At 62.6% G+C, this 55,463-nt stretch carries 60 protein-coding genes (1 of these 60 running past the window's edge); 28 read left to right on the forward strand and 32 right to left on the reverse strand.

The annotated features are described in order from the left end of the window. The first annotated feature begins 370 nt into the window (after window positions 1-370). Window positions 371-3,160 (forward strand): bifunctional aconitate hydratase 2/2-methylisocitrate dehydratase, encoded by a 2,790-nt coding sequence (locus FN835_RS15585; protein WP_142664156.1) that lies wholly within the window; start codon window positions 371-373, stop codon window positions 3,158-3,160. Window positions 3,161-3,255: 95 nt separating this feature from the next. Here FN835_RS15585 and FN835_RS15590 read toward each other — a convergent pair whose 3' ends face one another. Together FN835_RS15590 and FN835_RS15595 are read right to left on the reverse strand one after the other, a co-directional pair. Continuing rightward, on the reverse strand, window positions 3,256-3,540 hold the full coding sequence (locus FN835_RS15590; protein ID WP_142664157.1) for a DUF1330 domain-containing protein: 285 nt from the start codon (window positions 3,538-3,540) through the stop codon (window positions 3,256-3,258). Beyond that, window positions 3,537-4,235 carry a GntR family transcriptional regulator gene (locus FN835_RS15595; RefSeq protein ID WP_142664158.1) on the reverse strand — a complete coding sequence of 233 codons (699 nt, stop codon included), beginning with the start codon at window positions 4,233-4,235 and terminating at the stop codon, window positions 3,537-3,539. The genes FN835_RS15590 and FN835_RS15595 overlap by 4 nt, the downstream gene beginning before the upstream one ends. A 102-nt stretch (window positions 4,236-4,337) precedes the next feature. On the opposite strand from FN835_RS15595, the gene FN835_RS15600 reads away from it, so the two are divergent. From FN835_RS15600 to FN835_RS15650, 11 genes are all read left to right on the forward strand, one after another. Beyond that, window positions 4,338-4,940 carry an amino acid synthesis family protein gene (locus tag FN835_RS15600; protein WP_142664159.1) on the forward strand — a complete coding sequence of 201 codons (603 nt, stop codon included), beginning with the start codon at window positions 4,338-4,340 and terminating at the stop codon, window positions 4,938-4,940. Then, window positions 4,912-5,712: an alpha/beta fold hydrolase gene (locus FN835_RS15605; RefSeq protein ID WP_142664160.1), complete on the forward strand. Its 801-nt coding sequence runs from the start codon at window positions 4,912-4,914 to the stop codon at window positions 5,710-5,712. The genes FN835_RS15600 and FN835_RS15605 overlap by 29 nt, the downstream gene beginning before the upstream one ends. Next, window positions 5,699-6,616, forward strand: coding sequence for a flavin reductase family protein (locus FN835_RS15610; RefSeq protein ID WP_142664161.1), 918 nt, complete (start codon window positions 5,699-5,701; stop codon window positions 6,614-6,616). Before FN835_RS15605 ends, FN835_RS15610 begins: the two co-directional genes overlap by 14 nt. After that, entirely contained in the window at window positions 6,613-7,650 is a 1,038-nt protein-coding gene (locus tag FN835_RS15615) for an LLM class flavin-dependent oxidoreductase (RefSeq protein ID WP_142664162.1), read from the forward strand. Before FN835_RS15610 ends, FN835_RS15615 begins: the two co-directional genes overlap by 4 nt. Further along, window positions 7,650-9,113: an aldehyde dehydrogenase gene (locus FN835_RS15620; RefSeq protein WP_142664163.1), complete on the forward strand. Its 1,464-nt coding sequence runs from the start codon at window positions 7,650-7,652 to the stop codon at window positions 9,111-9,113. Before FN835_RS15615 ends, FN835_RS15620 begins: the two co-directional genes overlap by 1 nt. A 63-nt stretch (window positions 9,114-9,176) precedes the next feature. Continuing rightward, a complete protein-coding gene (locus tag FN835_RS15625; RefSeq protein ID WP_142664164.1) occupies window positions 9,177-10,187 on the forward strand; it encodes an ABC transporter substrate-binding protein in 1,011 nt (336 codons plus the stop codon). A gap of 61 nt (window positions 10,188-10,248) precedes the next feature. Continuing rightward, complete coding sequence (locus tag FN835_RS15630) at window positions 10,249-11,085, forward strand: ABC transporter permease (protein ID WP_142664165.1); 837 nt, start codon at window positions 10,249-10,251, stop codon at window positions 11,083-11,085. Next, complete coding sequence (locus tag FN835_RS15635) at window positions 11,085-11,885, forward strand: ABC transporter permease (protein WP_142664166.1); 801 nt, start codon at window positions 11,085-11,087, stop codon at window positions 11,883-11,885. The genes FN835_RS15630 and FN835_RS15635 overlap by 1 nt, the downstream gene beginning before the upstream one ends. Continuing rightward, complete coding sequence (locus FN835_RS15640) at window positions 11,882-12,970, forward strand: ABC transporter ATP-binding protein (RefSeq protein WP_142664167.1); 1,089 nt, start codon at window positions 11,882-11,884, stop codon at window positions 12,968-12,970. The genes FN835_RS15635 and FN835_RS15640 overlap by 4 nt, the downstream gene beginning before the upstream one ends. A 6-nt stretch (window positions 12,971-12,976) precedes the next feature. Next, window positions 12,977-14,437 carry an NAD-dependent succinate-semialdehyde dehydrogenase gene (locus FN835_RS15645; protein ID WP_221930448.1) on the forward strand — a complete coding sequence of 487 codons (1,461 nt, stop codon included), beginning with the start codon at window positions 12,977-12,979 and terminating at the stop codon, window positions 14,435-14,437. Window positions 14,438-14,645: 208 nt separating this feature from the next. Further along, window positions 14,646-16,025, forward strand: a complete 1,380-nt coding sequence (locus FN835_RS15650) for a purine-cytosine permease family protein (RefSeq protein ID WP_142664168.1) — start codon at window positions 14,646-14,648, stop codon at window positions 16,023-16,025. On the opposite strand, the gene FN835_RS15655 is transcribed toward FN835_RS15650, so the two are convergent. From FN835_RS15655 to FN835_RS15685, 8 genes are all read right to left on the reverse strand, one after another. After that, the gene (locus FN835_RS15655) at window positions 16,026-16,295 is read right to left on the reverse strand and encodes a hypothetical protein (protein ID WP_142664169.1); all 270 of its coding nucleotides are present in this window, start codon (window positions 16,293-16,295) and stop codon (window positions 16,026-16,028) included. Next, entirely contained in the window at window positions 16,292-16,954 is a 663-nt protein-coding gene (locus FN835_RS15660) for a hypothetical protein (protein WP_142664170.1), read from the reverse strand. Before FN835_RS15660 ends, FN835_RS15655 begins: the two co-directional genes overlap by 4 nt. A gap of 1 nt (window position 16,955) precedes the next feature. Next, on the reverse strand, window positions 16,956-18,350 hold the full coding sequence (locus FN835_RS15665) for an APC family permease (RefSeq protein ID WP_142664171.1): 1,395 nt from the start codon (window positions 18,348-18,350) through the stop codon (window positions 16,956-16,958). 1 nt (window position 18,351) lies between these two features. Beyond that, entirely contained in the window at window positions 18,352-18,522 is a 171-nt protein-coding gene (locus tag FN835_RS21320) for a hypothetical protein (RefSeq protein ID WP_185958714.1), read from the reverse strand. Window positions 18,523-18,529: 7 nt separating this feature from the next. Continuing rightward, window positions 18,530-18,907: a hypothetical protein gene (locus tag FN835_RS15670; protein ID WP_142664172.1), complete on the reverse strand. Its 378-nt coding sequence runs from the start codon at window positions 18,905-18,907 to the stop codon at window positions 18,530-18,532. Further along, window positions 18,904-19,203: a hypothetical protein gene (locus tag FN835_RS15675; RefSeq protein WP_246098767.1), complete on the reverse strand. Its 300-nt coding sequence runs from the start codon at window positions 19,201-19,203 to the stop codon at window positions 18,904-18,906. Before FN835_RS15675 ends, FN835_RS15670 begins: the two co-directional genes overlap by 4 nt. A gap of 243 nt (window positions 19,204-19,446) precedes the next feature. Continuing rightward, entirely contained in the window at window positions 19,447-20,079 is a 633-nt protein-coding gene (locus tag FN835_RS15680; RefSeq protein ID WP_142664173.1) for a PRC-barrel domain-containing protein, read from the reverse strand. Window positions 20,080-20,268: 189 nt separating this feature from the next. Continuing rightward, window positions 20,269-20,565 (reverse strand): PRC-barrel domain-containing protein, encoded by a 297-nt coding sequence (locus FN835_RS15685; RefSeq protein WP_142664174.1) that lies wholly within the window; start codon window positions 20,563-20,565, stop codon window positions 20,269-20,271. A gap of 121 nt (window positions 20,566-20,686) precedes the next feature. Here FN835_RS15685 and FN835_RS15690 point away from each other — a divergent pair, with 121 nt between their 5' ends. The 3 genes from FN835_RS15690 to FN835_RS15700 are packed head-to-tail and all read left to right on the forward strand — an operon-like array spanning window position 20,687 to window position 25,710. Next, window positions 20,687-21,364 carry a TetR/AcrR family transcriptional regulator gene (locus FN835_RS15690; RefSeq protein WP_185958715.1) on the forward strand — a complete coding sequence of 226 codons (678 nt, stop codon included), beginning with the start codon at window positions 20,687-20,689 and terminating at the stop codon, window positions 21,362-21,364. A gap of 53 nt (window positions 21,365-21,417) precedes the next feature. After that, window positions 21,418-22,587: an efflux RND transporter periplasmic adaptor subunit gene (locus tag FN835_RS15695; protein ID WP_142664176.1), complete on the forward strand. Its 1,170-nt coding sequence runs from the start codon at window positions 21,418-21,420 to the stop codon at window positions 22,585-22,587. Window positions 22,588-22,590: 3 nt separating this feature from the next. Further along, window positions 22,591-25,710: an efflux RND transporter permease subunit gene (locus FN835_RS15700; RefSeq protein WP_142664177.1), complete on the forward strand. Its 3,120-nt coding sequence runs from the start codon at window positions 22,591-22,593 to the stop codon at window positions 25,708-25,710. A 293-nt stretch (window positions 25,711-26,003) separates the two neighbouring features. On the opposite strand, the gene FN835_RS15705 is transcribed toward FN835_RS15700, so the two are convergent. Then, a complete protein-coding gene (locus FN835_RS15705; RefSeq protein WP_142664178.1) occupies window positions 26,004-27,314 on the reverse strand; it encodes a type II toxin-antitoxin system HipA family toxin in 1,311 nt (436 codons plus the stop codon). Continuing rightward, the gene (locus tag FN835_RS15710; RefSeq protein ID WP_142664179.1) at window positions 27,314-27,556 is read right to left on the reverse strand and encodes a helix-turn-helix domain-containing protein; all 243 of its coding nucleotides are present in this window, start codon (window positions 27,554-27,556) and stop codon (window positions 27,314-27,316) included. Before FN835_RS15710 ends, FN835_RS15705 begins: the two co-directional genes overlap by 1 nt. 287 nt (window positions 27,557-27,843) lie before the next feature. On the opposite strand from FN835_RS15710, the gene FN835_RS15715 reads away from it, so the two are divergent. The 3 genes from FN835_RS15715 (at window position 27,844) to FN835_RS15725 (ending at window position 29,832) form a co-directional block, all read left to right on the forward strand. Next, complete coding sequence (locus FN835_RS15715) at window positions 27,844-28,824, forward strand: TerC family protein (protein ID WP_142664180.1); 981 nt, start codon at window positions 27,844-27,846, stop codon at window positions 28,822-28,824. A 142-nt stretch (window positions 28,825-28,966) separates the two neighbouring features. Then, window positions 28,967-29,305, forward strand: coding sequence for an ArsR/SmtB family transcription factor (locus tag FN835_RS15720; RefSeq protein WP_185958716.1), 339 nt, complete (start codon window positions 28,967-28,969; stop codon window positions 29,303-29,305). Continuing rightward, window positions 29,302-29,832 (forward strand): SRPBCC family protein, encoded by a 531-nt coding sequence (locus FN835_RS15725; RefSeq protein WP_142664181.1) that lies wholly within the window; start codon window positions 29,302-29,304, stop codon window positions 29,830-29,832. The genes FN835_RS15720 and FN835_RS15725 overlap by 4 nt, the downstream gene beginning before the upstream one ends. Window positions 29,833-29,839: 7 nt before the next feature. On the opposite strand, the gene FN835_RS15730 is transcribed toward FN835_RS15725, so the two are convergent. Continuing rightward, window positions 29,840-30,541 carry an SDR family NAD(P)-dependent oxidoreductase gene (locus FN835_RS15730; RefSeq protein WP_142664182.1) on the reverse strand — a complete coding sequence of 234 codons (702 nt, stop codon included), beginning with the start codon at window positions 30,539-30,541 and terminating at the stop codon, window positions 29,840-29,842. Between the two features lie 191 nt (window positions 30,542-30,732). Between FN835_RS15730 and FN835_RS15735 the strand changes: the two genes are divergently transcribed. Further along, window positions 30,733-31,038: a hypothetical protein gene (locus FN835_RS15735; protein ID WP_142664183.1), complete on the forward strand. Its 306-nt coding sequence runs from the start codon at window positions 30,733-30,735 to the stop codon at window positions 31,036-31,038. Window positions 31,039-31,056: 18 nt separating this feature from the next. Here FN835_RS15735 and FN835_RS15740 read toward each other — a convergent pair whose 3' ends face one another. Beyond that, entirely contained in the window at window positions 31,057-32,184 is a 1,128-nt protein-coding gene (locus FN835_RS15740; protein ID WP_185958717.1) for an ROK family transcriptional regulator, read from the reverse strand. 153 nt (window positions 32,185-32,337) lie between these two features. Here FN835_RS15740 and FN835_RS15745 point away from each other — a divergent pair, with 153 nt between their 5' ends. Genes FN835_RS15745 through FN835_RS15765 form a run of 5 tightly spaced genes read left to right on the forward strand, consistent with a single transcriptional unit; the run spans window position 32,338 to window position 37,278 of the window. After that, a complete protein-coding gene (locus FN835_RS15745) occupies window positions 32,338-33,372 on the forward strand; it encodes a sugar ABC transporter substrate-binding protein (protein ID WP_142664185.1) in 1,035 nt (344 codons plus the stop codon). Between the two features lie 60 nt (window positions 33,373-33,432). After that, a complete protein-coding gene (locus tag FN835_RS15750; protein ID WP_142664186.1) occupies window positions 33,433-34,452 on the forward strand; it encodes an ABC transporter permease in 1,020 nt (339 codons plus the stop codon). Then, window positions 34,449-35,231, forward strand: a complete 783-nt coding sequence (locus FN835_RS15755; protein ID WP_142664187.1) for an ATP-binding cassette domain-containing protein — start codon at window positions 34,449-34,451, stop codon at window positions 35,229-35,231. Before FN835_RS15750 ends, FN835_RS15755 begins: the two co-directional genes overlap by 4 nt. Beyond that, entirely contained in the window at window positions 35,232-36,224 is a 993-nt protein-coding gene (locus FN835_RS15760; protein WP_142664188.1) for a beta/alpha barrel domain-containing protein, read from the forward strand. It begins immediately after the preceding gene. Between the two features lie 16 nt (window positions 36,225-36,240). Continuing rightward, window positions 36,241-37,278 (forward strand): carbohydrate kinase family protein, encoded by a 1,038-nt coding sequence (locus FN835_RS15765; protein WP_142664189.1) that lies wholly within the window; start codon window positions 36,241-36,243, stop codon window positions 37,276-37,278. Between the two features lie 18 nt (window positions 37,279-37,296). Here FN835_RS15765 and FN835_RS15770 read toward each other — a convergent pair whose 3' ends face one another. The 8 genes from FN835_RS15770 to FN835_RS15805 form a co-directional block, all read right to left on the reverse strand. After that, window positions 37,297-37,806: an AmiS/UreI family transporter gene (locus FN835_RS15770; protein WP_142664190.1), complete on the reverse strand. Its 510-nt coding sequence runs from the start codon at window positions 37,804-37,806 to the stop codon at window positions 37,297-37,299. Window positions 37,807-37,950: 144 nt separating this feature from the next. Then, the gene (locus tag FN835_RS15775) at window positions 37,951-38,874 is read right to left on the reverse strand and encodes a LysR family transcriptional regulator (protein WP_142664191.1); all 924 of its coding nucleotides are present in this window, start codon (window positions 38,872-38,874) and stop codon (window positions 37,951-37,953) included. Continuing rightward, complete coding sequence (locus tag FN835_RS15780; RefSeq protein WP_425467477.1) at window positions 38,871-39,614, reverse strand: amino acid ABC transporter ATP-binding protein; 744 nt, start codon at window positions 39,612-39,614, stop codon at window positions 38,871-38,873. Before FN835_RS15780 ends, FN835_RS15775 begins: the two co-directional genes overlap by 4 nt. Further along, the gene (locus tag FN835_RS15785) at window positions 39,611-40,300 is read right to left on the reverse strand and encodes an amino acid ABC transporter permease (RefSeq protein WP_142664192.1); all 690 of its coding nucleotides are present in this window, start codon (window positions 40,298-40,300) and stop codon (window positions 39,611-39,613) included. Before FN835_RS15785 ends, FN835_RS15780 begins: the two co-directional genes overlap by 4 nt. After that, window positions 40,293-40,988 carry an amino acid ABC transporter permease gene (locus FN835_RS15790; RefSeq protein WP_142664193.1) on the reverse strand — a complete coding sequence of 232 codons (696 nt, stop codon included), beginning with the start codon at window positions 40,986-40,988 and terminating at the stop codon, window positions 40,293-40,295. Before FN835_RS15790 ends, FN835_RS15785 begins: the two co-directional genes overlap by 8 nt. A gap of 62 nt (window positions 40,989-41,050) precedes the next feature. Next, complete coding sequence (locus FN835_RS15795; RefSeq protein ID WP_142664194.1) at window positions 41,051-41,872, reverse strand: ABC transporter substrate-binding protein; 822 nt, start codon at window positions 41,870-41,872, stop codon at window positions 41,051-41,053. 26 nt (window positions 41,873-41,898) lie between these two features. Then, complete coding sequence (locus FN835_RS15800; RefSeq protein ID WP_142664195.1) at window positions 41,899-43,113, reverse strand: aminotransferase class I/II-fold pyridoxal phosphate-dependent enzyme; 1,215 nt, start codon at window positions 43,111-43,113, stop codon at window positions 41,899-41,901. After that, window positions 43,110-43,790, reverse strand: a complete 681-nt coding sequence (locus FN835_RS15805) for an RraA family protein (RefSeq protein WP_142664196.1) — start codon at window positions 43,788-43,790, stop codon at window positions 43,110-43,112. Before FN835_RS15805 ends, FN835_RS15800 begins: the two co-directional genes overlap by 4 nt. A gap of 360 nt (window positions 43,791-44,150) precedes the next feature. Between FN835_RS15805 and FN835_RS15810 the strand changes: the two genes are divergently transcribed. After that, window positions 44,151-44,429 (forward strand): hypothetical protein, encoded by a 279-nt coding sequence (locus FN835_RS15810; RefSeq protein WP_142664197.1) that lies wholly within the window; start codon window positions 44,151-44,153, stop codon window positions 44,427-44,429. A 149-nt stretch (window positions 44,430-44,578) separates the two neighbouring features. Here the strand turns inward: FN835_RS15810 and FN835_RS15815 are convergent, their stop codons facing one another. Both FN835_RS15815 and FN835_RS15820 read right to left on the reverse strand, forming a co-directional pair. Next, on the reverse strand, window positions 44,579-44,974 hold the full coding sequence (locus FN835_RS15815) for a (R)-mandelonitrile lyase (protein WP_142664198.1): 396 nt from the start codon (window positions 44,972-44,974) through the stop codon (window positions 44,579-44,581). A 61-nt stretch (window positions 44,975-45,035) separates the two neighbouring features. Then, window positions 45,036-46,082, reverse strand: a complete 1,047-nt coding sequence (locus tag FN835_RS15820; RefSeq protein WP_142664199.1) for an NAD(P)-dependent alcohol dehydrogenase — start codon at window positions 46,080-46,082, stop codon at window positions 45,036-45,038. Between the two features lie 210 nt (window positions 46,083-46,292). Here FN835_RS15820 and FN835_RS15825 point away from each other — a divergent pair, with 210 nt between their 5' ends. Beyond that, window positions 46,293-46,502: a DUF4287 domain-containing protein gene (locus FN835_RS15825; protein WP_185958718.1), complete on the forward strand. Its 210-nt coding sequence runs from the start codon at window positions 46,293-46,295 to the stop codon at window positions 46,500-46,502. 115 nt (window positions 46,503-46,617) lie between these two features. Here FN835_RS15825 and FN835_RS15830 read toward each other — a convergent pair whose 3' ends face one another. The 6 genes from FN835_RS15830 to FN835_RS21900 all read right to left on the reverse strand — a co-directional run bounded on the left by FN835_RS15830 (window position 46,618) and on the right by FN835_RS21900 (window position 51,509). Continuing rightward, entirely contained in the window at window positions 46,618-48,171 is a 1,554-nt protein-coding gene (locus tag FN835_RS15830) for a TerC family protein (RefSeq protein WP_142664201.1), read from the reverse strand. A gap of 13 nt (window positions 48,172-48,184) precedes the next feature. Then, window positions 48,185-48,841 carry an exopolysaccharide biosynthesis protein gene (locus tag FN835_RS15835; protein WP_185958720.1) on the reverse strand — a complete coding sequence of 219 codons (657 nt, stop codon included), beginning with the start codon at window positions 48,839-48,841 and terminating at the stop codon, window positions 48,185-48,187. Window positions 48,842-48,849: 8 nt separating this feature from the next. After that, a complete protein-coding gene (locus FN835_RS15840) occupies window positions 48,850-49,371 on the reverse strand; it encodes a DUF2076 domain-containing protein (RefSeq protein ID WP_142664203.1) in 522 nt (173 codons plus the stop codon). A 14-nt stretch (window positions 49,372-49,385) separates the two neighbouring features. Next, window positions 49,386-50,132: an anti-sigma factor family protein gene (locus tag FN835_RS15845; protein WP_142664204.1), complete on the reverse strand. Its 747-nt coding sequence runs from the start codon at window positions 50,130-50,132 to the stop codon at window positions 49,386-49,388. Beyond that, entirely contained in the window at window positions 50,122-50,649 is a 528-nt protein-coding gene (locus FN835_RS15850; RefSeq protein ID WP_142664205.1) for a sigma-70 family RNA polymerase sigma factor, read from the reverse strand. Before FN835_RS15850 ends, FN835_RS15845 begins: the two co-directional genes overlap by 11 nt. Before the next feature lie 536 nt (window positions 50,650-51,185). Continuing rightward, window positions 51,186-51,509: a LysR family transcriptional regulator gene (locus FN835_RS21900; protein ID WP_142664245.1), complete on the reverse strand. Its 324-nt coding sequence runs from the start codon at window positions 51,507-51,509 to the stop codon at window positions 51,186-51,188. Between FN835_RS21900 and FN835_RS15860 the strand changes: the two genes are divergently transcribed. Then, window positions 51,411-51,635, forward strand: coding sequence for an SDR family oxidoreductase (locus FN835_RS15860; RefSeq protein ID WP_221930449.1), 225 nt, complete (start codon window positions 51,411-51,413; stop codon window positions 51,633-51,635). The genes FN835_RS21900 and FN835_RS15860 overlap by 99 nt on opposite strands. A 45-nt stretch (window positions 51,636-51,680) precedes the next feature. On the opposite strand, the gene FN835_RS15865 is transcribed toward FN835_RS15860, so the two are convergent. Beyond that, on the reverse strand, window positions 51,681-53,072 hold the full coding sequence (locus FN835_RS15865; RefSeq protein ID WP_142664206.1) for an amidohydrolase: 1,392 nt from the start codon (window positions 53,070-53,072) through the stop codon (window positions 51,681-51,683). 1 nt (window position 53,073) lies between these two features. After that, a complete protein-coding gene (locus FN835_RS15870) occupies window positions 53,074-54,297 on the reverse strand; it encodes an MFS transporter (protein WP_142664207.1) in 1,224 nt (407 codons plus the stop codon). 175 nt (window positions 54,298-54,472) lie between these two features. Here FN835_RS15870 and FN835_RS15875 point away from each other — a divergent pair, with 175 nt between their 5' ends. Next, window positions 54,473-55,463: the 5' portion of a helix-turn-helix domain-containing protein gene (locus FN835_RS15875; RefSeq protein ID WP_185958721.1), read on the forward strand. The gene runs 869 nt beyond the window's last position; only the first 991 of its 1,860 coding nucleotides appear in the window; it begins with the start codon at window positions 54,473-54,475; the stop codon falls past the right edge of the window.

A 55,463-nucleotide genomic window follows, 5' to 3' on the forward strand; every position in this document is an offset into this window, starting at 1 on the left:
CGCGCCGCCGTCTATGCCGCCGAGGAGCTGGAGGAGACCGCCAAGCTGGCCGTCCTGCTGGCAAACCAGCGCGTTCGCAGCCTGTCCGCACAAGACATCGCCCAATTGGAAGAACGATACGCCGCAACCATGCGGTAGCAGGCCCCGACGCAAGTCTTGTCTTCATTTCGAAGCAATCTGCGCTTAAAAAAACCCTGCGCCCGTCACGCAATCGCGGCGATGCGACACGCCCGAAATGAACGTGCCCAGCCTCTTGCGAGTCGATGCGCTTCGGTATACTTATGCATACAATTTAGCTTGCCGCCGCTCGCCATTCCCATTTTGCGACCCGGTATCAAGCTTAATCCAGCACTGAGCCGTAGGGATCGTCATGAGCTTGTACACAGACTACCTAACCGAAATCGAAACCCGCAAAGGCAATGGCCTGCACCCCAAGCCCATCGACGATGGCGCCTTGGTGGCCGAACTGATCGCGCAGATCGAGGATGCGGGCAGCGAATATCGGGACGGCTCGCTCAAATTCTTTATCTACAACACGTTGCCGGGCACGACCAGTGCTGCGGGTGTCAAGGCGGCCTTTCTGAAAAAGATCATTCTGGGCGAAACCATCGTCCCCGAGATCACGCCGGAATTCGCCTTTGAACTGCTGTCGCACATGAAGGGCGGCCCCTCGGTGGAAGTGCTGCTGGATCTGGCGCTTGGCGCGGATGCGGGTATCGCCGCGCAGGCGGGCGAGGTGCTGAAAACCCAGGTTTTCCTGTATGACGCCGACATGGCGCGTCTGGGCGATGCCTTCAAGTCGGGCAACCCCGTCGCCAAGGACATCCTTGAAAGCTATGCCAAGGCCGAATTCTTTACCAAACTTCCCGCGGTCGAGGATGAAATCAAGGTCGTGACCTATATCGCCGCCGAAGGCGATATTTCGACCGACCTGCTGTCGCCGGGCAATCAGGCGCATTCGCGTTCCGACCGTGAACTGCATGGTCAGTGCATGATCTCGCCCGCGGCCCAGCAGGAAATCGTCGCGCTGCAAGCCCAGCACCCGGACAAGCGCGTCATGCTGATCGCCGAAAAAGGCACGATGGGCGTGGGTTCGTCGCGCATGTCGGGCGTGAACAACGTGGCGCTGTGGACCGGCAAGCAGGCCAGCCCCTATGTGCCATTCGTGAACTTTGCGCCGGTGGTGGCGGGCACGAACGGCATTTCCCCGATCTTCGCGACCACGGTAGACGTGACGGGCGGCATCGGCATCAACCTGAAAAACTGGGTGAAAAAGACCGACGCCGACGGCAAGCCGATCCTGAACAATGACGGCAACGCGATCCTTGAACAGAAATATTCGGTCGAGACCGGCACGGTTCTGAAGATCGACGCCAAGGACAAGAAACTGCGCGACGAAAGCGGCAATGAGCTGGCGGACATCGCTGCCTCGTTCACGCCGCAAAAGGTCGAGTTCATGAAGGCCGGCAGCTCTTATGCAATCGTCTTTGGCAAAAAGCTGCAGACCTATGCCGCCGAAACGCTGGGCGTGGAAGCCACCCCGGTCTTTGCCCCGAACAAGGAAATCAGCGTCGAAGGTCAGGGCCTGACCGCCGTCGAAAAGATCTTCAACCGCAACGCCGTTGGCGTGACGCCGGGCCGCGTGCTGCACGCCGGTTCGGACGTGCGCGTCAAGGTCAACATCGTCGGCTCGCAGGACACGACCGGCCTGATGACCGCGCAGGAGCTTGAGGCGATGGCGGCCACCGTCATCTCGCCCCTGGTCGATGGCGCGTATCAGTCGGGCTGCCACACGGCATCTGTCTGGGACAAAAAGGCGCAGGAAAACATTCCGAAGCTCATGAAATTCATGAACAACTTCGGCCTGATCACCGCGCGCGACCCCAAGGGCGTCTATCACTCGATGACGGACGTGATCCACAAGGTCCTGAACGACATCACCGTGGACGACTGGGCCATCATCATCGGCGGCGACAGCCATACCCGCATGTCCAAGGGCGTTGCCTTTGGCGCGGACAGCGGCACCGTGGCGCTGGCACTGGCCACGGGCGAGGCGACCATGCCGATCCCGCAATCGGTCAAGGTCACGTTCAAGGGCGCGATGCAGCCGCATATGGATTTCCGCGACGTGGTTCACGCGACGCAGGCCCAGATGCTGAAGCAATGCGGCGACAACGTGTTCCAGGGCCGCATCATCGAGGTGCATATCGGCACGCTGCTGGCCGATCAGGCGTTCACCTTTACTGACTGGACGGCCGAGATGAAGGCCAAGGCGTCGATCTGTATTTCGCAGGATGAGACGCTGATCGAGTCGCTGGAGATCGCGAAGTCGCGCATCCAGATCATGATCGACAAGGGCATGGAAAACGCCGCAGGCACGCTGCAGGGCCTGATCGACAAGGCCGATGCGCGTATCACGGAAATCCGTTCGGGCGAAAAGCCCGCGCTGGCCCCCGATGACAACGCGAAATATTTTGCCGAAGTCGTGGTCGATCTGGACGTGATCGACGAGCCGATGATCGCCGACCCCGACGTGAACAACGCCGATGTGTCCAAGCGCTACACCCACGACACCATCCGCCCTGTGTCTTATTACGGCGGCGAGAAAAAGGTCGATCTGGGCTTCGTGGGATCGTGCATGGTCCACAAAGGCGACATGAAGATCGTCGCGCAGATGCTGAAAAACCTTGAAAAGACGCAGGGCAAGGTCGAGTTCAAGGCGCCGCTGGTCGTCGCCGCGCCGACCTACAACATCATCGACGAGCTGAAGGCCGAAGGCGACTGGGAGATCCTGCAACGCTATTCGGGCTTCGAATTCGATGACCAGATGCCCAAGAACACCGCCCGCACCGAGTATGAGAATATCCTTTATCTCGAACGGCCCGGCTGCAACCTGTGCATGGGCAACCAGGAAAAGGCCGCGAAAGGCGACACGGTTCTGGCCACCTCGACCCGCCTGTTCCAAGGACGCGTCGTCGAAGACAGCTCCGAGAAAAAGGGTGAATCCCTGCTGGCATCGACCCCGGTGGTCGTGTTGTCAGCAATTCTTGGCCGCACGCCCAATGCCGATGAATACAAGGCGGCCGTCGAAGGTATCGACCTGACCAAATTCGCCCCGCCGCTGGAAAAGCCCGGCATGGCGCGTTCGGTTCACTTCTAAGAAGTGCGGGATAGAAAACATCAGGGGCAGCGGATCACACCGCTGCCCCTTTTCGTTTGCCGCATGATGGGCCAAGGGCCAGCATGTAAGGCCGATCAAAGCCCTGCGACGATCACCACATGCGCAATGCACGCCCCATCGCGTTCGGCCCGCGCTGCACGATATTCGGGCGAATCGTAGCAGGCCCGCGCCGTCGCAAGGTCGGGGAATTCGATCACGACGTGGCGCTGCAAGTCCGGCCCTTCCAGCACCTGCGCCTCACCGCCCTGGGCCAGGAAACGCGCGCCGTAGCGGGCGAAGGCCGCCGGGGCAAGGGCGCGGTAATCCGCATAAGCCTCGGGATCGGTCACCGTGACATGGGCGATCCAATAGGCGCTCATCCCGCGCTCCGCTGCGTGTCTTCGGCCAGCAGGCGTTTGGCGATCTGCGCGGCTTCGGTCAGGTGCTCACGCACGGCGTTTTCCGCCGCATCGGGGTCGCGCGCAAGAATGGCTTTGGCGATGCGCTGCATCCGCGCCTGCCCCGACACATGCCGGTCGGTCGATGCCAGCGTCAGCGCCCGCAAACGCGAGATACGCCCGTTCAGCCGATGCACGATTTCCCAAGCGATGTGATGCCCGGCCGAGGTGAAGATGACTTCGTAGAAATGCGTCGTGGCATCGTAAAGCACCTGCGGATCGTCGGATTGGAATGCCGCTTCCAGCCGATGCAGCGCGTCTGCCAGTTGCGCCCGCGCCGTATCATCCGAAAGCCGCGCGCAGTCGGCAGCCGCGGCAGCCTCAAGCCGCAGGCGGATGTCATAGATCTGCCGCGCCCGTTCCCAGTCCAGCGTCGCCACAACCGGACCGTTGCGGGGCAGCACTTCGACCAGCCCCTCGGCCTCAAGATAGCGGATCGCCTCGCGCACGACCGAACGTGACACACCAAGCTGTTCGACCAGCGTGCGTTCCACCAGCCGATAACCCGATGGGAACCGCCCTGACACGATGGCGGCGCGCATCCGTTCGACCGCGATTTCGCGCAGCGTTTGCGGGACGTGGTCGATTCGAAGATCGGCGAGCTTTTGGTTTTCCATGCCCTTCTCTCTAGCCCGTGAATTGCGACGGCACAATATCTGATTGACACATGGTATGTTGGTATACCACGCTATGGTAACTCGAATCGAAAGGGCCTGCATATGACTGCGGAAATCCGAAAGACGCTGCTGAACGTCGAAACCACCTTGATCGAGGGTGGCCGTGCCGCCCCCACGCCCCTGAAGCTGATCACTGCCGCAGCCGTGGTGAAGAACCCTTGGGCCGGTCGCGGTTTCGTCGAGGACCTGAAGCCTGAGATCCACGCCGCAGGCCCGATACTGGGCGAATTGCTGACCAAGATGATCATTGATGAGGTCGGCTCGGGCGATGCGGTCGAGGCTTACGGCAAAGCCGCGGTCGTTGGGCTGAATGGCGAGATTGAGCACGCCTCGGCGTTGATCCACACGCTGCGTTTCGGCAACCATTACCGCACCGCCGTGGGTGCCAAGTCCTATCTGGCCTTTACCAACACGCGCGGTCCGGCGAATTGCCCGATCATGATCCCGCTGATGGACAAGAACGACGAAGGCCGCCGTTCGCATTACCTGACCATCCAGTTCGCGATCCCGGATGCGCCTGCCGCTGATGAAATCGTCGTGGCGCTGGGTGCGTCGATCGGCGGGCGCCCGCATCACCGCATCGGCGACCGTTATCAGGACCTCAAGGATTTGGGCCATGATGTCGCGAACCCTGCAGCTGTCTGACGGCAGCGCAGCCCGCATCATCGAGGCGGGCGAAGGCGAACCCTTGCTGCTGATCCACGGCGTCGGCATGTGTGCCGAAGCCTGGATGCCGCAGATCGAGGCGTTCTTTGCCGATTATCACGTAATCGCGGTGGACATGCCGGGCCATGGGGGGACATCCCCCCTGCCCTTGACCGCCCGCCTGCCCGATTTCGTCGCATGGGCCGCGCGTCTGGTTCAGGCGTTGGGTTTGGGTCCCGTGAATGTCGCCGGCCATTCGATGGGGGCGCTAGTCTCGGCCGGGCTGGCGGTCGAGCATCCCGATCTGGTGCGCCGTGTCGCGTTGTTGAACGCGGTCTATCGCCGCAGCCCCGAAGCCAGCGCGGCGGTCGTCGCCCGCGCAGATGAACTGGCACGCGGCGAAGGCACCATCGACGGCCCGCTGGCCCGCTGGTTCGGTGACAACCAGATGTCGATCCGCAACAAGGTCGCCCGCTGGCTGGAACAGATGGACCTGCAAAGCTATGCCACCGCCTATCGCAGCTTTGCCGAGGGCGACAGCATCTATGCCGACCGGCTGGACCGCATCGCCTGCCCGGCACTGGTGCTGACCGGAGAGGGCGATCAGAACTCCAGCCCCGCCATGAGCCGCGATATGGCGGCCCGTATCCCGCTGGGGCGCGAGGTCATCGTGGCCGGACACAAGCACATGGTGAACCTGACCGCCCCCTACATCGTCAACGATGCCATGAAGGAATGGCTGAAAAGCGAGGTAGCCCATGACCGCGTTTGATCCCCGCGCGCTGCGCGACGCATTCGGCTGTTTCATGACGGGTGTGACCGTCGTGACCAGCATGACCAAGGACGGCCAGCCGCTTGGCTTTACCGCCAATTCGTTTTCGTCCGTTTCGCTGGACCCGGCCCTGCTGCTGGTTTCCATCGCGAAATCGTCGCGGAATTTCGAACATTTCTCGCAGGCCGAGGGCTTTGCGATCAACGTCCTTTCCGAGGGGCAGAAAGACGTGTCCGGCACCTTCGCCAAACCGGTCGAGGATCGCTTCGCCACCGTCGATTGGCGCGTCGGCACGGCGGGATCGCCCATCATCGGCGGCGTGTCGGCATGGTTCGACTGCAAGCTGGATCAGGTGATCGACGCGGGCGACCACGCGATCCTGCTGGGCCGGGTGCAGGATTTCGCCGCCACGCAGGAAGCGGGCCTTGGCTATTATCGCGGCGCATATGTCACCCCCGCGCAGACCGGGGCGCAGCTGCCCACCGGCCCGGACGTCCGCATCGCGGCCATTCTGGAAAACGCCGGGCAGGTGTTGCTGCTGGATGACGGCAAGGGCGGGCTGACCCTGCCCGAAACCCGCGTGGGCCGCGACGGCGTGCAACCCGCCTTGGCGCGTCTGCTGTCCGATGTCGCCCCCGATGCCACGGCAGGCGAAATCTATTCCGTCTATGAAGGCACCGAAGGGTGTCAGCACATCGCCTATCGCTGTCCCGCTGCGTCCACGCAGGCGCGGCAGGGCAAGTTCGTGTCGCTTGATCCGCAGGCGGTTCAGGCAGTCGCCGACCCGGCCATGCGCTCGATGCTGGAACGCCTGTGCGAGGAATCGCGCCTTGGCAATTACGGCGTCTATTTCGGCTCGCATGTGCAGGGCCAAGTCACTCGCAAGCAAGGAACCGCATCATGAAATTCTCGCTTTTCATCCATATGGAGCGCGTTTCGGCGGCAGACGACCAGCAGAAACTTTACGACGAGATGCTCGAACTGTGCCGCATCGCCGATGAAGGCGGGATGCATGCCATCTGGACCGGCGAGCATCATGGCATGAACTTTACCATCGCGCCGAACCCGTTCCTGAACCTGATCGACATTGCGCGACGGACCAAGAACGTGCGGCTGGGGACCGGCACGGTGATCGCGCCCTTCTGGCACCCGATCCGGCTGGCAGGCGAAGCGGCGATGACCGACCTGATCACCGATGGCCGTCTGGATTTGGGCATCGCGCGCGGCGCCTATAGCTTTGAATATGAACGCATGGTGCCCGGCATGGACGCTTGGGGCGCGGGTCAGCGGATGCGCGAATTGATCCCGGCGATCCAGAACCTGTGGAAGGGTGACTACGAACACGACGGCGAGTTCTGGAAATTCCCCAAAACCACCTCCTCGCCCATGCCGGTGCAGCAACCGCATCCGCCGATCTGGGTCGCGGCGCGTGACCCGAACAGCCACGAATTCGCCGTGGCGAATGGCTGCAACGTGCAGGTCACGCCCCTGCATATGGGCGATGAGGAAGTCGTCAGCCTGATGGGCCATTTCAACGCGGCCTGCGAAAAGAACCCCGACCGCCCGCGCCCGCAGATCATGGTTCTGCGCCATACCTATGTCGCTGACAGCGAAGAAGACGCGCAGCGCGGTGCCGAAGAACTGAATATGTTCTACAACTATTTCGGCGCGTGGTTCAAAAACGAACGCCCGATCAGCATGGGCCTGATCCAGGAAATCACCCCCGAGGACGCCGCCAAGCACCCGTTCTATTCGCCCGAGGCGATGCGCAAGAACCAGATCGTCGGCGAAGCCCCCGAAGTGATCGAACGCATCAAATCCTATGAGGCGCTGGGTTACGACCAGTTCAGCTTCTGGATCGACAGCGGTATGAGCTTTGAACGCAAGCGCGCCTCGCTGGAGCGTTTCATCCGCGACGTCATCCCGGCCTTTGCCTGATGGAACGCTTGCAGCAATATATCGACGGGCGGTTCGAGGACGGGGCGCAGGCTTTTGAAAGCCTTGACCCCGCGACCGGCACGCCCTGGGCGCTGATTGCCGATGCATCCGCCGCCGATGTCGACCGCGCCGTGCGTGCGGCGGACCGGGCCTTCAACGCGCCGGAATGGGCGGGGCTGACGGCCACGGCACGCGGCAAGCTGATTGCGCGGCTGGCCGATCTGGTGGCCGAGGCCGCGCCACGTCTGGCGCAGCTGGAAACCCGCGACACCGGCAAGATCATTCGCGAAACCGGCAGCCAGATCGCCTATGTCGCGGACTACTACCGCTATTATGCGGGGCTGGCTGACAAGATCGAAGGCGCGCATCTGCCCATCGACAAGCCGGATATGGAGGTCTGGCTGCGGCGCGAACCCGTGGGCGTCGTGGCCTGCATCGTGCCGTGGAACAGCCAGCTGTTCCTGTCGGCGGTCAAGATCGGCCCCGCCTTGGCCGCAGGCTGCACCGTCGTCGTCAAGGCCAGCGAGGACGGCCCCGCCGCCATGCTGGAATTCGCGCGGCTGGTCGATCAGGCGGGTTTCCCGCCCGGCGTCGTCAATATCCTGACCGGCGGCCCCGAGGCGGGCAAGGCCCTGACCACGCATCCGCTGGTCGCCCATATCGCCTTTACCGGCGGGCCGGATACCGCACGCCACATCGTGCGCGCCTCGGCCGAGAACCTGTCCAAAACCTCGCTAGAGCTGGGGGGCAAGTCGCCCTTTATCGTCTTTGACGACGCCGATCTGGACAGCGCCGTGAATGCACAGGTGGCGGGGATTTTCGCCGCAACCGGGCAAAGCTGCGTCGCGGGCTCGCGCCTGCTGGTCCAGCGCAGCATCAAGGACGACATGCTGGCACGCCTGAAAGTCAAGGCCGAGGCCGTCCGCATCGGCGCCCCCGGCGACATGGCGACAGAGGTGGGGCCGCTATGCACCGCACGCCAGCGCGACCGGATCGAACGCATCGTGGCGGATTCCGTCGCGGCGGGTGCAAAGCTGGTCACCGGCGGCAAAACGCCCGATGGTGCGGGCTTCTATTTCCCGCCGACCATCCTTGATTGCACCGACACCCCCGACGCGCCTTGCATGACCGAGGAACTGTTTGGCCCGGTCCTGTCGGTCATCGCCTTTGATGACGAAACGGACGCCCTGCGCATCGCTAATGACACGCAATACGGCCTTGCCTCGGGCGTGTTCACGCGCAGCCTGACGCGGGCGCATCGCATGATCCGTGGCATCCGGGCGGGCATCGTCTGGGTGAATACCTATCGCGCGGTCTCGCCCATCGCGCCATTCGGTGGGCACGGGCTGTCGGGCCATGGCCGCGAAGGCGGGCTGGCGGCGGCGCTGGATTACACGACCGTCAAGACGGTCTGGCTGCGAACCTCGGACGATCCGATCCCCGATCCCTTCGTCATGCGCTGATACAAGGCCCGGCCGGGAAACGGCCGGGTTTTCCATAACAAAGACCAACAGTGGAGTAACGAGATGCACAAGAAAGCCCTTGCCCTTGCCGCCGCCCTGACCCTTGCAGGCGGGGTCGCGCAGGCGCAGCAGATGGTCTTTACCTCATGGGGCGGGACCACGCAGGACGCGCAGACCGAATTCTGGGCCGCGCCCTATTCCGAAAAGACCGGCACCAATGTCCTGCAGGACGGCCCGACCGATTACGGCAAGATCAAGGCCATGGTCGAAGCCAAGGCCGTGAACTGGGACGTGGTGGACAGCGAATTCGACTGGGCATTGCAGGCTGGCAAGGCGGGCCTGCTGGAGCCGCTGGATTTCAACGTCATCGACAAGTCGAAACTGGACCCGCGCTTCGTGTCCGATTACGCAGTCGGCAGCTTCTATTATTCCTTCGTCATCGGCTTCAACCCGGCGAATTTCAGCGGCGATCAGCCCAAGACGATGGCCGATCTGTTCGACACCGCGAAATTCCCCGGCAAGCGCACCTTCTATAAATGGTCGGCGCCGGGCGTGATCGAGGCCGCGCTGCTGGCCGATGGCGTCGCCGCCGACAAGCTGTATCCGCTGGACCTGGACCGCGCCTTCAAGAAGCTGGACACGATCAAGTCCGACATCATCTGGTGGGAAGGCGGGGCGCAAAGCCAGCAGCTTCTGGCCTCGGGCGAGGCGCCGATCGGCTTCTTCTGGAACGGGCGTCTGGCGGCACTTGCGGCTGACGGCATGCCGGTGGGCATCAGCTGGGAAAACAACATCACCGCCGCCGACGCGCTGGTGGTTCCCAAAGGCGCACCGAACAAGGACGCCGCCATGGCCTTTATCGCCGAGGCGACCAGCGCCAAGGCTCAGGCCGATTTCGCCGCCAAGACCGGCTATGCGCCGATCAACACCGGCTCGCCCGAACTGATGGATGCGGAGGTCCGCAAGACCCTGCCCGACACCCAGACCGGGACGCAGATCAACGCCGACATGGCCTATTGGGCCGAGCACCGCGATGAGATCGGCACCCGCTGGTATGCCTGGCAGGCGCAATGACGAAAGCGGCGGCGGCCCCAAGGCTCGCCGCCCATCCGCGAACACCTGAAGGGTGATCCCTATGTTGTCTTTCCTGTCGCAGGGGCGTCGCGGTTCGGGTTGGGGCATGGCCCTGCCTGCGCTGCTGCTGCTTCTGGCCTTTTTCGTCATCCCGGTCGCGGGACTGCTTAGCCGCTCGGTCACCGAACCGCAGCCGGGCTTGCAGAACTATGAAACGCTGCTGGGTTCGTTCACCTATATCCGCATCTTCCTGAACACGTTTCTGGTGTCGGGCGTGGTGACACTGATCACGGCGCTGATCGCCTTTCCCGTCGCATGGGCGCTGGCGATCATGTCGCCGCGCATCGCCAGCGTGCTGTTCGCGGTTATCCTGCTCTCGATGTGGACGAACCTGCTGGCGCGGACCTATGCGTGGATGGTGCTGCTGCAACAGACCGGGCTGGTCAACAAGCTGCTGATGGGGCTGGGCCTGACCAGCCAGCCGCTGCAACTGACCAACAACCTGATCGGCGTGACCATCGGCATGGTCTACATCATGCTGCCCTTCATGATCCTGCCGCTTTACGGCGTTATCAGGAAGATCGATCCCGCCATCCTGCAAGCCGCCGCCCTGTGTGGCGCGACCAAGGGTCAGGCGCTGCGCCGCGTGCTGTTGCCGCTGGCCGCACCCGGCATCGCGTCCGGCGCGCTGATGGTGTTCGTCATGTCGCTGGGTTATTTCGTGACGCCTTCGCTGCTGGGTGGCACCTCGAACATGATGGTGGCCGAACTGATCGTGCAGCAGGTCCAAAGCCTTGTGAATTGGGGCATGGGCGGGGCTGCGGCATTCATCCTGCTGGTCGTGACGCTGGCGCTTTACGCGCTGCAATTGCGGCTATTCGATGCGGAGGCCCGCTGATGCTGCTGGATTTCGACAAACTCGGCCTGTGGAAATGGATCCTGTCAGCGATCTGCGCGCTGATGGCGTTGTTCCTGCTGCTGCCGATCCTGTTCATCGTGGCCCTGTCATTCGGCAATTCGCGCTGGCTGATCTTTCCGCCGCCGGGCTGGACGCTGAAATGGTATCACGACCTGTTCGCCGATCCGCGCTGGCTGTCGGCGGCCTTCACCTCGGCCAAGATCGCGCTGGTGGTCATGGTGCTGTCGGTGGCGCTGGGGCTGCTGGCATCATTAGCGCTGACGCGGGGCACGTTCCGGGGCCGCGCGGTCCTGCGGGCGTTCTTCCTGACGCCGATGGTGCTGCCGGTCGTCATCATCGCGGTGGCGCTTTACGCGGCATTCCTGCGGCTGGGGCTGAACGGCACCTTTGTGGGTTTCGTCATCGCACATCTGATCGTGGCGCTGCCGTTTTCGGTCATCACCATCTCCGGCGCGCTGGAAACTTTTGACCCCTCGATCGAGGATGCCGCGATCCTGTGTGGGGCATCCCCGTGGGAGGCACGCTTTCGCGTCACCCTACCCGCCATCAGCCACGGCCTGTTTTCCGCCGCGATCTTTTCCTTCCTGATTTCGTGGGACGAGGTGGTGCTGGCGATCTTCATGGCCTCGCCTACGCTGCAAACCCTGCCGGTCAAGGTCTGGACGACGCTGCGCCAAGACCTGACGCCGGTGATTGCCGCCGCCTCGACCCTTCTTGTGGGCCTGACCGCGATCCTGATGATCGTGGCCGCCCTGATCCGCAAAGGCAAATCCAGATGAGCAGCCCCTACCTGCATATCAACGGCATCCGCAAAACCTTCGGCGACGTGGTCGCAACCGATCATGTCGAGCTGGAGATCGCCGAAGGCGAATTCATGACCTTCCTTGGCCCGTCGGGGTCGGGAAAATCGACGACGCTGTATATCCTTGCGGGCTTTCAGGACCCGACCGCGGGCGACATCAAGCTGCGCGGCAAGTCGATACTGCAAACGCCGTCGCACAAGCGCCAGATCGGCATGGTGTTCCAGCGCTATACCCTGTTCCCGCATCTGTCGGTCGGCGAAAACGTGGCCTTCCCGCTACGCGTCCGCCGCGCCCCGCAGGCCGAGATCGCGGCCAAGGTGAAACGGGCCCTGTCCCTTGTCCGGCTGGACGGGTTCGAGGATCGCATGCCCGCCAAGATGTCCGGCGGCCAGCAGCAGCGCGTCGCCTTGGCCCGCGCGCTGGTCTATGACCCGCCGGTCCTGCTGATGGACGAACCGTTGTCGGCCCTGGACAAGAAGCTGCGCGAGGAAATCCAGCACGAAATCCGCCGCATCCATCAGGAAACCGGCGTGACCATCCTGTATGTGACCCATGATCAGGAAGAGGCCCTGCGCCTTTCCGACCGCATCGCCGTCTTCAACAAGGGCAAAATCGAACAGGTCGGCACCGGGCCACAGCTTTACGCCAGCCCCGCCACACATTTCGTGGCCGATTTCATCGGCGACAGCGCGTTTCTTGGCGGTGAACTGGCGGCAGTCGCATCCGGTCGCGCCAGCCTGCGCTTTGCCGATGGCACGGTGCTGGCCGATGTGCCGATGCACGGCACGGGATCGGCGGGCGGCAAGGCATCCCTGATGCTGCGTCCCGAACGGATCGAGCTTGCGGCAGGGCCGGGCGCGGCGGGCGCATCCCTGCCCGTCACCATCGAGGACGTGACATTCCTTGGCAATAACAGCACAGTTTCGGCCCGGACCGGATGGGGCGATGTGCTGTCGGTGCGGCTGAACTTCGGCCACCCGATGATGGGACAAGTCCAGCGCGGCGATGCGCTGCATGTGCGCTGGCAACCGCAAGACGCCCATGTCTTTGCCCGGACCTGATAACTGATGAAAGACCTGACCATGCCTGCACTGAACGACCCCACCCTGCTGACCGATGCCTGCCTGCTGGACGGCAAATGGATCAAGGCCCGCTTGGGCGACACGATCACGGTGACGAACCCGGCGGACGGCTCGGTCGTGGGCATGGTCCCGTCACTGTCCACCGACGAGGTTCAGGATGCCATCACCGCTGCTGACCGCGCCTTGGTCGGCTGGCGGGCGCTGGCGGCAAAGGAGCGCAGCATCATCCTGCGCCGCTGGTTCGACCTGATGATCGCAAATGCCGACGATCTGGCCGCGATCATGACCGCCGAACAAGGCAAACCGCTGGCCGAGGCCAAGGGCGAAATCACCTATGCCGCCAGCTTCGTCGAATGGTTCGCCGAAGAGGCCAAGCGCGTCTATGGTGACACCATCCCCGGCCCGCAGGCCGACAAGCGCCTGACGGTGATCCGCCAGCCGGTCGGCGTCACCGCGGCAATCACGCCGTGGAATTTCCCAGCCGCGATGATCACTCGCAAGGTCGCGCCCGCGCTGGCCGCAGGCTGCACGATGATCGTGCGCCCCGCCGACCTGACGCCGCTGACCGCGCTGGCGCTTGGCAAGCTGGCCGAACGCGCGGGCGTGCCTGCGGGTGTCCTGCAGATCGTCACCGGCGACGCGCGCAGCATCGGCAAGGTGCTGACGGATTCCGAAACCGTGCGGAAGCTGTCCTTCACCGGCTCGACCGAAGTAGGGCGCATCCTGATGGCGCAATGCGCGCCCTCGATCAAACGCCTGTCGCTGGAGTTGGGCGGCAACGCGCCCTTCATCGTCTTTGACGACGCCGATCTGGACGCGGCGGTCGAAGGCGCGATGATCGCCAAGTTCCGCAACGCCGGGCAAACCTGTGTCTGCGCCAACCGCTTTCTGGTCCAGCGCGGCGTCTATGACGCCTTTGCCGACAAGCTGGCGGCGCGGGTGGCAGCCCTGAAGGTCGGCCCCGGCACCGAAGCAGGTGTCACCATCGGCCCGATGATCGAGGAAAAGGGTGCAGCCAAGGTCGAAGCCCATATCGCGGATGCGCTGTCCAAGGGCGCGACGCTGAAGACCGGCGGCAAGCGTCTGGGCGGTCTGATGCTGGAACCGGGCGTGCTGACCGGCGTGACCACAGACATGGCCGTCGCGCAGGAAGAAACCTTTGGCCCGCTCGCGCCGCTGTTCGTTTTCGACACCGAGGAACAGGCGATCCAGATGGCCAACGACACCATCTTCGGCCTCGCTGCCTATTTCTATACCCGCGACTACGCCCGCGTGATTCGCGTCTCGGAGGGGCTGGAATACGGGATGGTGGGGCACAATACCGGGTTGATCTCGAACGAAATGGCGCCGTTCGGCGGCGTCAAGCAGTCGGGTTTGGGCCGCGAAGGATCGAAATACGGAATCGAGGAATATCTGGAGATCAAATATCTCTGCTCGGCTTTGTGATCGCCTCGGGCGAACCGTCGCCGACGTGATTTAATCCTTATAAATCATTACCATTACCTAAACCCTCGGACGTCCCGCGCCCGAGGGATCACCCATGCCCGAACCCCTTCCGACATCCCGGTTTTCCGGGGGTTTACGCCGCGCAGCTCCTATCCTACGACATGCTGATATTACGGTATACCACGCGGCAAGGGAGGAATTGTCGAGCATGGCACACCAGGAACGCAGCCCCGGCGTGATCGAGGAAAACAGCATCGGCTTTGTCCCCCTGTCGCAGCGGCACGGACGCCCACGCGATCTGTTCACGTTGTGGTTCACCACTAATATCGCGCCCCTGCCGGTCGTGACCGGAGCGATGGCGGTGCAGGTCTTTCACCTGCCGCTGGCCTGGGCGTTTTCCGCGATCGTTCTGGGCAATATCGTCGGCGCGCTGGTGCTGGCAGCCTGCTCGGCGCAAGGCCCGCAGATGGGGCTGGCGCAGATGATCCAAAGCCGGGGGCAGTTCGGGCGCTATGGCGCGCTGCTGGTCGTGGGGTTCGCCACGCTGCTGTATCTGGGCTTTTTCACCTCGAACATCGTGCTGGCGGCGAAATCGCTGCATTCGCTGGTGCCTGCGGTGGGCCTGCCGCTGGGGGCGGTCATCTCGGCGCTGGCGGCGGCGGGGATCGCCATTCTGGGCTATAACATGATCCACCTGCTGAACCGCATCGGCATCTGGTTCATGGGTCTGGGCCTGCTGCTGGCCGCGATCAGCCTGATTGCCGCCCTGCCCGCTGATGCGTGGCTGGGCGGAGAGGTCACGCCGCTGGGGTGGCTGTCCATGTTTTCGTTGGCGGCGGTGTGGCACCTGTCCTATGCCTGCTATACCTCGGATTATTCCCGCTATCTGCCGCCATCGGTGGGCATCCGCGCGCCCTTCATGGCCAGCTTTCTGGGCGCGTCCATGGGCACCTCGGCCTCGTTCTTTCTGGGGGCGATTGCGGTGGCGGGTGCGCCTGCGGATGCCGATGCGATGGTGCTGGTCAGCCATTCGGTCGGTGTGCTCAGCCCGGTCCTGCTGTTGCTGTTCGTCTTGAACATCGTCACGCATAACGCGCTGAACATTTATGGCGCAGTGCTGTCGTTGATCACCATGGCGCAGACCTTCATCGCGGCATGGCAGCCTACGCGCCGCACGCGGGTCGTGATGTCGGTGGCGGTGCTGATCGGCTGCCTGATCCCGGCGATGCTGTCGGCCGAGACCTTCGTGCCGCGCTTCATTTCCTTCGTCGTGGCGCTGATGGTGGTGCTGGCACCATGGGCCACGATCAACATCGTCGATTTCTATGTGGTCCGCAAAGGCCGCTATGACATCGCGGCTTTCTTCCGCCCCGATGGCGGGGTCTATGGCCGGTTCAACGGCAATGCAGCCAAGGCTTATGTGGCGGGTATCCTTGTGCAGATCCCGTTCCTGTCCACGTCCTTCTTCACCGGCCCGCTTGCGGCACATTTCGGCGGGCTGGACATCGGCTGGCTGATCGCGCCGATAGTCACCGGCGCGCTGTATCTGCGTCTGGGTCAGCCCGCGCCCGCTTGGCAGCGCGAGTGATCAGGCCATGTTGTGCTGCCAGATCGCATGGCGGATGCGGGCCTGTTTATAGGCATCAAAGATCGCCATTGCCCAGACGAAGAATCCGCCTGCATAGCGCCCTACAAAGGACACCTCGGGCGCGGCGGTCAGCAGGGTGAACCCACCCAGCAGGCAGATAAAGAACAGAAAGATCAGCCCGCGCATGGGCTGACCGTTCCAGACCTGACCCGAGCCGGGCAGCACGATGGCTGAGGCCAGCACCAGATAAGGGTTCGGCGGCGTTTTCATACGGCAGTCCTTAGAATGTCTTCGCGCATGTCGCGCAAGGCCAGCACCAGTGGGTCCAGCGCTTGGGGATCAAGCGCATTCCGACCCATCTCGGCTTCGCGAAACAGCAGGTAGCGACCGCGATCCGCCTCTTCGGCCAGCCAGGTGATGCGCAGCCCTTGGGGTGAGATGACCAGCTCCTTGACGCGCGGGTCGTCGAACAGTGCGATGTGGCGGGCCAACAGCGCGCCCTCGGTCTCGGTCAGGGGTAGTTCACTGCGTAGGGCCGCGTCCTCGGGAAAACCTGCGGTCAAGGCAGTCTGATGCGGCAGGCGGTCAAAGGCGGAAAAGGGCTCGATCCCGGTCGGGCGCATCATCAGGTTGATGCGCTGTCGCAGGGGCAGCGGTTCGGGCAGCGTGACCAGCAGCCACAGGGCGGGCAGCTTGCGGAATGTCAGCGTGTCGGGAACGGCCTGCAGATCCAACGTCAGCCCTGCCCTGCGGCCTGACGCACGGGCAAAGCCTGTCGCCGCGACCGCCTGCCGCCGTTCCTGCAGGTCGATCCCGTCCAGCCATCCGGCCCGCGCCGTCCGCCGCGCCTTGTCATCGGCAATCAGATGCAGGGCCAGCCAAGCCAGCCCCGCACCAAGCACCACCATCATCAGCGGCAGCATCATCATCTTAATACCCGCGCGGCTTGGGCCAGGGCATGGTGAACTGCGCACCGCGGTTCACGAAGCGATAGCGCCAGAAATGGAACCACAGCGACACGACGATATAGAACGCGATCATCGCGACAAGCTGCGTGCCGTAGCCCAGAAACACCGCAAAGAACGCCAGCCCGCACAGCCCCAGCAGCACCATGGCGGGCAGCGGGTGGAACGGGTGTTCATAGCCGCGCTTGATGGTGTCCAACGGCCATTTGCGACGGAACAGAATGATGTTCAGCGGCATGAAGGTATATTCCAGCAGCCCCGACAGGATCGAGAAGGTCACCACCTGATCCAGCGGCGCCCCCAGCGCAAAGATCAGCGCGATTGGCACAAGAAAGATGATGGATCGGTAGGGCGTGCGGTATTTCGGATGCACCGCGCCGAACCAACCGGGCAGGTAGCGGTCGCGACCCATGGCGAACCATGCACGGCTGGCATCGTTGATGCAGCCATTGGCGGATGCCAGCGTCGCAAACAGCGTGCCGATGCCCAGAAAGACCATCAACCCGTAAGACCCCGACAGGCGGGCGGCATCGAACAGCGGCACGCCCGACTGACCCAGATATTCCCACGGCATCAGGCCCGCACAGACATACCAGGTCAGCGTCGCGGCAATTGCCAGCGTCATCACGCCTGCCAGCGTGCCGAACGGCAAGGCGCGGGCGGGGCTGCGAACTTCCTCGGCGGCCTGTGTCGTGCCTTCGATCCCCAGATAGAACCACAGCCCGAAATGCATCGAGGCCAGCACTCCCAGCCAGCCATAGGGCAGAGCGGCCTGTCCCGACAGCAGATCGGCATGGCGCAGCGGACCCGCACCGAAAATCCCGGCCGTGGTCAGAAACAGCACCACCACGGCCGTAAAGGCGATGGCCGTGATCACAAGGTTGAATGTCAGCGTCGCCAGCACCCCGCGATAGTTCAGCCATGCCAGAAACATGATCGACAGAATGATGAAGGGCCGCTGATCGACGCCGCCCTGATGCCCGCTCATCGTGGCGACGGTATCGACCAGAAAGCCCACGGTGATGGCATTCGCTGCCTCAAGCATCGTATAGGCAAAAACCAGATACAGGCCGACGTTAAAGGCCATCAGCGGCCCGACGATATGCTTGGCCTGCGTATATTGCCCGCCCGCTGCGGCAACGGTCGATGTCACCTCTGAATCGATCATGGCCACGCAGGTATAAAGGATGCCCGCAAACCAGCAGGCCATCAGCGCGGCATAGGCCCCGCCTTTGCCCACGGCAAAGTTCCAGCCCATATATTCGCCGACCAGAACGATACCGACCCCCAATGCCCAGACATGCGCCGGGCCCAGCACGCGGGCCAACCCGACATGCTCGATCTTTTCCGCTTTTGCCATTTTATCCCCGATGCTGTTCTTCGGTCAGGGCTTCCAGCTCGCCTTCGCGCGACGAGGTCAGGAATTCCTCGTCATAGGTGCTGTCGGTCCGAATCCAGTCGATGACGATGAACAGGCCGAACAATGCCGACGCCGCCCAAGCCGCCAGTTCAAGATAATCCCAAAGGTCCATGATGCCCTCACTCGCCGAATTTCTCGGCGATTACCTCGCGATATTCCTTTTCGGAAAAGCGCAGCAGGATCGCGTAATAGCCCACGATGACGACGATCATGGCGACCAGCGCCCCGATCGAGAAGCTGTAGTCAAAGCGCGCGGTGATCATCTCGCTGGCCGATGCGGCGTCGGCAAAGCCCAACTTTTGCCACTGCTCGACCATGACCGCGTTCTGGCCCAGACTTTCCCATGTGGGATCGGTGACGGGTTGCGGCACCTTGGACGATCCCGCCATGCCCATCCACAGCGGGATATAAAGCGCGCCGATCGCCATGATCAGCAGCACGATGACGTCGATCACCTGACCGACCTTGCCCTGCACGGGTGCTTGATAGCGCGTCATGACCGGCCTGCCCGTTTCAGCGCGCGCGAGGCGTCCAGAAACTTGATATCAAGCCCATACATGAAGTCGCGGTCTTCGCGGTAATGGCGCAGCATCGCCATGATCGCCGCGGTGTTGAACAGCAAGACCACGCCGCCGCCGATCAGCAGCACGATCCGCGCGGTGCCACTGGGCGCAAGCGACCATGTGGCCCATGCGACGAAGATAATTGAAAACCAAAGTCCCAGAACAAAGGCCCACGCAACCGCCATGTCACGACGATGCATTGCCTCGATCCGGCGAGCCAGATCCGACACGTTGCTTCCTCCCTAGATGGCCCGATTCTTGAAGTCGGATGCCGCGCTCGGGCCAAGCGTCGATTTTCCTATCCGACAACTTATTTTCCTGATGGAAAACCGGAGCGGGGCACTCTGTCAAGAAATTTGTCCCGGCCGCGTGACGGACAGGGATCAGGGTTGGAAGCGGCATGATGGTCTTGTGGCGCGCGATCAGCGCAAAACGGTTCCGGGGCGACAACCGCCCCGGAGCCTGTCAGCAGGTCAAGGCTGACCTTCGACCCATTCAAAGGCCGGTGCGCTTTCCAGCGCGGCACGGTCGGACGTGAAGACGATGAAGTAATCCCCTTCCGAGTCGCCGTCGCGGATGACGTCAAGCTGATCCATCGCCACGGCCACCGATTTTTCGCCCATGCCAAGGAAGCCGCCAATATCCACCAGCACGGCTTTGACCTGACCGTCGGCGCCGATCACCAGATCGCTGATCTCGCCCACGTCATCCCAATCCTGATCCACCTCGGTCACTTCGGCATTGGCATCCACATCGGCTTCCGAGACATACAGACGCTTGCCGATAAAGGTTTCGGCAGACATGTCGCCCGCCATGCCGGTATAACCAAAGCCCGACGCCGTTGCGTCGCCGGCGGCCGGATCGGCAGGGGTCGCAGCCCCCGTGCCTGCGCCATCTGCGGGCTCCATGGCAGTGCTGCCCTCGGCTGGCGTTTCAGCGGTGGTATCGCCACTGGTCGCAGGCATGTCGCCCGCAGCCGGGGCATCCATCCCCGCGGGGGCTTCGGTCGTTGCGGGCGGTGGGGTCGTCGTATCCGTCGCGGTCTGCGCCACGGCGGGCGCGGCAAGCATCGCAATCAGCGCAGTAGAGGCAAGCAGCTTGGTCATCTTCGATCTCCTGAAACATGGTATCCGGTGTCATCCGGCTGCCAATTCAACAGGCAGATCGACTGAATGTTCCAAAAATAACTTATTTATTACATATACTTAATAAATATCATTCGCGCGAAATAGCAAAGGGCGGGCAGCGCAAATGCGCCGCCCGGCCGAAGCGCTCGGATCTTGCCGGGGCTGTGGTCAGTCGTGGTGTTCGGGCATTTCTTTCAACTGATCCTTGGTCCAGGTCGAGACGGCATGGACGGTGCCGTCTTCGTCGCGCATGAAATCCAGCTGACGCACCGGAACCGCCACAGCCTTGCTGCCGATGCCAAGAAAGCCGCCCACCTCGATGACGACCTGCGCATCCGGTCCGGTGCCGTGGACATGCGCGACATGGCCAATATTGCTGTCATCCGGGCCATAGATCGTCGCGCCTGTCAGCACGGCATCGGTATATTCGGTATCATCCAGTCGGGTGTGATTGGCGTGGTCCATGTCAGTTCCTCCTGCTGACGGTGATGGGATGCCAACATCCGCCACCGCGAAGTGTTCCTGAAATATAGTTTGACAGTAACTGCCAAAAATACGACGCTTACCGCCAAATTCGGAGTCGCACTTGGCCAGAAGCATCGAGACATCCCAGCTGACCGTCGCGCGCGCCGCAGCCGCGCTGTTCCTGCAGCGCGGGCTGGCCGCGACCAGCGGCGCCGACATCGCCGAAGCTGCGGGGATTTCGGAACGCACGGTCTGGCGCTATTTCCACAACAAGGAAAGCTGCGTCGCACCGCTATTCGCCAAGTCGTGGAAATACTACGCCGAGGAATTGCGGCGCTGGCCCCATTTCCAGTCAATCGAGGCGCATCTGGCAGAGTGCTTCGACCTTGCCAAGCAGCCCCCGGAATGGATTGCGGACGGCCTTTTGATCGTCCGGCTGATCGCCACCTTGCCGGACGAACCCGATCTGCGTCCGGTCTGGCTTGCTTCGTATCATCGCGGAGAGGATGAGCTGGCGGCCATCATCGGTGACAGGCTGGGGCGTTCGCATGGCGATTTCGACGTGCGGCTTTGCGCGGCAGCCGTGCTGGCGGCCATCCGGGTGATCGACGAAACGATCAGCATTGCCGCAATCCGCTATGCTCAGGAATTCACCACGGCCGAGGTGGTCGCGCAGACCGCAAAATCCATTCGCGCGGTCAGCCATCTGCCGTTCTGCGACCCGGTCGAACCGCGACCCTTTGGCGGCTCTGGCCCCATGCTTTCGCCCGATGCTGAACGGGCGGGGCGAACCGAATGACCCGCCCGCCCGTTTGGCGGGGCAGGCTTTGAAGATCGCAAGGACGAACGACGATGCAGAAACCGGATCAGGCTGCCGCCTTGGCGCAAAACCCCGCGAAACGCCCGCGCCGCCGTCGCTGGATCATTCTTGCGGTTCTTGCGGTTCTGGTGCTGTTGGCGGCCATGGCATTGCGAGGCGGCAAACAGGCAGCCGCGCCCGAACCCGAAGCGGCGCCTGCGGAATTCACGATGCAGCTTCTGCCCTCGGAACTGCACAAGGTGGTGCGTGGCAGGCTGCGGGACACAGTGCAGCTGACGGGTTCCTTGGTGCCTGAACAAGAACTGACCGTCGCCGCCGAGGTGTCGGGTCGGGTGCAATCGGTGAACGTGCGCGAAGGGCAGGCGGTCGCCCAGGGCGACGAGCTGGTCACCATAGATGTCGAGGCACTGAGCAATCAGCTTGAACAGCAACAGGCCACCGCGCAGGCGACGCTGGCGCAACTGGATCTGGCCCGCGCGCAATTGCGGCGAACGACCGATCTGGTGCGGCGCGGCGTGACCAGTTCGTCATCGCTTGAGACCGAGACCGCCAACGTGGCCCAGCTTGAGGCGAATTATGCCGCGCTGATGAAGCAGGTCGCCTCGGCCGAAGATGATCTGTCCAAGGCCCGCATCACCGCGCCCTTTGACGGGATCATCAGCGCCCGTTCGGTCAATCCGGGCGGCTTCGTCAGCCCCGGTTCGGAATTGCTGGAACTGGTCGATATTTCGGAACTGGTGCTGGAAGGCGGCATCCCGGTGAATTACGGCCCGCGCCTGCGCGTCGGACAGGATGTGACCGTGCGCGTGGACGGGATTGCCGAGCGCCGCTTTGACGGCAAGATCAACCGCATCGCGCCGGTCGCGGTATCGGGCACGCGCGTCCTGCCGGTCTATGCCGCGATCGACAATGCCGATGGGGTGCTGAAAGGCGGCATGTTCGCAACCGGCGATCTGGTGCTTGAGGAGACCGCCGACGGCATCGGCATCCCCGCGCCCGCGCTTCGCCACGAGGACGAGACAAGCTATGTCCTGCTGCTGGAAGGCGATCGGGTGGTGCGACGCGACGTGCAGGTCGCGCGAAGCTGGAGCCGGGGTCGCACCATCGAAATCGCCTCAGGATTGGCTGAGGGCGACGTGATCGTGTCGCAACCCCTGGAACGGCTGCGCGACGGCGCGCGCGTCAAGCGGGTCGGGGACTGACCGATGATCCTGACCCGCATCGCCGTCCGCCAGCCGGTCTTTGCCACCATGGTCATGGTGGCCATCGTCGTCATCGGCCTGTTTTCCTATTCCCGCCTTGCCATCGACGAACTGCCCGAGGTGGATTTTCCCGTCGTGGCCGTCGTCACCTCGTATCCCGGCGCCACCCCCGAGGCAGTAGAGAACGACATCATCGAACCGATCGAGGATAGCGTCGCCACGCTGTCCGGCATCGACACCATCACATCGACGGCCCAGACCGGATCGTCGATGGTGCTGATCATGTTCGACCTTGAGGTGGACAGCGTCACCGCCGCGCAAGAGGTCCGCGACCGCGTATCGCAGATCCAGGGCGCGCTGCCCGACAATGCCGAAGATCCGCGCATCCTGCGGTTCGACCCGACCGAAATGCCGATCCTGTCCATCGGCCTTTCCTCAGAGACGCTGGGGGCGGGGACGCTGACCAAGCTGGCCGAGGACGAAATTTCGAACCGGATCGCGAATATCCCCGGCGTCGGGCAGGCCTCGGTCGTGGGCGGGCTGCCCAATGAGGTGCAGATCCTGCTGGACCCCGACCGCCAGACCGCGCTTGGCGTCGGCGCGTCCGAAATCACCGCGATCCTGCGCGACGACAATGCCGACTTGCCCACAGGCGACGTGACCGAAGGTGACAGCACGAAATCCCTGCAAGTCGAAGGCCGCGTCGCCGAGCTTGAGGGGTTCGAGAACATCATCATCGGCCAGCGCGGCGGCTTTCCGGTGCGTCTGGGCGATCTGGCCTTTGTCGGCACTGATCTTGCCGAACGCGAAAGCCTTGCGATGATCGACGGCCGCCCCGCGATCACCATCGACGTGCTGAAGACGCAGGGCGCGAATACCGTGGGCGTGGCGGAATCGGTGCGCGCCGAAATCCGCAAGATGCAGACCGAACCGCTTTATGATGGCGTGAACATCTCATTGATCCGCGACAATGCCATTCCGGTCGAGGAAAGCTTTGCCTCGGTCCAGAGCATGTTGATCGAAGGCGCGATCCTTGCGACGGTGATCGTGTTCCTGTTCCTGAATTCTTGGCGCTCGACGGTCATCACCGGGCTGACGCTGCCCATCTCGATCATCGGGACGATGGCGGCGATCCACTTTCTTGGCTTTACGCTGAACATGATGACAATGATGGCGCTGTCGCTGTCCATTGGCATCCTGATCGACGACGCGATCGTCGTGCGCGAAAACATCATGCGGCATCTGCATATGGGCAAAACCCATGAACAGGCCGCGCTGGACGGCACCAATGAAATCGGTCTGGCGGTGCTGGCAACCACGCTGTCCATCGTCGCGGTGTTTCTGCCCGTGGCGTTCATGGACGGCATCATCGGGCGCTTCTTTCTGCAATTCGGCATCACGGTTTCGGTCGCGGTGCTGATTTCGCTGTTCGTGTCTTTTACGCTGGACCCGATGATGTCGTCGGTCTGGTACGATCCGGCATCCGAAAAGAACGCCAAGCGCGGCCCCATCGGTCGTGCCGTCATGGTATTCGACCGCTGGTTCGAGGGGCTGACCCGCGCCTATCGCCGCGTCATCGAATGGGCGCTGAACTGGCGCAAGACGACGCTTGCCATCGCGACGGCGGCCTTCGCGGGGGGCATCATGCTGTTCCCCTTTGTCGGCGCGGAATTTGCCCCCGCTTCGGACAATTCCGAGGTGCAGGTGGAAATGGAACTGCCCATCGGCGCATCGCTGGAACGGACCCAGACCAAGATCGAACAGGTCGATGCACTGTTGCGCGAATTCCCGGAAGTGATTGCGACCTATGCCACGGTCAATTCCGGCACGAATAGCGGCGAAAACGCGGCGACCATCACCGCACGTCTGATGCCGCCCAGCGAACGCAGCACCAATCCGACCCAGCTCAGCATCCCTATCCGCAAGGCGCTGGAACAGATCCCCGGCGCGACCTTCCGCGTGGGCACGGGCGACAGTTTCGGCGGCGGCGTGGCGACGCCGGTCGAGCTGAAGATATTCGGCAACGATCTGGCGACGCTGAAGCAGCTTTCCGCCTCGCTTGCTGGCGAACTGGGCAAGGTGCCGGGGCTGGTGGACATCCGCACCTCGCTTGACGATCCGCAACCCACGCTGGGGGTGCGCGTGAACCGCGAAGCCGCATCCGATCTGGGCGTCAGTCTGGCGCAGATCGGCAATGCGCTGTCCCCCATGATCGCGGGCGAGACGGTCTCGGAATGGACCGCGCCCAATGGCGACAATTACGACGTGGTGGTGCGCCTGCCCGAAGAATTGCGCGACGATGCGGGCAAGCTTGCCAGCCTGCCCATCGCCAGCACATCGGACGGCAACATCATCCGCCTTGACCAGATCGCCAGCGTCGAACAATCCGAAAGCGCGGGCGAGATCACCCGAGAAGACCGCCAACGCTCGGTCAGCGTTACGGCGGGGCTTGATGGTGCGGACATCCGCACGATCCAGCCCGGCCTGCAGACCGCGATGGCTGCGGTCGAGCTGCCCCCCGGCTATCGCTATGCCACCGGCGGCGATGCCGAGGAGATTGCGAAATCCGGCATCTCGGCGCTGGTCGCCTTGGTGCTGGCGATCGTGTTCATCTATCTGGTCCTTGCTTCGCAATTCGGCAGCTTCCTGCAGCCGCTGGCGATCATGTCGTCGCTGCCGCTGGCGATCGTCGGCGTGATGCTGGGACTGCTGGTCGGGGGATCGACGCTCAACATGTTCTCTGTGATCGGGTTCATCATGCTGATGGGACTCGTCGTCAAGAACGCGATCCTGCTGGTCGATAACGCCAACCAGCAACGCGCCGAGGGCCGCGAGCTGCGCGCCGCACTGATCGAGGCGGGGGCGACACGTTTCCGGCCCATCGTGATGACGACGCTGGCGATGATCTTCGGGATGATCCCGCTGGCGATCAACATCCACGGCGGCACGTCGCAGAACGCACCGATGGCCCATGCGGTGATCGGGGGGCTGATCTCATCCTCGCTGCTGACGCTGGTGGTCGTGCCTGTGCTGCTGACCTATGTCGAAGGCTTCCTGAACCTGATCCATCCGTGGCTGCCCAAGGCCCCCGATGACAGCCAGCATGGATTGCGGCCGGAATAATCCCTGCGCTGTCATCCCCCGCAGGACCGGACCACCGGGGGATGCGCAGGCGCCGTTGAAATACGCGGGAACAACAGCCCGCTTTGTCGGTTATCCCGCGCAGATCAATGGGACGACTTAGATGCGCATGACCGTCACACCCCGACACGACGACCCTGACGAAAGCGCCAAGATCCGTGCGCTGCGCGCCAGAATTTCATATCTCGAAGCGCATATCGCGGCGCTTTCTGCATCTGCGGGCCAGGCTGCACAAGGACCCGACCAGCCCAGAGACACACCCGAAACGTAAGCGTTCAGCCCTGTGCAAATCGCCGCAACTGGTCCCAACGTCCCTGCGCGCCTGCAAGGATCGGGGCAAGCACTGCCTGCGGGAAGTCGGAACCCAGCATCGCCGCCGTATCGTCGAAGATCGTGGCCGGGCGTTGGGTCAGCCGCGCGAAAGCCCCGTCGATCACCGCCTGACCCAGACCGCATGACCGCGCCGTCTGCACGAAATGGCGCGGGCTGATCTGGTCGATGCGATAGTGACGCGAGGCGCCGCTGACGGCCATCGCCATCTGCATCTGCTGCTGGCGCAGCTGCCCCGAGGCGCGGGCAGGCTCGGCGCTGAGGATGTCGTAAAGCGGCGTCATGCGAAAACCGCGCGGCGCAAGAAAGATCGAGAAGTTCTTGGCGTGACCGTCTGTCGCGCCGATCATCCAGAAAAACATCTGCGCGGCCAGAAACGTTTCACGGTCGGTCATCGGGTCGGTGGCGCCGCCCAGCAATGCCAGCGCCTCGGAAATGCCGGGGCCGCCATCCTGTTCGTATTTCCTGACCGAAGGCACGCCAAGCGCCTGGCACAAATCCTCTTGCGGCAGGCGCAGACGGCGACCGCGCGACATGCTGCGGTCGAAACGTCTGACGGCCAATGCGTCGGTACCATCGAAATGCACGATCCGCGCGTCGGGGACATCAAAGCCGAAGGCGGCGGCCAGACGCAGGCACAGCAACTCGTTTTCCAGGCTGGTCGTCATGTCGATACCGTGCTGAAAAACCCCCATCCGCGTTTTCAGGATATGCGTGGTCGCCGTCATGCCCAAGGGCAGCCGCCAGCCGTCATCCCACAGCAGCGCAGTCTTTTCCTGCGCCCCCGCGACCGAGATGCGGAACGGCTGGTCGCGTTCCAACCCAAGCGGGTGCCGCCCCAGCCCACGCAGCATCTGGCCGATCTGCGCGTCGTCCAGCGGTTCACTGTCATTGGCAAAGGCAGGTCCGGGGTCCTCGTCCTGGGGCAGAAACTGCATGGCGCCCACGCAGTCGCGGCCTATGGCGGAAAGCAGGGAAAACGGATCATCGCCCCCTGCCCCCATGCGTTCGGCCAGCGCGCGGCGCAGCGCGCCATTGTCGGGCAGCAGGTTGTCGAACACTGCCAGCACCTGCGGCCCGCGCTGGACCTGATCGTTCAAGGGCAGGGACAGCGACAGGCGAAAGCCATGTTCCCAGCCCAGCCAGTCGGGATGATAGGCGAAACTGGTGGCCCCGTCCGGGTCGCGCAGCAATGTGCCAGCCTGTCGCCCGTTCAGATGCACCGCAAGCGGTTGGTTCAGGCGGCGACGGCCCATTAAAAAATATCCTCGATCCCCGCGCCAGCCGTGCGGGGCGTGATGCGCCAGTCCAGATTAAGCGCCGCAAGCAGCGCAAACACCGTCACGACCTTGGGATTGGTCACGCCGTTTTCTATGTTCGAGATGTGATGCGCCTGCACCCCTGCCCGTTCGGCCAGCGCCGCCTGCGTCAGTTTTTGCGACCTGCGCGATTGGCGCAGGATCTCTCCCAGATCCGAGACGGAACGCGGGTTGTCCATATCATACACCGCCGTGTAATTTCCGGTTTTATACAGTAAAGCATATTTTTTGGCTTTATACAGCCCAGCATAAGAAATCTCCGCCTCGGACCCCCAAACTGGCCCTTGGGCAAGAAAATTTCACCGCTGCGATTGAAAGCAGGGGGCGCCCGCGCTATGTGTCGGGCGTGGACCGGGCCCCTCTGGCGGTTTTTGAACCGTGATGTCGGACCACTTCGAGCACGCTCGAGGTTGGCCCAAACACACTTCCGCCGATCTCCAGCATTCATGCGAAACAGAGGTCGGATATGGATTTTCTTGCATCACTCTTTATGGGAACACCGGTCTGGATGTGGCTGGTGTTCATCGGCATCGTTCTGGCGCTGCTGATCCTTGATCTGGGCGTCTTCAATAAGGAAGACCACGAGATCGAGATCGGCGAAAGCCTGAAGATGTCAGCTTTCTACATCTCACTCGGGCTGGCCTTTTCGGGCTTTGTCTGGTGGCAGATGACGCCCGAGGCGACGGCGCAATACCTGACGGCATTCGTGGTCGAAAAGACGCTGGCGCTAGACAATATCTTCGTCATCGCGCTGATCTTCAGCTTCTTTGCGATCCCGCGCAAATACCAGCACAGGGTGCTGTTCTGGGGCATTCTGGGCGTGATCGTGCTGCGCGGCATCATGATCGGGCTGGGCGCGACCATCGTCGCCAATTATCACTGGGTTCTGTATATCTTTGCGCTGTTCCTGGTCTTTACCGGGTTCAAGATGCTGTTCGCGGGCGATGACCACGAACCGGACATGAGCAAGAACCCCATCCTGCGTTTCGCCCGCAAGCGGATGCGCGTCACGGATGAATTGCACGGCAATGCGTTCTTCGTCCGCAAGGCCGATGCGGCGGGGAAAATGGTGCGCTTCGCGACGCCGCTGTTCCTTGCGCTGGTGATGATCGAGTTCGCGGACCTGATCTTTGCGGTGGACTCGGTCCCGGCGGTGTTCACGATCACCACCGATCCGTTCATCGTCTATACCTCGAACATCTTCGCGATCCTTGGCCTGCGCGCGCTATTCTTTGCGCTGTCGGCCATTCTGCACCGCTTTGCCTATCTGAAATACGCGCTGTCGGTCCTGCTGATCTTTATCGGGTCCAAGATCTTCATCGCCGACCTGATGGGCTGGGAAAAATTCCCGCCGGCATGGTCGCTGGGCATCACGTTTGCCATCCTTGGCGCGGGCGTGGTCGTATCGCTGGTCAAGACCAGTGGCGAGGCGAAGACCGCGAAATAATCCCCTGCGCTGACCCATCAGGGTCAGGCCATGAACATCGCCCGGCGCTGGTTTTACCTGCGCCGGGTTTTCATTTAACCTTTTGGTTTGCTGAACGGCTGATCCGTGCTAACTTAACCATATGGTTAAGTGAGAATCAGCGATGGACGAAATCTTTCAGGCACTCAGCGATGCGACCAGGCGCAGGATGCTGCGCGATCTGGCGCAGGGCGAGCGGACGATCACCGAACTGGCCGGGCCGCATGGCATGTCGCTGGTGGCTGCATCGAAGCATGTGAAAGTGCTGGAAAAGGCCGGTTTGCTGCGCCGGGAAATCCGCTGGCGCAGCCATGTCTGCCACCTTCAGGCCGAGCCTTTGGCGCAGGCCCATCGCGAAATCGCCTATTACGAACGGTTCTGGACGGACGCCCTTGGGCGGCTGGATCAACTGCTTCGCGACGAAGATGCCAACACATCATCCGACAAGGGAGAGACGACATGAACACTCAGGAACAGGTCGACGATTATGGCCAGATGACCGATGGCGCAACGCTGGTCATCCGTCGCTGGCTGCCCGGCCCCGCATCGCGCGTGTGGCGTTACCTGACGCAAAGCGATCTGCGCCGGCAATGGCTGGCCTCGGGGGAAATGCGTCTGGAACCCGACGCGCCACTGGAACTGGTCTGGCGCAATGATGACCTGTGCCACGCGCCCGACCGCCGCGCCGATACCACGCCCGAGGAAAGCCGCCTGCAATCGCGCGTGATTTCATTTCAGCCCGAGCGTGAGCTGAAGATCGCATGGAACAACGGCGATGTAACCTTTGCGCTGGAGGAGCACGGCGATCGCGTGCTGCTGACCGTGACCCATACCGGGCTGGATGACCGCGACACCCGCACCAAGGTCGCCGCAGGCTGGCATACGCATCTGGATATTCTGGTCGCCAAGGTCAAAGGCACCAAGGGCCCGTCCTTCTGGGTAACGTGGAACCGGCTGCAAGCGGAATATTCGCAAAGCCTACCGCGCTGACGCCCACCTACCACGGCAGGGCCGCGCCACTGCGGTCCAGAAACGCGCCGCTTTGCGCAGGTCCGATCAGGTCAAGGCAATGCAACAAAGCATCTGCGGCCTGATCGGGCTTTTGCACATGCAACCCGGTCTTGGCAAAAGGCGCCGACAGGTCCGTGGCGACCGTGCCGGGATGCAGCGCGACGCAGGCCGCATCGGGATGGGTGCGCCCCAATTCGATGGCGGCGGTGCGGACCAACTGGTTCAGGGCCGCTTTCGATGCGCGATAGGAATACCACCCGCCCAGCCGGTTGTCCGAGATGCTGCCGACCTTGGCCGACAGCACCGCAAAAACCGCCTTGCCCTGCCGGGGCAGCAGCGGCAGCAGATGCTTCATCAGCAGGGCCGGACCGACGGTGTTGATCGCCAGCACCCGCGACATGCTTTCGGGCGACAGATCACGCACTGTCTTTTCCGGCACGATGTCGGAATCATGCAGCACTCCGGTTGCCACGACCGCCAGCCGCAGCGGCCGCCCGGCCAGGGTCAGCACGGCGCTGCGAATCGTGTCTTCGTTCATCAAGTCCAGCGGCGGAGAGCCATTGCGCGAAAAGCCGATCACATCGCGAAACCGCCCCGAGGCAGCAATCCGCCGTGCCAACGCCCCGCCGATACCGCCCGTCGCGCCGACGATCACCGCCGCACCGTCATCAGCAAAACTTTTCAGCATATGCCTCTATCCATCATGGATTTTTCGCCAAAAATTCAACCTTAAGTTGATACCCTGAATTGCTTGATCTATGTAAGAAATTGCCAGATTCTGGCTACCATTGTCACAAAGTTGAATTATAACGCGCCGTGCCATCCCGATACACAACAACGATGCGCGTGACCGACGGAAAGGCTCAACAGGACGCTATGATGATCAGTGAGTCTTTGAAAGGAAAAGCCCTGAGAATTTCGATCACCTTCGAACGGACCACCGATCTTAGTCCGGCGGTTCGACGTGGTATCGAACAGGTGATCCTGACATCAACCGAGGCGCAGACTGCCGTCTGGATCGCGGGGCGACTGACCTATCGGACCGACCGGACCGAGGAAGAGGTCATCGCGGATTGGGAATTGCACGGGTTCAGCAGCAGTGATTTCGCCAGCGTTAGCACCGGGCCGTGGGTCGATCGGCGGCGCAACCGGAAATGGACGGCACGGGAACGGCGCATCCGGTGATCCGGGCGCGCTACGCACCTAGACCTCGATTTCATCCATCGCCAGACAGGCCGCGCCCAGCACGCCAAGATCGTCGGTCTCGGCTGCCAGCGCGATGACAAGCTGCTGCGTCGCCAAGGGCAGGCAGCGTTGATAGATCAGCTCACGCACGCCGGCCAGCATCGCTTCGCCCGCGCGGGCCAGTTGGCCACCGATGACCAGCACCTGCGGATTGACCATCGCGACCAGATCGGCGGCGACCTTGCCCAGAACGCGGCTGCCCCGGTTCAGTGCGGCCAGCGCCTCGGGTTCGCCGCGCAGCCACAGAGCCATGACGTCGCGGGCATCCTGACAGTCGAAACCAAGGCCGCGCAGGTCGCGGGCCAAGGCCCAGCCTGCGGCATGTGCCTCGGTGCAGCCTTCCTTGCCGCAGCGGCACAGCGGCGCAGGTTGCAGGCCATGCTGGATATGGCCCAGGTCGCCCGCCGTGCCCGACGCGCCGCGCATCAGCCGCCCGCCGACCATGATGCCGCAGCCGATGCCGGTGCCAATCTTGATAAAGGCGAAGTTGCGGCAATTCGGCCAGTTCAGCCGCTGTTCGGCCAGACATAACAGGTTCACATCGTTGTCCACCGCCACGGGCAGGCCGATGCGCGCGCCAAGCGCCTGACGAATATCCAGATTTTCCCAGCCATACATGACCGAGGGCATGGCGACCCGCCCCGAAGCGACATCCAGCGGCGCGGGCACCGACAGCCCCACCGCCGCGATGGGCGCGCTTCGCATGGCCGAGACGTCAAGCATCGCCACCGCATCCTCGACGCGATCCAGCGTGACCCCCGGATCGGCGCGCAGGTCCAGCGCAAAGACCTGCTGATCCAGCTTCGCGCCGGACAAGTCGAACAGGCAGGCGCGGCCCTGACTTTCGCCCAGATCGACGCCCACGACGTTGCGGTAATGCGGATTGACCAGAAAGCCGCGCGCGGGCCTGCCCCCACCCGATGCACGTGTCGGACCTTCGATCAGCAGACCCGCCGCGATCAGTTCGCTGATTCTCTGCGTGGCCGTTCCGCGGGATAGTCCGGTCTCTGCCTCGATGTCGCGTTGGGTTTCGGCCTGCCCGCGGCGGACAAGCTGATAGATGGCAGAACCAGCGTCTTTGCGCATGATTTCCTTGGCTTTCCGCGTTGCAGCGTGATGGCGATCGTCTTTTGTATAATATTGCACAAAACTAGCCGATACAATGTTTTTATTGACAGAAGTATGTGACAGCATTTCACTTGTCTCTGCGCGTTGAGGAGCGCGTAAAGGGAGGGAATAATGAAGAAAAACAGCTGGCTCGCCTTAGGCGGGGCTGTGGCGGCGCTTTGCCTGTCGCTTCCCGCGGCCCAAGCCCAGGACAAAGAGATACTGGTCGGCCTGATCACCAAGACCGACCCCAACCCGTTCTTTTACAAGATGCGCGAGGGGGCCGAGGCCAAGTCAAAAGAGCTGGGCGTCAAGTTCCAGGCCTTTGCGGGCAAGTTCGACGGCGACAACGACACGCAGGTTCAGGCGGTGGAAAACCTGATTGCGGCGGGGGCCTCGGGCATCCTGATCGTGGCGTCAGATACCAAGGCCATCGTGCCGACGATCCAGAAGGCGCGCGATGCGGGCATTCTGGTCATCGCGCTGGACACGCCGCTGGAACCGATGGAGGCCGCACAGGCGACCTTCGCCACCGACAACTTCCACGCCGGCCAGCTGATCGGCGAATGGGCCAAACGCACGCTGGGCGACAAGGCAGCGGATGCGCATATCGCCTTTATCGACGCGCATGAGAGCCAGCCGACGGTCGATGTGGCCCGCGATCAGGGCTTCATGGACGGTTTCGGCATCGACACCAAAGACGTGAACCGACGCGGCGACGAAGACGATCCGCGCATCGTCGGCCACGAAATGGGCGAGGGCTCCGAGGTGGGCGGCCGCAACGGCATGGAAACGCTGCTGCAAAAGAACTTTGACGTGAACGTGGTCTATACCATCAACGAACCCACGGCTGCGGGGGCTTGGGAGGCACTGAAGGCTGCGGGCAAGGATGACGGTTCCGTGCTGGTCACATCCGTCGATGGCGGCTGTCCGGGCGTCAAGAACGTGGCGGACGGCGTGATCGGCGCGACCTCGATGCAGTTCCCGCTGCTGATGGCGTCGCTGGGGGTCGAGGCGATCGTGGAACACGCCAAGAACGGCACGGTCCCCGAGCCGTCCGAAGGGCTGACCTTTACCAATACCGGCGTCAAGCTGGTCACCGACAAGCCGGTCGAGGGGCTGGAATCCATCACCTCCGAGGAAGCCCTGAAGGAATGCTGGGGCTGACCAAATCGCGGCCCGCCACATGCGCGGGCCGCATCCATAACCTGACAATGGGGGTGAAGGATGCCGTCCGACACGCCGCAATTCGAAGAACGCGGGGGCTGGGGCCAGCGCGTCATCAACTTCCTGCATGGCAATCCCACCGTGATCCCGCTGCTGGTGCTGGTGATCGGGCTGGCGATCTTTTCGATGATCGTGGGGAAACGCTTTTTCCACCCGTTTAACCTGTCGCTGGTCCTGCAACAGGTCACCGTGATCGGGATGTTGGCGCTGGCGCAGACGCTGATCATCCTGACCGCCGGGATCGACCTGTCGGTCGGCGCGATCATGGTGCTCGCCTCGGTCGTGATGGGGCAGCTGGCGCTGACCTATGGCTGGCCACCGGAACTGGCGCTGGTCGCGGGGATCGCGGCGGGCGGCATCTGCGGGGCGTTGAATGGCCTGTTCATCACGCTGCTGCGCCTGCCACCGTTTATCGTGACGCTGGGCACGTGGAGCATCTTCAACGCTGTCGTGCAATTCTGGTCCGGCGGGCAAACGATCCGCCAACAGGAAATCGCAGCCACCGCGCCAATCCTGCAATGGACCGGCACCGCGATGCAGGTGGGTGCGGCCCGCCTGACGCTGGGGTCGATCCTGATGCTGGGGCTAGCGGTTTTCCTTTGGTATATGCTGAACCGCACCGCTTACGGTCGCCACATCTACGCCACAGGCAACGATGCCGAGGCTGCGCGCCTGTCCGGCATCAACACGCGGCGCGTGCTGTTTTCGGTCTATCTGCTGGCGGGGGGCATCTGCGGCGTGGCGGGCTGGGTGCTGATCGGGCGCATCGGTGCGGTCAGCCCCTTGGGCGGGGCATCGGCAAACCTGGACAGCATCACTGCCGTCGTCATCGGGGGCACATCGCTGTTCGGCGGGCGCGGCTCGATCCTGGGGACGCTGATCGGGGCGCTGATCGTGGGGTTCTTTCGCAACGGTCTGGCCTTGGCGGGTCTGGACGTGCTGTGGCAGGAATTCACCATCGGATGCCTGATCATCATGGCCGTAGGCTTCGACCAGTGGCTACGGAGGATCGCGGCATGACCCCGATCCTGTCCGCCCGCGATTTGCGCAAATCCTATGGCCGCGTCGTGGCGATGGATGGCGTCGATTTCGATCTGTATCCGGGCGAGATTCTGGGCGTCATCGGCGACAATGGCGCGGGGAAATCCTCGATGATCCGGGCGCTTGCGGGCGCATTGCGCCCCGATAGCGGCGAGATCCGGCTGAACGGCGAACCCGTGCGCTTTACCAGCCCGATGGATGCCCGCGCCAAGGGGATCGAAACGGTGTTCCAGACACTGGCCATGGCCCCTGCCCTGACCATCGTGGACAACCTGTTCCTTGGCCGCGAATATCGCAAACCCGGCCTGCGCGGCAGCCTGTTCCGGATGCTGGACCGCGGACGGATGCGGGCCGAGGCGCGCAAGCACCTGTCCGACCTTGGGCTGGCGACGATCCAGAACATCGATCAGGTGGTCGAAACTCTGTCCGGCGGTCAGCGTCAGGGCGTCGCGGTCGCGCGGGCCTGCGCCTTTGGCTCGCGCGTCGTCATTCTGGACGAACCCACCGCAGCGCTTGGCGTCAAGGAAAGCCGCAAGGTGCTGGACCTGATCCGCGACGTGCGCTCGCGCGGCATCTCGATCGTGCTGATCAGCCACAACATGCCGCATGTGTTCGAGATTGCCGACCGTGTGCATATCCACCGACTTGGTCGCCGCATCGCACAGGTCGAACCGTCGCAGATCAGCATGTCGGATGCGGTCGCGATCATGACCGGGGCCATGCAGCCCCCACCCAATTCCATTTCACAGGAGCCTTGAATGTATCGGATGGACGAAAAGCTGGCCCGCATCCGCGCGGGCAAATATGCCAAGGGTGATTTCATCATCGCAGACGCCAAGGACGGCGACATGGGGCCGTCGATCAATTCCTCGGGGCCGAACCGCGCCAAGGACGGCACATGGTCGCGCTATCGCACCCGGACCGAGTTTCTGGACAAGGTGCAGGAGATCATCGAGCAGGATGTCGTGGACATCATGCTGACCTCGGTTTCCAACCTTGAGGCGCTGAACGAACGCGGGGTTTACAGCAACAGCCGCGTCAAGCCCGCGATCCGCGCCAATGACACGACCGACGTCTGGGTGTTCCGGGGCGCGGAATATGCCAAGCAGCCCTCGCGCCCGTTCCGCACCGCCGATCCTGCGGTGGCGAAATCGCTGGGCTGCGATCTGGGACTGTATTCGATCACCTTCAACAATGATCTGGATGCGGATTATGCGTCCCTGAACGCCTTCGCCGATTTCCGGCGCGATGCGCTGGCCAGCGATTTCAAGTATTTCCTTGAGGTCTTCAATCCCAACGCGCCCAAGGGCCTTGCGCCCGAAGACGTGCCCGCCTTCGTCAATGACGCCATGGTGCGCTGCCTTGCGGGCCTGTCGACGCGCGAGCGCCCGGAATTCCTGAAGATCCCCTATAACGGCCCCAAGGCGCTTGAGGAACTGGCGGGCTATGACCCCTCGATCACCGTGGGCATCCTTGGCGGCGGCGCGGGCACGACGCGCGACTGTCTGGAACTGATCGCCCAGATCGAACGCTTCGGCGCGCGGGTGGCGCTATTCGGGCGCAAGATCAATCTGGCGGATGACCCGCTGGAGATGGTGCGGATGATGCGCGCCGTGGCCGATGGCGATCTGAATTCCGATCAGGCCACGCGCGAATATCACGGCAGCCTTCAGCGCAACGGCATCACGCCGACCCGCGCCTTGGACGAAGATGCCCAAATCACCGAGGCGGTGCTGAAAGCCGCCGCCTGACACGGAAAGACCACGCATGGAACGACATGGTTTCGTGACCGGGGGAACCTGGTGCGTCGATTACAACATGGTGCTTGCCGCTTGGCCGCGCGAGGAAACCGCCAACCGCATCCTTGCCACGACGCGGCAGGGCGGCGGATCGGGCTGCAATTTCGCGGTGGACATGCGCAGGCTGGCGCCCGAGATCCCGGTCTGGACCATCGGCCTTTGCGGCGACGATGCCGATGGCGCGCTGTTGCGTGCCATCGCGCAGGAAAACGGCATCACCGCACGCTTCCATGTCGATCCTGGCATCCAGACGCATCGCACCTTCGCCTTTACCGCGCAGGACAATGGCAGCCGCACCCATCTGTTCGAGGCGGAATCCAGCGACCACCTGACGCCGGATCATTTCGACTTCGCGGACATCCCGGCGCGTATTTTGCATCTGGGCCTGCCCGGCACCCATGCCGTCATGGACGCGCCTTGGGATCAGGACGCGAATGGCTGGGTCACGGTGCTGCGCCGCGCGCGTGCAGCGGGGCTACGCACCAATCTTGAACTGATGACCATCGACCGGGCGCAATTGCGGGCGTTGGTCCTGCCCTGCCTGCCGCATCTGGATTATCTGGTGGTCAATGATGCCGAAATCGGCGCGCTGGCGGGCATCGACACGCTGCCGCAGGGCCGCACCGATCCGGGCCGCGTGGTGGCGGCGGCCCGCGATGTGCTGGAACGCGGGGCGATGTCGCTGGTCGCCGTGCATTTCCCCGGCGGCGCTTTGGCGGTCGAACGCGGCGGCACGGTCCATGCCCAGTCCTCGGCCAAGGTGCCGCAGGACACGGTTAAGGGCACGAATGGCGCGGGCGATGCCTTTGCGGCGGGATTTTTCTGCGCCCTGCATCGCGGCCAGCCGGTTGCCGACTGCCTGCGGCTTGCCCATGCGTCTGCGGCGGCCTCGCTGCGTTCAGTCGATACCTATGGCGCGGTCGAGTCGGCCGAAACCTGCCTTGCGCTGGCCGACGAATATGGCTGGCGCGCCCCCCTGAGGATCGAAGATGAGCTGGCAGGCTGACAGACCTACCCGCGCGGCTTACAACATGCCCTCGATCATCAGATAACCCGGCAGCCAGCCGGTGAATATGCCGGTCAGCAATGTGATCCACCCCGCTATGCGTGCGATATGCAGGCGCATTGTCAGCAGCATGAAATACAAAAACCACAGCACTGCCCATGCCAGCCAGTTTGCCGCCATCCAGAATTCCGCCCCGGTGCCCGCGCCCAGAAAACCACGGCTGGCGACCGGCACTGCGGTCACCGCCACGAACAGGCTGAACCACCCAAGGCCGCGCCCGTCGCCGCCCGAAAGCCGGTTCCACGCCACCCAAAGATAGGTCGTGCAAAACAGCAGCGACAAAGTGGCGTTTCGGATCGAACCTGCATTCGCCCCCACGCCGAATGCGTCATGCAGCACGACCGCGCCCGAGACGACTGCCGTGACAAGATTGATGACGACGATCTCGCGCCCGTCGATCCGATCCAGCAGCCATAGTCCGTTGATGACCAGAACGGCACCAACGTAAAACAGAACAAACCCCGTCAAGCCCTGCCCCCCTTGCTGTCCGTTGCCCGGACCTAGCCGCGCAATCACTGGCTATCCGGGCGGCAGGGCGGCGACTATCGCGCCACAGCGATAAACAGCGTTCGGAAATCATGGGGAATGGGGCGCCGCAACGCAGGCGGCGCCTTAGCCGATCGGCTGAAAGGTCTGAACCTGATCAATGATCTGAAGGATGTTCTTTTCCAGCGGAGACGGATCGCGGCGGGTGATCGCGTAATAGGTGACAGGGGGCAAGGTCGGGGTCACGTCGATGACCATCAATTCGCCCGCATCTATCTGCGGCTGAAAATGCTTTGCCGGAAGATAGCTGATCCCCAGCCCGTTCACAGTCAGCTTGGCCACCATCCCAAGGCTGTTGCAAAGCAGCACGTTCTTCAGCGCAAAACCGTTTTCCTCAAACCAGTTGGTGTAAAGCAGGGTCAGCGCGGAATTGGACGGCTGCCCGATCACCGGCAGGTCGGAAATCTGCTGCGCCGTCAGGCGGCCTTCGGGCAGTTGGAATGACGGACTCGCCATCCACGCATTGGAGATCTGACCCACGGGCACCATGGCAAAGCCCGGACCCGCAAAGGGACCGGGCATGATGACAATATCCAGTTCATTGCGCCCAAGGCGTTCGTAAAGACGCACGCCGCCGTCGATTTCCGGCAAGACCTGAACTTTCGGGAATTGTTCCTTGATCGTCTGGATCAGCGCGGAAAGCCATGTCAACCCGACAAGATCGGTTGCCCCGATGCGGATATGGCCGACCACATCCGCACCGGGTGCCATCGTCTGTGAGACCCGCTCGTAAAGGCGCATCATCTCTTGTGCGCCGGGCAAAAGCCGCTCTCCGGCCTCGGTCAGCTTCAGCGTCTTGCCCAGCCTTAGAAACAGCGGCGCACCCACCGCTGCTTCAAGCTCACCGATCCGCTTGGCGATGGTGGATTGCGTCATCACCAGCCGACGGGACGCATCGGTGAAACTGCCAAGCGTCGCGCTGACATAGAACGCCTCAAGCTGTTTGAGCGTGAACAATGCAGCCTTGGCCCCTTGGTCGGGGCGGATCAATGCTCTCCCTTGACGTCGGACAGGAAGCGCTTGATCCGCGGGTGGTCGGGCGCATCAAAGAACAATTCCGGGGTCGTATCAACGACAATGCGGCCCTGATCCATAAAGACGATCCTGTCGCCCACTTCGCGCGCAAATCCCATTTCATGCGTCACGCACACCATGGTCATCCCGTCACGAGCCAGGGACTTCATGACCTGCAAGACCTCTCCGACCATCTCGGGGTCAAGGGCCGAGGTCGGTTCGTCGAACAGAATGACCGGCGGCTGCAAGGCCAACGCACGGGCGATTGCCACACGCTGTTGCTGACCACCCGACAGAAAGCCGGGGAAGCTGTCCGCCTTTTCGGCCAGACCCACCTTTGCCAGCAATTCCCGCGCAAGCGCCTCGGCTTCCGCGCGGGGGCGTTTCTGGATGCGGATCGGGGCAAAGGTCACGTTGTCCAGCACGCTCATATGCGGGAACAGGTTGAACTGCTGGAACACGAATCCCACGCTTTGGCGCAGCTTGTTCAGGTCCGTGCCCTTGCCGTGCACATCGACGCCGTTCAGCAGCAGCTTGCCGTCGCGGATCGGCTCAAGCGCGTTGATCGTGCGGATCAGCGTCGATTTACCCGAGCCCGAGGGTCCGCAGATCACCACGACCTCGCCCTTGCCGATCTCAAGCGAGACGTCTTGCAGGACGTGATGCGGCCCATACCATTTGTTCACATGATCAAGGCTGACGATGGCGGCGGTCATAGCAGACCTCTCTTTCGGCGGATGGATGTTTCGATGGCCGACAGGCCGCGGGAGAGCAGGAAGCACAGCAGGAAGTAGATTACCGCAAGGATGGTAAAGACCTGCAACGGCTGCGTCAGAAGCTGGTTGTTGATCTGGTTGGCCGCAAAGGTCAGCTCATTCACTGCAATCACGTAACCCAGCGACGTTTCCTTGATGGTCGAAATGAACTGGCTGGTAATGCCGGGCAGCACGTTGAACAGGGCCTGTGGCAACACGACGCTGCGCACGGTCAGCATGTAGCTGCCCCCCAGCGAGCGCGCCGCCTCGGTCTGGCCCTTGGGGATCGAGGCGATACCGGCGCGGATGACCTCGGACAGATAGGACGCCTCATAGATGGTCAGGGCGCATACCAGTGTCCAGAACCCGCTGACCGCATAGCCGGTCATGATCGGGATGACGAAATAGCACCAGAAGATCAGCATCAGCAGCGGAATGCCGCGCACGAAATTCACCACGCAGGCGCTTGCCAGACGCAGCCAGCGCCAGGTCGAACTGCGGGCGACAGCCAACCCGATCGCGATGGGGAACGACATCAGAATGCTCAGCACTGCGACGATCAGCGTCATCGCCAGCCCGCCCAGCGGTCCGTTCGGATATTGCCCGATCAGGAAGGTCAGCCAGTAGTCCTGAATGATCTCAAGCATTGCGATGTTCCTTGCGTCCGGGCGTCGTGCGACGTTCGATCCAGCTGCCCAAGGCCATCAACGAGAAGGTGCCGATCAGGTATAGAACCGTAGCAATCCCGAAAATCTGGAAAGTCTTGAAGGTGAGGTTTTCGATTTCGCGGGTCCGGTAGGTCAGCTCGGCGACGCCGATCGCCATCGCGATCGAGGTGTTCTTGAACAGCAACAGCGCGCGACCCACAAGCGGCGGCAATGAGATGCGCAAAGCCTGCGGGACCACGATGTAACGCATCGTTTCCAGATAGCTGCAGCCAAGCGCGCGGGCGGCTTCGAACTGCGTGGCCGGAATGGCGCGCAGGCCGCTGCGGATGTCCTCGGCCTGATATGCCGCACTGCCAAGAGCCAGCGCGATCACGGCAAAGCAGAATTCGGCATTGTGGTCGTAAAGCCAGAAACGGATGGTTTCCGGCAGCAATTCGGGCATCCCGAAATACCAGAACATCACCTGCACCAGCAAAGGCACGTTGCGGTGATAGGCGACGAATGCGTCCACGAACCAGCGGCAAGGGCGGTAATCCGTCGCCCGGATGACGACAAGGGCAATGGCCAGGGCAAAGGCGATCACCCAGGCAATTGCAAAAAGCAGGACCGTCGTGCGGACGCCACCAAGCAGTAGCGCCATCTGGTCCGCTGGAAGCAGAAAATCCATGCAAGCCTCTTAAGGAAACGAGCCGCGCGGGAACCCGCGCGACCCTTCGGCACAAGCCGGGATTACTGGACTGCGATGGGCTCGATCTTGAACGAGCGCGTCAGCTTGTAGACGGATTGATTTCCGAACCATTTGTCAAACAGCGCTACGGCCTGACCCGAGGTTTCAGCCTCGTCCAGAGCTGCGTTGACCTCGGCCAACAGGGCGTCTTCGCCCTTGCGCACGCCCAGACCCCACGGCTCATCGACGACTGCTTTTTCAAGGATGCGCGTGGGCGAGCTTTCAGGGCTTTGGTTCACAAGCCGCGCCAGCACCAGTTCGGACGCGAATTGCGCGTCGATCTTGCGCTGTTGCAGGGAAAGAAATGCGGCGGGACTGTCCGAATAGCCGATGATCCGCGATTCCGGCAGGGTCTGCTGAATCACACGTTCCGAACTGGAGCCTTTGGTCGCGCCGATACGCTTGCCCTTCAGATCCTCGATGGTCTGGATGTCGGAATTCGAACGCACCAGCAGTTTTTGCGGCGTCACGTAATACTGGTGGCTGAAATTGATTTCCGCGGCACGTTCTGCCGTCCAGCCCAGATTGGCGGCCAGCACGTCCACGCGACCGCTGTCGAGTTCAGGGATACGCGCGGCCACAGCCAGCAGCTTGTATTCGACCGCGACGCCCAGTCGGGCCGCGACCAGCTTGCAGATATCGACGTCATAGCCGACCAGCTGGCGCGATGCCGCGTCCTGAAAGCTGAACGGCTCGGACGTGCCCAGCGTGCCGCAGATCAGCGTGCCGCGGGTCTTGATGTCGGCCAGCTGGTCGGCCTGCGCCACGCCCGCAAACAAGGGAATCGCAATGGCCGCGATGCGGAACAAATGTTTCAGTTTCATGTCCAGTTCTCCTGTTGGTAAGCCTTTCAGGCCTTGTTTTCAGCCAGTTCCTTGCAGACCGACTTAATCGCCTCGCAACCTTCGCGAACCTCATCGGGGGCCGAGGCGAAGGACAGGCGGAATGTTCCCGGCACGCCATAAGACATGCCGTCCAGCAGCGCGACACCCGTCTTGCGCAGGATGTATTGCACCAGATCGGCATCGGTCGCGATGACGCTGCCATCGGGGGCTGTCGATCCAAGCAGGGCCGAACAGTCCGGGAAGATATAGAAAGCGCCGTCGGGCGATACCGCATTCAGACCCGGCGCGTCGGCCAGGATCGTCAGCGCCAGATCGCGACGTTCCTTGAAAGACCGCGCGAAATCCTCGACGCAATCCTGTGGGCCATTCAGCGCCGCAGTCGCCGCCGCCTGACTGATGGTGCAGGCCCCCGAGGTGCTTTGCGACTGCACGACGGCCATCGCCTTGATCAGATCCTTGGGCCCCGAACCGTAACCGATGCGCCAGCCGGTCATGGCATAGCATTTCGACACGCCATTCACCGCCAGCGTCCGATCCGCAAGATCGGGCGCTGCCTGCAGGATATGCGGCGCCGGTCCACCATCGAAAGTCAGCCGGGCATAGATGTCATCCGTCATGATCCAGACATGCGGATGATCGCGCAGAACATCCGCCAGCGCAGCAAGTTCGGCCAGATCATAGACCGTGCCGGAAGGGTTGCTGGGCGCATTCAGCATCAGCCACTTGGTCTTTGGCGTAATCGCCGCCCGCAGCGCATCGGGGGTGATCTTGTATTGCGATGCGGCTTGGGTCAGCAGCGTCACGGGAACGCCACCGCTTAGTTCCACCATATCGGGATAAGACACCCAATAGGGCGCGGGAATGATCACCTCGTCGCCCGCTTCAAGTGTCGCGGTCAGGGCGTTGTAAAGCACCTGCTTGGCACCGGTGCTGACGATGATCTGATCCAGCGGATATTCAAGCCCGGTATCCAGACTGATGCGAAGCGCCGCCGCTTTGCGCAAGGCGACCGTGCCTTGCGACAGCGGGTATTTCGTATCGCCCCGCATGATTGCATCAATGGCAGCTTTGGAAATGTGGTCGGGTGTTGCGAAATCCGGTTCTCCGATCGTCATGTCGATGATGCGGCGACCCTCCTCGCGAAGTTGGTTCAGGATGATGCGAGCGGCAACGCTGGGCGACAGCTTCACCTGCCGCATACGAGCGGAAACGACGGTCATTTGTAATCTTTCTCCAGCCGCGCCAAAGCAGCGGCCTGCCAGGGTTTTTCGTAGGTTCCGGCCTTGATGCGTTCCATGCCGCGGGCCTCGGCCTGAGCCTTGGCCTGGGCCAGCTGCAGCAGGTCTTCGGCATGACTGGCGGGGATGGCCACAACGCCGTCGCAATCGCCCAGCACCACGTCGCCGGGCTGGACCACCAATCCGCCGACGCTGACCGGCACGTTGATTTCGCCGGGGCCGTCCTTGAAGGGGCCGCGATGCGAAACGCCTCGGGCAAAGCAGGCAAAGCCCGCAGCATCGAATGCCTCGGCGTCGCGAACGGCACCGTCGATGACGAATCCGGTCACACCGCGTTTCATGGACTGCATCATCATCAGCTCGCCCACCAGCGCATTCGCAACGCAGCCGCCACCATCGACAACGATGATGTCACCGGGCTGCGCCATGTCGATGGCCTGATGGATCAGCAGGTTGTCACCCGGCCGCGTCTTGACGGTCAGCGCAATCCCCGCGACCCGCAGGCCCGGCCCGTTCAGCGGCGTCAATCCGACCGAGCCGTAAAGACGACCCATGCAATCGGTGACCTGCGCCACGCCCAGCTTGCGATACGCCTCAAGCACCTCGGACGAGGTGCGATGGTCTGGTCGCTGCGCAATCCGAAAGCCAATTTTTTGCATTTTTACGTTCTCCGATCTCGGAGACGTTGGAACAATTTTCGTGGATTTGGTGCAAACGATTTAATTTCCTGACCAGATCAGAATAAAATTCGTGCGTAATGATACGGCTGGATCCACAGGCATGAATGAAAGGTTGCTGCCTTATATTCGATCAGAATGTGGATGCGGCAGGCAGGCCGAATGGACTGTCGAATTTGAACCAGGCTCAGTGATCAACGGCATCTTGGCCTTCAAATGTCGCGAAATCGACACAGTGCCGACGGAAGTCGCGTAGCATGGGATGACCCAGTATCTCCTTGGGAAGCCGGGCGGTGATGCGTTCGCAATCGCCCCCCGCCCGCAATGTTGCAGGGGAGCAAGATGAGAATTTCGATTACATTCCGTGGTGACAGCGACCTGAATCCCGCCATTCGACGCGGAATCGAAACCGCAATCCTGACCCCGGCCGAGGCCGAGACCTGTGTCTGGATCGGCAATCGCCTGACCTATCGAACCCGGCGACCCCCCGAGGAAGTGATGAGCGACTGGGAAATACACGGCTTTGGCACGAACGATTTCGCCAGCGTCCATATCGCCCCTTGGGTCGAACGACGATCAAGCGAACCCTGGCCATTCCGCGAGCGGCGCATCCACCGCTAGCCGCCCGGATTCCCTGAACGGCGCGTCATACGCCTTCGGCATGACGAATGCAGCAGACCCGCCCCCTGATGTATCCACAGGGCGAAGTCGGCGGATGCGCAAGCCTTCTGCTATGAAATCACGACGTTGGTCGGGCAATCGCAGCGCCCTCAGCCGCGGTAATCTGCGTCGCTGACCTTTTCCATCCAAGTCACGGCGCTGCCGTCGATGGTTTCCTGAATGGCGATATGGCTCATGGCGGTATCGGGGGCCGCGCCATGCCAGTGCTTTTCGCCCGCCGGAAACCAGACGACATCGCCCGCGCGGATGTCTTCGACAGGGCCGCCTTCGCGCTGTGCCAGCCCGCGCCCGAAGGTCACGATCAATGTCTGACCGGCGGGGTGGGTATGCCATGCGGTGCGTGCGCCCGGCTCGAACGTGACATGCGCCCCGACCGCGCGGCCCGGTGCCTCGGCTGCGAAAAGTGGGTCCAGACGCACCGTTCCGGTGAACCAGTCGGCGGGTCCGACCGACGAAGGCGTCTGGCCCGAGCGTGTGATCTTCATGTGGTCCCCCTGATTGCAGCTTGGATGGGGGCGGCAGATCGCGCCGCCCCGGTGATGGTCATCACCCCATCGTGGCGATGTCCATGACAAAGCGATATTTCACATCGCCCCGGATCATCCGTTCATAGGCCGGCTCGATCCCGTCGGCGCGGATCATCTCAATATCCGACACGATGCCATGCTGGGCACAGAAATCCAGCATCTCTTGCGTCTCTGGGATGCCGCCGATCATCGAACCGGCAAGGCTGCGGCGCTTCATGATCAGGTTGAACACATTGGGCGACGGATGCGGCGATGCGGGCGCCCCGACCAGCGCCATGGTGCCGTCGCGCTTAAGCAGCGTCAGGAACGCATCCAGATCATGCGGCGCAGCCACAGTGTTCAGGATGAAGTCAAAACTTTTCACATGCGCCGCCATTTCGGCGCGGTTGCGCGACACGACCACCTCATCGGCGCCAAGCGCCTTGGCATCGTCCCGCTTGCTTTCCGAGGTGGTGAAGGCCACGACATGCGCGCCCATGGCATGGGCCAGTTTCAGCCCCATATGCCCCAGACCACCGATACCGACGACACCGACCTTTTTGCCGGGACCGGCACCCCAATGGCGCAGCGGCGACCAGGTGGTGATACCCGCGCAAAGCAGCGGCGCCACGGCGGCCAGCTGATCCTCGGGATGGGTGATTTTCAGCACATAGCGTTCATGCACCACGATCGCCTGCGAATAGCCGCCCAGTGTATGGCCGGGCGCGTCCGCGGTCGGACCGTTATAGGTGCCGATCATGCCGTCGCAGTAATTTTCCAGCCCATCATCGCATTCCGCGCAGTGCTGGCAGCTATCGACAATGCACCCGACACCGACCAGATCGCCGACCTTGTGGCGTGCGACATGCCCCCCCACCGCCGCAACGCGCCCCACGATCTCATGACCCGGCACGCAGGGATACAGCGTCCCCGCCCATTCGCTGCGGGCCTGATGCAGGTCCGAGTGGCAGATTCCGCAATAGGCGATCTCGATCCGCACATCGTGGTCCCCCACGTCGCGGCGGCTGATCTGCATTTGCGCCAGCGGCTGGTCGCCCGCGGATGTGCCATAAGCAAGAATGGTCATAGGATTTCCTTTCGCTTGCGTTCCGACGGCAGAAAGCTGGCAAAGCTCGTTTCGTTCTGCACGGCGCTGACATAGCACGTCTATGTGACGCAAGAACCGCGCGTTTTCGGCGCATGTCAAGGTCAGGGCCGGCGGCGCATGGAAATCGGATCGTTGACCCATGCGGGAAAACTTGATCCACTTTTCCTTATCCCACACGGAGCGCGTGACATGACCGACGCAGTGAAAGGCCCGGCATCCTATTTCCCGTCGATCGAGGCGAAATATGGTCGTCCCATTCAGGACTGGAAGGACATGATCCGGGCAAGGCCGACCCAAAAGCATATGGAGCTAGTCGCCTGGCTCAAGCAGGAACACGGGCTGGGGCATGGACACGCCAACGCGCTGGTGGCTGATACTTTGCGGTCCGAAAAGGACTAGCGCCGATCACGCCACGGAAGTTGGATCACCGGCCAAGCATTGTCGCGACGATGCTTCACATTCCCAGCCATGCCCGACTTTGACAGACCGGCACCCGAAAGCGCCGGTCTGTCCTTTATGCAATTGCGCTGCGCGAGGCGCGGATGGTTTCGATGGCGCGGCCTTCCATGCGGATCACCTCGAATGTCAGTTCGCCCGCGCGGATCACCTCGCCCTGTTCGGGCAGGCGGCCTAGCGTCCACAGGATATAGCCCGCCAGCGTCGAATAACGCTCGGCCGAATCCTGCAAGTCGGCCTTCAGCAGATCGGCGGCACGGCGAATGTCCATCCAGCCGCTGACCAGCCACGAGCCGTCCTCGTTCTCCTCGGCCAGCATCGGCTCTTCGCCTTCGTCGGGGAATTCGCCTGCGATGGCCTCCAGAATGTCGGTGGGCGTGGCAATGCCTTCCAGCGCACCGAATTCATCGACGATGACGGCAAGTTGCACCGGGGATTTTCGCAACTGCTCCATCAGGCGCAGCGCGCTTAGGCTTTCATGCACCACCAGCGGCTCGCGGACCGAGTTCTGCAGGTCGATGCGCCCTTGGGTCATCAGGTCGCGCAGGATGTCCTTGGCCAGCGCGACGCCCACGAATGCCTCAAGACTGCCGCGCGCCAGCAGGAAACGCGAATGGCCTTGCGTCAGGATCTGTTCGCGCAAGCTCGCCTCATCCGCGTCCAGATCCAGCCAGTCCACCTCGCCGCGCGGCGTCATGACCGAGGTGGCGGGACGGTCGGCCAGCGTCAGGACGGAACGGATCATGTCCTTTTCCTCGGGGCCGAAGATCGCCTGCTGTTCGGCCTGCTGGGCGATGGCATCAGCGGCGCCGCCCAACTCCTCGCCCCGGCTGCCGCCCAGCATCCGCAGCACCGCGCCCGCCGTGCGATCACGCAGATCGCCGGTGGTCAGCACCCGCTCGCGGTTGCGGCGCGCGATCTGATTCAGCGCCTCGATACCCACCGAGAAGCCGATGGCCGCATACAGATAGCCCTTGGGAATGTGGAAGCCGAACCCTTCGGTGATCAGCGAAAAGCCAATCATCATCAGGAACCCAAGACACAGGATCACCACCGTCGGGTGGCGCGACACAAAAGCCATCAGCGGCTTTGCCGATAGCATCATCACGCCCACGGCCACGATCACGGCGATCATCATCACCGACAGATGTTCGACCATACCGACCGCCGTGATCACGCTGTCCAGCGAAAACACCGCATCCAGCACGACGATCTGCACCAGAACCTGCCAGAAGACGGCATGGACGGGGTTCGCTTCCTGATGGTGAGACGAGCCCTCCAGCCGTTCGTGAAGCTCCATCGTGCCCTTGAACAGCAGGAAAAGCCCGCCGAAAATCAGGATCAGGTCGCGCCCCGAGAAGGGGTGCCCAAACAGGCTGAACAGCGGCTGCGTCAACGTCACGATCCACGCGACCGAGGCCAGAAGGCCAAGCCGCATCAGCAGCGCCAGCGTCAGGCCGATCATCCGCGCGCGGTCGCGCTGATGCGGTGGCAACTTGTCGGCCAGCACGGCGATAAAGACCAGGTTGTCGATGCCCAGAACGATTTCAAGCACGATCAGCGTGGCAAGTCCGGCCCAGGCAGCGGGATCGGACATCCATTCGAATAGCACGGGAAACTCCATATCAGGAAATAAGGCGCAGGGCGAATTGCGCGATCAGGTGGATGCTGGCGATGGTGACGCCCGCCATCAGCGTCACGCACAGGATCGAGGCGACCCAGCCGATCAGCGTCCACAGCCCGTCGCGGGCCACGGCGGCCAGTGCCAGAAGGCACATGCAGGCGGCGGGCGGGATATTGCCCAGCGGGATCGGCAGGATCAGGATCAGCGACAGCAGGACGCAAAGCGCGCCCGAAATGCGCAGGGCCAGGGGCGAGGCAAGTGCGTCAAGGCGCGGATGCAGGATGCGTTCGACCCGTCGCAGCATGGGCAGCGAATGGCGCGCAATGGTCTGGAACATGGATTGCGACAGACCGCGCCGGGTAATGACGGCGGGAAAGCGCGGCGGTCGGCCCAGCATCAGCGCCGCCGCCAGATACAGCATCGGCAGGCCCAGCACGACGGATGAGCCGGGCGGGTTCGGCAGTATATTCAGAATGCCGAATACCAGAAGCAGCGCCAATGTGGCGCGGCCTTCGAACCATTCGATCAGGCGGGCGACGGAAATGCGATCCTTGCCCGGTGCTGCGGCCAGCTGTTCGATCAGGACCGACAGCGGCAGCCGACTTCGGTCCTCCTCCGGCGCACCGGAGGAGGGGGTTTCCGACGAAGGGAGGAGCATGTCCCTCATCAGAAATCGTCACCGCCATCGTCGAAACCGGCATCTTCATAGCCGAGATCTTCGTCTTCTTCGTCCTGAGGTGCGGCCTCTTCGGCCGAGGCTTCGCCGGCGAACATCGACCCGATGGCATTGCCCAGAAGCACGCCGCCCGCGACCCCCATCGCGGTCTGCGCCGCACCGGCCAGAAAACCCCCGCCCTGTGCCTGTTGCATCTGACCGCCGGGCATCATGCCCGGTTGCTGGCGCTGAACGCGCGGCACGGACGAACTACCGCCCATCAGGCGCGACAGAAAGCCGCCCTGGGGCTGGCTGGCCTGCGTCTCAAGTTCCTCGATGCGCTGCTGGGCCATGTTCAGCGCATGTTCCTGCATGATGACGGTCTGCGCCATGTAATAGGGCGCAGACGGTTGGCGGGCCACGGTGTCGCGGATGAACGCCTCGGCCTCGCCGTCGCGGGCTGGCGTCTGCCGCTCGACATGGGCGAGTTTACCGAACAGGTCCTGAATGGCCTGGCGATCATTGTGATCCATAGGGAATTGGTCCTTCAGTTGGTGGGGAGGGAGCCGAGCAAACGCTCGGCAGTGTCTGCCAGATGCGCGGGATCGTCCCGCGCACCCAGCACATGGGCCACGCCGTCATGCGTGATCCATGCGATGCCGGTTTCCCCGGCATACGTCGTGCCAGCCCCGTCGCCACCGTCTGCGCGGACGATGAACAACGACAGGCGGCCATGTTCGGGCGTATCAAGGATCATCTCGACGCCCGGCCCTTGCAGCGATGGAAAGACCTGCACGTCGCGCGGCGTCCAGCGGGCGGGCATCTGCGGCAGTGCAAGCCCGGTCAGCGCCCGGATTTCGGCCGCGTCCACATCCGGCGCTTCGGGCTGGGACAGCATCGCCAGCCGCAAATCGCTGGCATCGCGCGCAGCAAGGGCGCTTTTGACGAAGGCGGGCGGCGGGGTCGAAGCCGCGCCTTCGCGCAGGCCGACCGGCCCCAATGCCAGCCAAAGCGCCGCCACGGTCGCGGCAATCGCCGCCGAGGGCAGCCCGACACCCAACCAGCGCGGCGCGATGGCGCGTTCCAGCCTGCGGGCCTCGCGCCGGTCGCAGCGGAGCGGATCGGGCAGTGCCAGAGCCAGCCGAAGCTGGTTGCGGCGGTGGATGTCGGTCATCACGCGAGCCGCATCGGCGGGATGGTCGCCCAGCCATTCTTCGACCGCGTTGCGTTGCCACGGATCAAGCTGACCATCGACATAGGCATCCAGATCGTCCTGATTGACCTTAGCTTTCATGCCTGTCTCCGTTCTGGACCAGCCGCAGCGGGGTGCGGGTTCCGTCCTCATAGGCGCGCAGGGCGGCGCGGGCGCGGGCAAGTCGCGACATCAGCGTGCCCTGCGGGATATGCAAAAGCGCCGCCGCCTCGGCATAGGACATTTCTTCGACCGCGATCAGGTGCAGCGCCTCGCGCTGTTCGGTGGGAAGCAGAAAGAACGCGGCGCGGACCTGTTCCAGCCGCACCGCCATTTCCTGCGAGGCGGGCACCTGCGTGTCGATGAAACCCGCAAAATCCGCTTCGCGCCGCGCCCGCGCACGCTGGCTGCGCTTGCCGTCGATAAAGGCATTGTGCAGGATCGACATCAGCCACCCTCGCACCGGACGCGACGGGTCCAGCGTCGCGCGGTGTTCATGCGCGCGCAGGAACGCTTCCTGCAGCAGATCGTCGGCATCGGGTTCGTTACGCGCCAGCACCAGCGCATAGCGCCGCAGACGCGGCAGCAGGTCCAGAATTTCTCGGGTTCGTTTCGGCATCTTGATCAATATACGAAGCCGAAGGCCGGACTAATCCATCCGACGCGAATTTTTTTGCAGGCACACCAGCCGATCGGGTGCCGCGGCACTGATGCGCAAGCGCAATGGCCGGATATTCGATCATCTAGATCAGCGCCGTCATAAACCTGCCTGTCATGCAGCGCTGGCAATATGTCAGCATCCGTAGCTTATCAGCAAATGGCCTGACCTATGACCAATCTTCCGCTTGTTGGAATTGCGATCACCACCCGGAACCTGCCTGAATATCGCGACTTCCTGATGAACGACCAACGCGATCTGGAACTTCAGGATTTTTGCAATGCCGATCTGCTGAACGGCGACTGGCGCGGGGTGGCCGATACCGCCAAGGCCCAGCTTGCGGGTTATACCGGCCGTCTGGGCATTCACGGGCCATTCTGGGGCCTGAACATCGCCAACCCCGATACCGAGATGGGCTATCTGGTCCGCCGCAAGCATCTGCAGGGGCTGGAGGTCTGCGAATATCTGGGCGCGACGCAGATGGTCATCCATTCACCCTATCGCATGATCACCTCATCCGCGGCCAGCATCGGCATGGTGATGCGCAAGGGACCGGACGGCGTTTCGGGCTGCGTCGCGGCCTCTGCCAGCGCATCGGCAATATCGTCCAGCGCCGCCGAAACACGCGCCAGCAGCCGCGCGCCTTCCTCGGTCGGGCGGGTCGATCTGGTGGTGCGGGCCAGCAAGCGCACGCCCAGATCCTCCTCAAGCTGCGTCACCGCATGACTGACGGCAGAGGGGGCGATCCCAAGACGATCGGCAGCGCCGCGAAAGCCGCCAAGTTCGGCCGCCGGGATTTCGAACGCGCGGTGCTGGATGATCTGCCCCTTGGCCGCATCGGAACGGATGCGGAGGCGGCAGCGGTCGCGCTGTTCCTGCTGTCGGACGATGCAAGCTATGTCACGGGCAGCCAATATGCCGTCGATGGCGGGCTGGTCATGCAGTGACAGTGCGAAAAACGCCGCCCCACGGGCGGGGCGGCGTCGATATACTCAGCGCAGTCGCTGCGGCGTAGCCTCGGGCGGGATCAGGGGCAGATAGCTTTCACCGGCCAGCTGCTCCTTGTGTTCCGCCTTGGCCGTGCCCAGCAGATCGGGGTCGGTCAGCGCCCTGACCGCCGAGGCCGCCAGCACTTTTCCGGCCTGAAGCATCCCCTTATGGGCATAGCCGCTTTTGCCCTGGCTGACCATTTGCCAGGTGTGGGGCGGCGTGCCGTAAGCCTCGGTCGCGACATAGACCTGACCTGTCGGCACCAGCCAGCTGACATCGCCCACATCGGTCGAGCCGTGCAGGAAGGTGGGTTCCTCCTCGAACGGGTTCAGGTCTTCGGACAGGATCTTGCCGCGCTTGGCGATGCGCGATTGCACCTCGGCCGCGAAGGTCTTCTGGATGCGGCTCGCGAAATCCTTTTCGCTGTTGGAAAAGGTCGGAGTGCCGAATTTCTCAAACTCGCCATGCATCATCCGCGCCAGCGTGACGTTGGGCACCAGATCGGCCGAAGCGGCGTCAAAGGTGATCTCAAGCTCGGTTCCGGTCATCAGCGCCGCGCCACGGGCAACGTCCTTAACCCGCTCGGTGATGTCGCGGACCTGATCCATGCGCGGGGCGCGGACCTTGTAAAGCACCTGTGCGTGCGACTGCACGACGTTCGGCGCGCGGCCACCGGCGTCGGTGATCGCGTAATGGATGCGGCCGTCCTGAATGATATGTTCGCGCAGATAGTTCGCACCCACATTGGTCAGTTCCACCGCGTCCAGCGCCGAGCGCCCCAGATGCGGCTCGAACCCGGCATGGGCGCTGGTGCCGCGAAAGGTGAAATACAGCTGGTTCGTCGCCAGCATCCTTGCGTTATAGGCAAGGTTTTCATCCCACGGATGCCACGTAAATGCCACGTCCACACCGTCGAACAGACCTTCGCGTGCCATATAGGCCTTGCCGCCGCCACCTTCCTCGGCGGGGCAGCCGTAAAAGCGGATCGTGCCTTTCAGGTCCAGCTCATCCTTGCAGGCTTTCAGCGCCAGAATGGCCGCAAGCGCGCCGGTGCCCAGCAGGTTGTGGCCACATCCATGCCCGTTGCCGCCCTGCTGGATCGGATCATGCTGCGTCACGCCGCTTTGCTGGCTAAGCCCGGTCAGCGCGTCGAATTCGCCAAGGATCGCGACGACCGGATGGCCCGAGCCGTAGCTTGCGACAAAGGCCGTCTCGATCCCGCCGGCCTGCCGGGTGACCTGAAAGCCCGCGGCCTCCAGCTCATCGGCCAGCAGGGCTGCGGATTGCGCTTCTTCATAGCGGATTTCGGCAAAGGACCAGATGCGGTCCGCGACGGATTTCAGGTTTTCGGCATTCGCCGCAACGCTGCGCTCGATGATGTCGATATAGGTCATTTCAGACAGCTTGTTCCGTGTTTTTCTTGGCGTGAATTGCGGGGAAAGTCATCGCGATGGCGACGACGACCAGCGCGCAGGCAACGATCACGCTGAACGCGATGCCATAGTTCTGTCCGGTGGCGGCCAGCACCCAGCCGATCAGCATGGGGGACGCGAACGACCCAAGCTGCGCCAGCGAGTTGATCAGCCCCGTCGCGGTTCCGACCGAATTCGACGGGAAGTGCTTCATGATCGTAGTGAACACGCTGATCGAAATGGCGTTCAGGAACACGTTCGAGACGGTCAGATAGGCAAAGGCCAGCGGGATCGATTCCGCATTCGCCATCAGGTAGATGAAGATTGCCGCGACGGTGGCACCAATGCAGATCAGGTATTTTTCCTTTTGGTGGAAAAAGCGGTCCAGCAACCAGCCGCAGGTCAGGAACGAGATGAAGCCCATGGTCGGCGGGATCATCGAATAGACGCCCATTTCCATCATGCTCATGCCCTTGACCTTGACCCAATAGGACGGCAGCCACGACTGAAGGCCCCAGAACACGATGTTGGTAAAGAAATAGCAGGACGCGATTTTCCAGGTCAGCGTATTCTTCAGCAGCGTCTTGATGCGCTGTTTTTCCGAGACCTTCGCCTCGCCCGATTTGGCGACCAGCGTTTCCGAGCGGGGCGGCATGATGCAGTAAAGTGCGATCGACATGACAACGCCGACGATGCCCAGCACAATGAACATCATGCGCCAGCTATGCCACGCGATCAGGCCGGTGATGATGACCGAACCCAGCGCGAAGCCGACCGAAGCGCCCGATTGCAAGACGGATTTCGCCCGCGCCATCTTTGATTTCTCAAAGTTCTCGGTGATCGCGACCGAGCCGCCGGCGGGAAAGACCGCCTCGCCCGCGCCGGTGACGGCACGCGCGGCCGCCAGACCAAAGGCGCTGCCGACAAAGCCACAGGCGACCGTGCCCAGCGACCAGACCGCGACCGCCGACGACAGCACGCGCCGCGAACCCAGCCGGTCCACCAGATAGCCGCCGATCAGCTGCGTCATCGAATAAGCCAGAAAGAACGCCGAGATGATCATCCCCTGATGCTCGGGCGTGATGCCAAACTCCTCGCTGATCGGAATGATCGCGATGTTGATGGCGGTTTTATCGAGGAAGCCGATGACCCAGCACAGGAACAACATTCCTATGATGACGTGGCGGCGCTGAATTTTTGCGAACATGAGCGACCCTGTTGAGTTGGTTTTTTCTGCTCTGTGACGGTTTGTCGCGAAACTCTATGGAGGATCGCACAGTATTTCGGATAAAGATCTGTGCAATCATACATGGCGTGACATGCAGACCGATTTTCTTTCACATCCACTGATACGCGACTTGCGGCAAGTGACGGGGCTGACGATGACGCATCGCGATGTCGCAGCACGGTCGGACGCGGCGGTGCTGATCAGCACGGAGCGATGCGATGCGGGACACTCCACCGTCATCGCGGATCATTCTTATCACACTGGAAAAATTACGGAATTCACGTTTTCTGCCCCGAACCCTGCTGCGGTCTGCGCGGCCATTCAGGCCGCAGTGCAGGCGGCCGTCGCGGATCATCAGGGCCGGATGATTTCCATGCTGGCCTCGATCAATGCCGAGGTGATCAATTCGCTCGACGGCACCGAAATCGTGCGCAACGTGCTGCATGAGGTCCGGCATGTGCTTGGGGCCTGCGATTCCGGGGTGCTGCGGCTGTATGATGAAAAAAGCGGCTTTCTGCTTCCCGTGGCGCAGGAAGGGCTTCCCGAAGAATATCGGCAATATCGCCTGCTGCCCAACGAATCGATCTCGGGCGAGGTGTTCTCGACCCAGCGCGCTGCGCTTTTGAACGGCCGCGCGGACATCATTGCCGCCCATCGGGTCATGCGGCCCGAAAGCCAGTCGTTCATGGAGCGGTCGGACATCGCCAATGCGCTGATGTGCGTTCCAGTCGTGACCGAGGGCAAATGCCTGGGCACGCTGACCACGCTTTGCTTTTCGCCCGAAGGCAGGTTCGCGCCGTTTGATCTGGCAATCCTGCAATCCTTGGCGGCCCAGATTGCCATCGGCTATCGCCGCTCGCAAAGCTATCAGGAAGCGCTGGCGACATCCCGCCACCTTGAGGAAACACGCGAGGCGCTGACGCGCAAGAACCACGATCTGGACCGCGCCGTATCCCTGCACGAAGCGCTTTTGCACATTTTCGCCTCGGAAACCGGGCTGGCGGCGCAGCTTGATGCTGTTGCGCGCCTTTACCGGGTCGAATTCCGCTTTGAGAGCGTCCTTGGACTTGCGCATCGGACAAGCGGTTGGCGGGACGCGGACGAAGCCCATGCGCTGACCCAGACGGTCGAGGCGGCGGGGATTG

This window comes from Paracoccus laeviglucosivorans (assembly GCF_900182695.1).
GTDB classification, from domain to species: domain Bacteria; phylum Pseudomonadota; class Alphaproteobacteria; order Rhodobacterales; family Rhodobacteraceae; genus Paracoccus; species Paracoccus laeviglucosivorans.

Excerpts from the sequence above, each read along its gene's own strand:
- FN835_RS21320 (WP_185958714.1), bottom strand. The coding sequence starts at position 18,522 with ATGGACCTTTGGGATTATCTTGAACTGGCGGCTTGGGCGGCGTCGGCA.
- FN835_RS15795 (WP_142664194.1), bottom strand. The coding sequence starts at position 41,872 with ATGAAACTGAAACATTTGTTCCGCATCGCGGCCATTGCGATTCCCTTG.
- FN835_RS15600 (WP_142664159.1), top strand. The coding sequence starts at position 4,338 with ATGACTGCGGAAATCCGAAAGACGCTGCTGAACGTCGAAACCACCTTG.
- FN835_RS15650 (WP_142664168.1), top strand. The coding sequence starts at position 14,646 with ATGGCACACCAGGAACGCAGCCCCGGCGTGATCGAGGAAAACAGCATC.
- FN835_RS15785 (WP_142664192.1), bottom strand. The coding sequence starts at position 40,300 with ATGCTTGAGATCATTCAGGACTACTGGCTGACCTTCCTGATCGGGCAA.
- FN835_RS15805 (WP_142664196.1), bottom strand. The coding sequence starts at position 43,790 with ATGCAAAAAATTGGCTTTCGGATTGCGCAGCGACCAGACCATCGCACC.
- FN835_RS15630 (WP_142664165.1), top strand. The coding sequence starts at position 10,249 with ATGTTGTCTTTCCTGTCGCAGGGGCGTCGCGGTTCGGGTTGGGGCATG.
- FN835_RS15810 (WP_142664197.1), top strand. The coding sequence starts at position 44,151 with ATGAGAATTTCGATTACATTCCGTGGTGACAGCGACCTGAATCCCGCC.
- FN835_RS15790 (WP_142664193.1), bottom strand. The coding sequence starts at position 40,988 with ATGGATTTTCTGCTTCCAGCGGACCAGATGGCGCTACTGCTTGGTGGC.
- FN835_RS15780 (WP_425467477.1), bottom strand. The coding sequence starts at position 39,614 with ATGACCGCCGCCATCGTCAGCCTTGATCATGTGAACAAATGGTATGGG.
- FN835_RS15850 (WP_142664205.1), bottom strand. The coding sequence starts at position 50,649 with ATGCCGAAACGAACCCGAGAAATTCTGGACCTGCTGCCGCGTCTGCGG.
- FN835_RS15750 (WP_142664186.1), top strand. The coding sequence starts at position 33,433 with ATGCCGTCCGACACGCCGCAATTCGAAGAACGCGGGGGCTGGGGCCAG.
- FN835_RS15710 (WP_142664179.1), bottom strand. The coding sequence starts at position 27,556 with ATGGACAACCCGCGTTCCGTCTCGGATCTGGGAGAGATCCTGCGCCAA.
- FN835_RS15610 (WP_142664161.1), top strand. The coding sequence starts at position 5,699 with ATGACCGCGTTTGATCCCCGCGCGCTGCGCGACGCATTCGGCTGTTTC.
- FN835_RS15865 (WP_142664206.1), bottom strand. The coding sequence starts at position 53,072 with ATGACCTATATCGACATCATCGAGCGCAGCGTTGCGGCGAATGCCGAA.
- FN835_RS15635 (WP_142664166.1), top strand. The coding sequence starts at position 11,085 with ATGCTGCTGGATTTCGACAAACTCGGCCTGTGGAAATGGATCCTGTCA.
- FN835_RS15825 (WP_185958718.1), top strand. The coding sequence starts at position 46,293 with ATGACCGACGCAGTGAAAGGCCCGGCATCCTATTTCCCGTCGATCGAG.
- FN835_RS15660 (WP_142664170.1), bottom strand. The coding sequence starts at position 16,954 with ATGATGATGCTGCCGCTGATGATGGTGGTGCTTGGTGCGGGGCTGGCT.
- FN835_RS15700 (WP_142664177.1), top strand. The coding sequence starts at position 22,591 with ATGATCCTGACCCGCATCGCCGTCCGCCAGCCGGTCTTTGCCACCATG.
- FN835_RS15665 (WP_142664171.1), bottom strand. The coding sequence starts at position 18,350 with ATGGCAAAAGCGGAAAAGATCGAGCATGTCGGGTTGGCCCGCGTGCTG.
- FN835_RS15695 (WP_142664176.1), top strand. The coding sequence starts at position 21,418 with ATGCAGAAACCGGATCAGGCTGCCGCCTTGGCGCAAAACCCCGCGAAA.
- FN835_RS15860 (WP_221930449.1), top strand. The coding sequence starts at position 51,411 with ATGACTGACGGCAGAGGGGGCGATCCCAAGACGATCGGCAGCGCCGCG.
- FN835_RS15615 (WP_142664162.1), top strand. The coding sequence starts at position 6,613 with ATGAAATTCTCGCTTTTCATCCATATGGAGCGCGTTTCGGCGGCAGAC.
- FN835_RS15595 (WP_142664158.1), bottom strand. The coding sequence starts at position 4,235 with ATGGAAAACCAAAAGCTCGCCGATCTTCGAATCGACCACGTCCCGCAA.
- FN835_RS15705 (WP_142664178.1), bottom strand. The coding sequence starts at position 27,314 with ATGGGCCGTCGCCGCCTGAACCAACCGCTTGCGGTGCATCTGAACGGG.
- FN835_RS15765 (WP_142664189.1), top strand. The coding sequence starts at position 36,241 with ATGGAACGACATGGTTTCGTGACCGGGGGAACCTGGTGCGTCGATTAC.
- FN835_RS15845 (WP_142664204.1), bottom strand. The coding sequence starts at position 50,132 with ATGAAAGCTAAGGTCAATCAGGACGATCTGGATGCCTATGTCGATGGT.
- FN835_RS15680 (WP_142664173.1), bottom strand. The coding sequence starts at position 20,079 with ATGACCAAGCTGCTTGCCTCTACTGCGCTGATTGCGATGCTTGCCGCG.
- FN835_RS15715 (WP_142664180.1), top strand. The coding sequence starts at position 27,844 with ATGGATTTTCTTGCATCACTCTTTATGGGAACACCGGTCTGGATGTGG.
- FN835_RS15835 (WP_185958720.1), bottom strand. The coding sequence starts at position 48,841 with ATGCTCCTCCCTTCGTCGGAAACCCCCTCCTCCGGTGCGCCGGAGGAG.
- FN835_RS15745 (WP_142664185.1), top strand. The coding sequence starts at position 32,338 with ATGAAGAAAAACAGCTGGCTCGCCTTAGGCGGGGCTGTGGCGGCGCTT.
- FN835_RS15840 (WP_142664203.1), bottom strand. The coding sequence starts at position 49,371 with ATGGATCACAATGATCGCCAGGCCATTCAGGACCTGTTCGGTAAACTC.
- FN835_RS15740 (WP_185958717.1), bottom strand. The coding sequence starts at position 32,184 with ATGCGCAAAGACGCTGGTTCTGCCATCTATCAGCTTGTCCGCCGCGGG.
- FN835_RS15730 (WP_142664182.1), bottom strand. The coding sequence starts at position 30,541 with ATGCTGAAAAGTTTTGCTGATGACGGTGCGGCGGTGATCGTCGGCGCG.
- FN835_RS15590 (WP_142664157.1), bottom strand. The coding sequence starts at position 3,540 with ATGAGCGCCTATTGGATCGCCCATGTCACGGTGACCGATCCCGAGGCT.
- FN835_RS15720 (WP_185958716.1), top strand. The coding sequence starts at position 28,967 with ATGGACGAAATCTTTCAGGCACTCAGCGATGCGACCAGGCGCAGGATG.
- FN835_RS15585 (WP_142664156.1), top strand. The coding sequence starts at position 371 with ATGAGCTTGTACACAGACTACCTAACCGAAATCGAAACCCGCAAAGGC.
- FN835_RS15815 (WP_142664198.1), bottom strand. The coding sequence starts at position 44,974 with ATGAAGATCACACGCTCGGGCCAGACGCCTTCGTCGGTCGGACCCGCC.
- FN835_RS15685 (WP_142664174.1), bottom strand. The coding sequence starts at position 20,565 with ATGGACCACGCCAATCACACCCGACTGGATGATACCGAATATACCGAT.
- FN835_RS15735 (WP_142664183.1), top strand. The coding sequence starts at position 30,733 with ATGATCAGTGAGTCTTTGAAAGGAAAAGCCCTGAGAATTTCGATCACC.
- FN835_RS15655 (WP_142664169.1), bottom strand. The coding sequence starts at position 16,295 with ATGAAAACGCCGCCGAACCCTTATCTGGTGCTGGCCTCAGCCATCGTG.
- FN835_RS15670 (WP_142664172.1), bottom strand. The coding sequence starts at position 18,907 with ATGACGCGCTATCAAGCACCCGTGCAGGGCAAGGTCGGTCAGGTGATC.
- FN835_RS15620 (WP_142664163.1), top strand. The coding sequence starts at position 7,650 with ATGGAACGCTTGCAGCAATATATCGACGGGCGGTTCGAGGACGGGGCG.
- FN835_RS15645 (WP_221930448.1), top strand. The coding sequence starts at position 12,977 with ATGAAAGACCTGACCATGCCTGCACTGAACGACCCCACCCTGCTGACC.
- FN835_RS15800 (WP_142664195.1), bottom strand. The coding sequence starts at position 43,113 with ATGACCGTCGTTTCCGCTCGTATGCGGCAGGTGAAGCTGTCGCCCAGC.
- FN835_RS15625 (WP_142664164.1), top strand. The coding sequence starts at position 9,177 with ATGCACAAGAAAGCCCTTGCCCTTGCCGCCGCCCTGACCCTTGCAGGC.
- FN835_RS15725 (WP_142664181.1), top strand. The coding sequence starts at position 29,302 with ATGAACACTCAGGAACAGGTCGACGATTATGGCCAGATGACCGATGGC.
- FN835_RS15820 (WP_142664199.1), bottom strand. The coding sequence starts at position 46,082 with ATGACCATTCTTGCTTATGGCACATCCGCGGGCGACCAGCCGCTGGCG.
- FN835_RS15605 (WP_142664160.1), top strand. The coding sequence starts at position 4,912 with ATGATGTCGCGAACCCTGCAGCTGTCTGACGGCAGCGCAGCCCGCATC.
- FN835_RS15640 (WP_142664167.1), top strand. The coding sequence starts at position 11,882 with ATGAGCAGCCCCTACCTGCATATCAACGGCATCCGCAAAACCTTCGGC.
- FN835_RS15755 (WP_142664187.1), top strand. The coding sequence starts at position 34,449 with ATGACCCCGATCCTGTCCGCCCGCGATTTGCGCAAATCCTATGGCCGC.
- FN835_RS15760 (WP_142664188.1), top strand. The coding sequence starts at position 35,232 with ATGTATCGGATGGACGAAAAGCTGGCCCGCATCCGCGCGGGCAAATAT.
- FN835_RS15870 (WP_142664207.1), bottom strand. The coding sequence starts at position 54,297 with ATGTTCGCAAAAATTCAGCGCCGCCACGTCATCATAGGAATGTTGTTC.